This window comes from Sphingomonas sp. GC_Shp_3 (genome assembly GCF_026540945.1).
In the GTDB taxonomy this organism is placed as follows: domain Bacteria; phylum Pseudomonadota; class Alphaproteobacteria; order Sphingomonadales; family Sphingomonadaceae; genus Sphingomonas.
In genome coordinates, this window is record NZ_JALNUT010000006.1 from 55,833 (window position 1) to 110,919 (window position 55,087).

Annotated in this window: 63 protein-coding genes and 1 tRNA gene (2 of these 64 only partly in view); 17 read left to right on the forward strand and 47 right to left on the reverse strand. The window is 65.0% G+C overall.

Features of this window, described 5'->3' with window-relative positions:
- The 35 genes from OXR00_RS13000 to OXR00_RS13170 all read right to left on the reverse strand — a co-directional run.
- On the reverse strand, positions 1-380 hold the 5' end (the start) of the coding sequence (locus OXR00_RS13000) for a DNA adenine methylase (RefSeq protein WP_267388647.1). Its footprint begins 412 nt before the window's first position; only the first 380 of its 792 coding nucleotides appear in the window; its start codon is at positions 378-380; its stop codon lies off the left edge, out of view.
- 379 nt (positions 381-759) lie between these two features.
- Complete coding sequence (locus tag OXR00_RS13005; protein WP_267388649.1) at positions 760-1,038, reverse strand: hypothetical protein; 279 nt, start codon at positions 1,036-1,038, stop codon at positions 760-762.
- Positions 1,039-1,064: 26 nt separating this feature from the next.
- Positions 1,065-4,043, reverse strand: a complete 2,979-nt coding sequence (locus tag OXR00_RS13010; protein WP_267388651.1) for a hypothetical protein — start codon at positions 4,041-4,043, stop codon at positions 1,065-1,067.
- Positions 4,044-4,047: 4 nt separating this feature from the next.
- Entirely contained in the window at positions 4,048-4,443 is a 396-nt protein-coding gene (locus tag OXR00_RS13015; RefSeq protein WP_267388652.1) for a hypothetical protein, read from the reverse strand.
- A gap of 3 nt (positions 4,444-4,446) precedes the next feature.
- Complete coding sequence (locus OXR00_RS13020; RefSeq protein ID WP_267388654.1) at positions 4,447-4,695, reverse strand: hypothetical protein; 249 nt, start codon at positions 4,693-4,695, stop codon at positions 4,447-4,449.
- The gene (locus OXR00_RS13025) at positions 4,680-4,850 is read right to left on the reverse strand and encodes a hypothetical protein (RefSeq protein ID WP_267388656.1); all 171 of its coding nucleotides are present in this window, start codon (positions 4,848-4,850) and stop codon (positions 4,680-4,682) included. Before OXR00_RS13025 ends, OXR00_RS13020 begins: the two co-directional genes overlap by 16 nt.
- A gap of 4 nt (positions 4,851-4,854) precedes the next feature.
- A complete protein-coding gene (locus OXR00_RS13030; RefSeq protein WP_267388658.1) occupies positions 4,855-5,313 on the reverse strand; it encodes a hypothetical protein in 459 nt (152 codons plus the stop codon).
- 13 nt (positions 5,314-5,326) lie between these two features.
- The gene (locus OXR00_RS13035) at positions 5,327-5,839 is read right to left on the reverse strand and encodes a lysozyme (RefSeq protein ID WP_267388660.1); all 513 of its coding nucleotides are present in this window, start codon (positions 5,837-5,839) and stop codon (positions 5,327-5,329) included.
- A gap of 45 nt (positions 5,840-5,884) precedes the next feature.
- The gene (locus tag OXR00_RS13040) at positions 5,885-6,076 is read right to left on the reverse strand and encodes a hypothetical protein (protein ID WP_267388661.1); all 192 of its coding nucleotides are present in this window, start codon (positions 6,074-6,076) and stop codon (positions 5,885-5,887) included.
- Between the two features lie 98 nt (positions 6,077-6,174).
- On the reverse strand, positions 6,175-8,886 hold the full coding sequence (locus OXR00_RS13045; protein ID WP_267388663.1) for a cellulase family glycosylhydrolase: 2,712 nt from the start codon (positions 8,884-8,886) through the stop codon (positions 6,175-6,177).
- 20 nt (positions 8,887-8,906) lie between these two features.
- Entirely contained in the window at positions 8,907-9,491 is a 585-nt protein-coding gene (locus OXR00_RS13050; RefSeq protein ID WP_267388664.1) for a hypothetical protein, read from the reverse strand.
- Positions 9,492-9,500: 9 nt separating this feature from the next.
- Positions 9,501-12,182: a phage tail protein gene (locus OXR00_RS13055; RefSeq protein WP_267388666.1), complete on the reverse strand. Its 2,682-nt coding sequence runs from the start codon at positions 12,180-12,182 to the stop codon at positions 9,501-9,503.
- Between the two features lie 3 nt (positions 12,183-12,185).
- Positions 12,186-12,608: a hypothetical protein gene (locus tag OXR00_RS13060; protein ID WP_267388667.1), complete on the reverse strand. Its 423-nt coding sequence runs from the start codon at positions 12,606-12,608 to the stop codon at positions 12,186-12,188.
- A 9-nt stretch (positions 12,609-12,617) separates the two neighbouring features.
- Positions 12,618-13,205 (reverse strand): hypothetical protein, encoded by a 588-nt coding sequence (locus tag OXR00_RS13065; RefSeq protein ID WP_267388668.1) that lies wholly within the window; start codon positions 13,203-13,205, stop codon positions 12,618-12,620.
- On the reverse strand, positions 13,205-13,795 hold the full coding sequence (locus OXR00_RS13070; RefSeq protein WP_267388670.1) for a hypothetical protein: 591 nt from the start codon (positions 13,793-13,795) through the stop codon (positions 13,205-13,207). The genes OXR00_RS13065 and OXR00_RS13070 overlap by 1 nt, the downstream gene beginning before the upstream one ends.
- Positions 13,795-17,583: a tape measure protein gene (locus OXR00_RS13075; RefSeq protein ID WP_267388672.1), complete on the reverse strand. Its 3,789-nt coding sequence runs from the start codon at positions 17,581-17,583 to the stop codon at positions 13,795-13,797. The genes OXR00_RS13070 and OXR00_RS13075 overlap by 1 nt, the downstream gene beginning before the upstream one ends.
- A 125-nt stretch (positions 17,584-17,708) precedes the next feature.
- Positions 17,709-18,146 carry a hypothetical protein gene (locus OXR00_RS13080; RefSeq protein WP_267388674.1) on the reverse strand — a complete coding sequence of 146 codons (438 nt, stop codon included), beginning with the start codon at positions 18,144-18,146 and terminating at the stop codon, positions 17,709-17,711.
- Between the two features lie 3 nt (positions 18,147-18,149).
- The gene (locus tag OXR00_RS13085; protein WP_267388676.1) at positions 18,150-18,590 is read right to left on the reverse strand and encodes a phage tail tube protein; all 441 of its coding nucleotides are present in this window, start codon (positions 18,588-18,590) and stop codon (positions 18,150-18,152) included.
- A 67-nt stretch (positions 18,591-18,657) separates the two neighbouring features.
- A complete protein-coding gene (locus OXR00_RS13090; protein WP_267388678.1) occupies positions 18,658-19,047 on the reverse strand; it encodes a DUF3168 domain-containing protein in 390 nt (129 codons plus the stop codon).
- Complete coding sequence (locus tag OXR00_RS13095; RefSeq protein WP_267388679.1) at positions 19,040-19,498, reverse strand: hypothetical protein; 459 nt, start codon at positions 19,496-19,498, stop codon at positions 19,040-19,042. The genes OXR00_RS13090 and OXR00_RS13095 overlap by 8 nt, the downstream gene beginning before the upstream one ends.
- Positions 19,495-19,842: a head-tail adaptor protein gene (locus OXR00_RS13100; protein ID WP_267388681.1), complete on the reverse strand. Its 348-nt coding sequence runs from the start codon at positions 19,840-19,842 to the stop codon at positions 19,495-19,497. The genes OXR00_RS13095 and OXR00_RS13100 overlap by 4 nt, the downstream gene beginning before the upstream one ends.
- Positions 19,839-20,423, reverse strand: a complete 585-nt coding sequence (locus tag OXR00_RS13105; RefSeq protein WP_267388683.1) for a phage head-tail connector protein — start codon at positions 20,421-20,423, stop codon at positions 19,839-19,841. The genes OXR00_RS13100 and OXR00_RS13105 overlap by 4 nt, the downstream gene beginning before the upstream one ends.
- Before the next feature lie 3 nt (positions 20,424-20,426).
- Positions 20,427-20,882, reverse strand: coding sequence for a hypothetical protein (locus OXR00_RS13110; protein ID WP_267388685.1), 456 nt, complete (start codon positions 20,880-20,882; stop codon positions 20,427-20,429).
- 114 nt (positions 20,883-20,996) lie between these two features.
- Complete coding sequence (locus OXR00_RS13115) at positions 20,997-22,355, reverse strand: phage major capsid protein (RefSeq protein WP_267388686.1); 1,359 nt, start codon at positions 22,353-22,355, stop codon at positions 20,997-20,999.
- A 16-nt stretch (positions 22,356-22,371) separates the two neighbouring features.
- A complete protein-coding gene (locus OXR00_RS13120) occupies positions 22,372-23,019 on the reverse strand; it encodes an HK97 family phage prohead protease (RefSeq protein WP_267388687.1) in 648 nt (215 codons plus the stop codon).
- Positions 23,020-24,282 carry a phage portal protein gene (locus tag OXR00_RS13125; protein WP_267388689.1) on the reverse strand — a complete coding sequence of 421 codons (1,263 nt, stop codon included), beginning with the start codon at positions 24,280-24,282 and terminating at the stop codon, positions 23,020-23,022.
- Positions 24,282-24,437, reverse strand: coding sequence for a hypothetical protein (locus OXR00_RS13130; protein ID WP_267388690.1), 156 nt, complete (start codon positions 24,435-24,437; stop codon positions 24,282-24,284). Before OXR00_RS13130 ends, OXR00_RS13125 begins: the two co-directional genes overlap by 1 nt.
- Positions 24,434-26,176: a terminase TerL endonuclease subunit gene (locus tag OXR00_RS13135; protein WP_267388691.1), complete on the reverse strand. Its 1,743-nt coding sequence runs from the start codon at positions 26,174-26,176 to the stop codon at positions 24,434-24,436. Before OXR00_RS13135 ends, OXR00_RS13130 begins: the two co-directional genes overlap by 4 nt.
- Positions 26,177-26,244: 68 nt before the next feature.
- Positions 26,245-26,628: a P27 family phage terminase small subunit gene (locus OXR00_RS13140; protein WP_267388692.1), complete on the reverse strand. Its 384-nt coding sequence runs from the start codon at positions 26,626-26,628 to the stop codon at positions 26,245-26,247.
- A 249-nt stretch (positions 26,629-26,877) separates the two neighbouring features.
- Complete coding sequence (locus OXR00_RS13145; RefSeq protein ID WP_267388694.1) at positions 26,878-27,204, reverse strand: HNH endonuclease signature motif containing protein; 327 nt, start codon at positions 27,202-27,204, stop codon at positions 26,878-26,880.
- A gap of 177 nt (positions 27,205-27,381) precedes the next feature.
- Positions 27,382-27,618: a hypothetical protein gene (locus OXR00_RS13150; RefSeq protein WP_267388695.1), complete on the reverse strand. Its 237-nt coding sequence runs from the start codon at positions 27,616-27,618 to the stop codon at positions 27,382-27,384.
- A gap of 111 nt (positions 27,619-27,729) precedes the next feature.
- Positions 27,730-28,407 (reverse strand): hypothetical protein, encoded by a 678-nt coding sequence (locus OXR00_RS13155; RefSeq protein ID WP_267388697.1) that lies wholly within the window; start codon positions 28,405-28,407, stop codon positions 27,730-27,732.
- Complete coding sequence (locus tag OXR00_RS13160; RefSeq protein ID WP_267388699.1) at positions 28,404-29,042, reverse strand: DUF3164 family protein; 639 nt, start codon at positions 29,040-29,042, stop codon at positions 28,404-28,406. The genes OXR00_RS13155 and OXR00_RS13160 overlap by 4 nt, the downstream gene beginning before the upstream one ends.
- Positions 29,042-29,224 (reverse strand): hypothetical protein, encoded by a 183-nt coding sequence (locus tag OXR00_RS13165; RefSeq protein WP_267388701.1) that lies wholly within the window; start codon positions 29,222-29,224, stop codon positions 29,042-29,044. The genes OXR00_RS13160 and OXR00_RS13165 overlap by 1 nt, the downstream gene beginning before the upstream one ends.
- An 817-nt stretch (positions 29,225-30,041) precedes the next feature.
- On the reverse strand, positions 30,042-30,722 hold the full coding sequence (locus OXR00_RS13170) for a hypothetical protein (RefSeq protein ID WP_267388702.1): 681 nt from the start codon (positions 30,720-30,722) through the stop codon (positions 30,042-30,044).
- A 448-nt stretch (positions 30,723-31,170) separates the two neighbouring features.
- Here OXR00_RS13170 and OXR00_RS13175 point away from each other — a divergent pair, with 448 nt between their 5' ends.
- Positions 31,171-32,130: a hypothetical protein gene (locus tag OXR00_RS13175; protein ID WP_267388703.1), complete on the forward strand. Its 960-nt coding sequence runs from the start codon at positions 31,171-31,173 to the stop codon at positions 32,128-32,130.
- A gap of 367 nt (positions 32,131-32,497) precedes the next feature.
- Here the strand turns inward: OXR00_RS13175 and OXR00_RS13180 are convergent, their stop codons facing one another.
- The 4 genes from OXR00_RS13180 to OXR00_RS13195 all read right to left on the reverse strand — a co-directional run bounded on the left by OXR00_RS13180 (position 32,498) and on the right by OXR00_RS13195 (position 34,431).
- A complete protein-coding gene (locus OXR00_RS13180) occupies positions 32,498-32,794 on the reverse strand; it encodes a hypothetical protein (RefSeq protein WP_267388705.1) in 297 nt (98 codons plus the stop codon).
- 250 nt (positions 32,795-33,044) lie between these two features.
- Entirely contained in the window at positions 33,045-33,248 is a 204-nt protein-coding gene (locus tag OXR00_RS13185) for a hypothetical protein (protein WP_242148963.1), read from the reverse strand.
- Between the two features lie 198 nt (positions 33,249-33,446).
- A complete protein-coding gene (locus OXR00_RS13190) occupies positions 33,447-33,881 on the reverse strand; it encodes a DUF4826 family protein (RefSeq protein WP_267388708.1) in 435 nt (144 codons plus the stop codon).
- 211 nt (positions 33,882-34,092) lie between these two features.
- Positions 34,093-34,431 (reverse strand): hypothetical protein, encoded by a 339-nt coding sequence (locus tag OXR00_RS13195; RefSeq protein WP_267388709.1) that lies wholly within the window; start codon positions 34,429-34,431, stop codon positions 34,093-34,095.
- Between the two features lie 488 nt (positions 34,432-34,919).
- On the opposite strand from OXR00_RS13195, the gene OXR00_RS13200 reads away from it, so the two are divergent.
- From OXR00_RS13200 to OXR00_RS13230, 7 genes are all read left to right on the forward strand, one after another.
- Positions 34,920-35,189, forward strand: coding sequence for a DNA-binding protein (locus OXR00_RS13200; RefSeq protein WP_267388711.1), 270 nt, complete (start codon positions 34,920-34,922; stop codon positions 35,187-35,189).
- 304 nt (positions 35,190-35,493) lie between these two features.
- Positions 35,494-35,970 carry a hypothetical protein gene (locus OXR00_RS13205; protein WP_267388712.1) on the forward strand — a complete coding sequence of 159 codons (477 nt, stop codon included), beginning with the start codon at positions 35,494-35,496 and terminating at the stop codon, positions 35,968-35,970.
- Positions 35,971-36,071: 101 nt separating this feature from the next.
- The gene (locus tag OXR00_RS13210; protein ID WP_267388713.1) at positions 36,072-36,449 is read left to right on the forward strand and encodes an XRE family transcriptional regulator; all 378 of its coding nucleotides are present in this window, start codon (positions 36,072-36,074) and stop codon (positions 36,447-36,449) included.
- Positions 36,446-36,643: a hypothetical protein gene (locus tag OXR00_RS13215; protein ID WP_267388714.1), complete on the forward strand. Its 198-nt coding sequence runs from the start codon at positions 36,446-36,448 to the stop codon at positions 36,641-36,643. The genes OXR00_RS13210 and OXR00_RS13215 overlap by 4 nt, the downstream gene beginning before the upstream one ends.
- A complete protein-coding gene (locus OXR00_RS13220; RefSeq protein WP_267388715.1) occupies positions 36,640-36,843 on the forward strand; it encodes a hypothetical protein in 204 nt (67 codons plus the stop codon). Before OXR00_RS13215 ends, OXR00_RS13220 begins: the two co-directional genes overlap by 4 nt.
- On the forward strand, positions 36,840-37,079 hold the full coding sequence (locus tag OXR00_RS13225; protein ID WP_267388716.1) for a DUF2312 domain-containing protein: 240 nt from the start codon (positions 36,840-36,842) through the stop codon (positions 37,077-37,079). Before OXR00_RS13220 ends, OXR00_RS13225 begins: the two co-directional genes overlap by 4 nt.
- The gene (locus tag OXR00_RS13230) at positions 37,076-37,405 is read left to right on the forward strand and encodes a hypothetical protein (protein ID WP_267388717.1); all 330 of its coding nucleotides are present in this window, start codon (positions 37,076-37,078) and stop codon (positions 37,403-37,405) included. The genes OXR00_RS13225 and OXR00_RS13230 overlap by 4 nt, the downstream gene beginning before the upstream one ends.
- A 510-nt stretch (positions 37,406-37,915) precedes the next feature.
- Here OXR00_RS13230 and OXR00_RS13235 read toward each other — a convergent pair.
- Positions 37,916-38,095: a hypothetical protein gene (locus tag OXR00_RS13235; protein ID WP_267388718.1), complete on the reverse strand. Its 180-nt coding sequence runs from the start codon at positions 38,093-38,095 to the stop codon at positions 37,916-37,918.
- On the opposite strand from OXR00_RS13235, the gene OXR00_RS13240 reads away from it, so the two are divergent.
- On the forward strand, positions 38,096-39,088 hold the full coding sequence (locus OXR00_RS13240) for a tyrosine-type recombinase/integrase (RefSeq protein ID WP_267388719.1): 993 nt from the start codon (positions 38,096-38,098) through the stop codon (positions 39,086-39,088).
- An 18-nt stretch (positions 39,089-39,106) separates the two neighbouring features.
- On the opposite strand, the gene OXR00_RS13245 is transcribed toward OXR00_RS13240, so the two are convergent.
- Positions 39,107-39,182 (reverse strand) — tRNA-Ala (locus OXR00_RS13245).
- 231 nt (positions 39,183-39,413) lie between these two features.
- On the opposite strand from OXR00_RS13245, the gene OXR00_RS13250 reads away from it, so the two are divergent.
- Positions 39,414-40,430, forward strand: a complete 1,017-nt coding sequence (locus OXR00_RS13250; RefSeq protein ID WP_267388720.1) for a DUF2171 domain-containing protein — start codon at positions 39,414-39,416, stop codon at positions 40,428-40,430.
- A 378-nt stretch (positions 40,431-40,808) separates the two neighbouring features.
- On the opposite strand, the gene OXR00_RS13255 is transcribed toward OXR00_RS13250, so the two are convergent.
- On the reverse strand, positions 40,809-41,726 hold the full coding sequence (locus tag OXR00_RS13255) for a neutral zinc metallopeptidase (protein WP_267388721.1): 918 nt from the start codon (positions 41,724-41,726) through the stop codon (positions 40,809-40,811).
- Between the two features lie 206 nt (positions 41,727-41,932).
- Here OXR00_RS13255 and OXR00_RS13260 point away from each other — a divergent pair, with 206 nt between their 5' ends.
- The 4 genes from OXR00_RS13260 to OXR00_RS13275 all read left to right on the forward strand — a co-directional run bounded on the left by OXR00_RS13260 (position 41,933) and on the right by OXR00_RS13275 (position 45,115).
- A complete protein-coding gene (locus OXR00_RS13260) occupies positions 41,933-42,295 on the forward strand; it encodes a hypothetical protein (protein WP_267388722.1) in 363 nt (120 codons plus the stop codon).
- Between the two features lie 100 nt (positions 42,296-42,395).
- Entirely contained in the window at positions 42,396-43,574 is a 1,179-nt protein-coding gene (locus OXR00_RS13265) for a patatin-like phospholipase family protein (protein ID WP_267388723.1), read from the forward strand.
- The gene (locus tag OXR00_RS13270; protein ID WP_267388724.1) at positions 43,574-44,359 is read left to right on the forward strand and encodes a 3-hydroxybutyrate dehydrogenase; all 786 of its coding nucleotides are present in this window, start codon (positions 43,574-43,576) and stop codon (positions 44,357-44,359) included. The genes OXR00_RS13265 and OXR00_RS13270 overlap by 1 nt, the downstream gene beginning before the upstream one ends.
- Positions 44,360-44,464: 105 nt before the next feature.
- The gene (locus OXR00_RS13275; RefSeq protein WP_267388725.1) at positions 44,465-45,115 is read left to right on the forward strand and encodes a DUF4893 domain-containing protein; all 651 of its coding nucleotides are present in this window, start codon (positions 44,465-44,467) and stop codon (positions 45,113-45,115) included.
- On the opposite strand, the gene OXR00_RS13280 is transcribed toward OXR00_RS13275, so the two are convergent.
- Positions 45,112-46,074, reverse strand: a complete 963-nt coding sequence (locus OXR00_RS13280; protein ID WP_267388726.1) for a cation diffusion facilitator family transporter — start codon at positions 46,072-46,074, stop codon at positions 45,112-45,114. The two genes, OXR00_RS13275 and OXR00_RS13280, sit on opposite strands and share 4 nt — an antisense overlap.
- Before the next feature lie 111 nt (positions 46,075-46,185).
- On the opposite strand from OXR00_RS13280, the gene OXR00_RS13285 reads away from it, so the two are divergent.
- From OXR00_RS13285 to OXR00_RS13295, 3 genes are read left to right on the forward strand one after another with little or no spacing between them, the layout of a single operon-like run.
- Complete coding sequence (locus OXR00_RS13285) at positions 46,186-47,310, forward strand: 8-amino-7-oxononanoate synthase (protein ID WP_267388728.1); 1,125 nt, start codon at positions 46,186-46,188, stop codon at positions 47,308-47,310.
- Positions 47,307-47,921, forward strand: coding sequence for a dethiobiotin synthase (bioD, locus tag OXR00_RS13290; RefSeq protein WP_267388730.1), 615 nt, complete (start codon positions 47,307-47,309; stop codon positions 47,919-47,921). Before OXR00_RS13285 ends, bioD begins: the two co-directional genes overlap by 4 nt.
- The gene (locus OXR00_RS13295; RefSeq protein WP_267388732.1) at positions 47,918-49,168 is read left to right on the forward strand and encodes an adenosylmethionine--8-amino-7-oxononanoate transaminase; all 1,251 of its coding nucleotides are present in this window, start codon (positions 47,918-47,920) and stop codon (positions 49,166-49,168) included. The genes bioD and OXR00_RS13295 overlap by 4 nt, the downstream gene beginning before the upstream one ends.
- A 23-nt stretch (positions 49,169-49,191) precedes the next feature.
- Here OXR00_RS13295 and OXR00_RS13300 read toward each other — a convergent pair whose 3' ends face one another.
- From OXR00_RS13300 to OXR00_RS13315, 4 genes are all read right to left on the reverse strand, one after another.
- A complete protein-coding gene (locus OXR00_RS13300; protein WP_267388734.1) occupies positions 49,192-51,444 on the reverse strand; it encodes a glycoside hydrolase family 88 protein in 2,253 nt (750 codons plus the stop codon).
- A gap of 142 nt (positions 51,445-51,586) precedes the next feature.
- Positions 51,587-53,035, reverse strand: coding sequence for a mannitol dehydrogenase family protein (locus tag OXR00_RS13305; protein WP_267388736.1), 1,449 nt, complete (start codon positions 53,033-53,035; stop codon positions 51,587-51,589).
- The gene (gene uxaC / locus OXR00_RS13310; protein WP_267388737.1) at positions 53,032-54,444 is read right to left on the reverse strand and encodes a glucuronate isomerase; all 1,413 of its coding nucleotides are present in this window, start codon (positions 54,442-54,444) and stop codon (positions 53,032-53,034) included. The genes OXR00_RS13305 and uxaC overlap by 4 nt, the downstream gene beginning before the upstream one ends.
- A 43-nt stretch (positions 54,445-54,487) precedes the next feature.
- Positions 54,488-55,087, reverse strand: partial view of a LamG-like jellyroll fold domain-containing protein gene (locus OXR00_RS13315; protein ID WP_267388739.1) — the 3' end only. 3,285 nt of this gene lie beyond the right edge of the window; 600 of the gene's 3,885 nt are visible here — the last part of the coding sequence; the start codon falls outside the window, past its right edge; it ends in the stop codon at positions 54,488-54,490.

Sequence of the window (55,087 nt, forward strand, 5' to 3'; positions counted from 1 at the left end):
GTGACCTTGCCGCCGAAGGAAAGCTGCTGAAGGTATAGGAAGCGCGCAGCCCGCTCGAGGTCGGTCAGCGTGTCGGCGTTGGTGGCGAGCAGGCGTTCGAAGTCTGCTCGGCTGGTCAGCTGCCACTTCAGCGTATCCATGAACGCTTCGTAGTGGCGCTGGAGGATTCGGAACAAGGTCGCGACGTCGCGCGAAAGGTCGTTGATGACCTCGACCGGCGCGGCGATCGGGCGCTTGAGGAAGATGCCGCCCATGCCGACGAACGGCTCGACATAGGTGCGGTGCGGCGTTTCGCCGATCAGGCCGACCAGGTGGCGGGAGAGGTTGCGCTTGCCGCCGAGATAAGGCGCAGGGGTTCGTACAGCGATGGAGCCGGTCATAGTGTCCTTCTTTGGGGGGGGAAGGCGCGCCGGCTAGAACGCGCTGGATGGCCGCCGATCGATGCGATCGGCGGAGCTACGACCGATCGGCCGCAGGATCTTGTGGGCGCCGTTGGCGCATAAGCTTAGGGAAGTGGCTTCGGGGGAACATTGGGGTCAGTGACCAGGCAGCTTCGCCGCCTGGTACCGGGCGGCTAGCCGCGCAGAGCATGGCAACTGCGCCCCACGTATTCCCCCGAAGGGTCTTCTATTCCGCAGGCCACCCGGAGAACCGGTGGCCACGCTGACCGCGCGCGCGCGGGTTCAACCTTCCGGCTAGGGACGAGTGAACGGCTGAGCTATGCCAGCGTCCGCCCACGACGTCGAGAGCGCTGATCGCTCAGAGAAGAAGCCGATGATCGGTAAATCGTCCATCAGCACCGAGGCGCTCAAACAGCACAGCTTTGACGTCTGGATAAAACTCGGCGGCAGCGGCAAGCCACTTACGGTGGCTGAGCGTGCCGGCAGTCGACAGGTGGCTCGTCAGGTACACCTCGCGGCCGCCGTCAAGCGGCGATGCAATGATGTTGGCGAAGTAACTTGCCTCGCCGCGCCGATGCATCCGAACGGCTACCGATCCTGGCAGGATCGGTGTCGCGACGATCGACAGATCATCCATGTGAATGGACCGCATCACAGGCGCGCTCATGATGCGCGAACCGGCAGAGTTGCGATCGCCTCGATCGTTTGCCCGGCATCCGTCTCGCAGGTGATCGCAAGCTTCTGATCAAGCGCTGCCTGCGGCGTGCCACCAGCCAAGGTGAAGGTGACAACCGCGCCCTGGCGAGCGACGTTGCTGATCACGACGTCACCGTCAATCGTAGCGACATCGGCTTCGCCGACGAAAAGCTCTCCGTCCGCAAGCTCCGCGCTAAGATCGACCGAGGCGTTGCGCACCTCGTCGACGTATTTCGTTGGAAATCTGAGCATGCCGCTCCCTTTCGATTTCAGATCAAAGGTTCGCCGCGCGAAACTGGCGGCGGAGAAGCGCCGGGACTTCGCCGCCAGCGCGAAGCCTCTCGATACGCGGCGGGTGAAATGCTCAGCTAAGCGGACCACCACGCCGGCGATCGCGCCGGCAGTCGCGCCAATCGAGCGGCCCAGCGCGAAGGCGCGGGACGTGGTCACGCTGCTCGTCGCAGTCGCTAACACGGTGCGGACACCCGAGAGCGAGGAAGCCGCCGCAGCGCTCCCAATGGCCGACGCTTCGACGACGCGGGCGCTACGCGCACCACGAACGATCGACGACACCCCGGCGATCGCAGCGGTGAACGCCAGCTTGAGGCTGTGCCCAGCGCCAAGCGTCACCATCTGCCCGGCAGTTGCCACGATAGCACGCCCGCGCGTAGCCATGATCGCCAGCGACACGCCCCCTGCAACGATCGTACTGACCGTCCGGTAAATGCCGCTGCCGCGCGTGAGCGCGGCGATCGGCACGGCCGCGCCCGCGATCGAGCGCGCCACCAGGTACCGGCGCGCGATCACCGTAGCCGTGATCCCGGCTACGGTGATCGCGCGCTTGGCGCTGTTCACCTTCGCACCGGCAATTCCAGCTACGCTCGCGCCGATGATCGAGAACGCATAGGTCAGACCCGATGTCGTCACCATCGGCGGGGCAGACTGGTAGGGATTGTCGGCCGGCAGCTTCGCCTGAAGCCCGGTTTTCCATGCCGACCAACCCGAGAGCTTCTGCTGTAGGTCCGCGGTTAGGCCGGACGCCACCAACACCATCTGCTGCAGCGGCCCGTTCAGGCCAGTCGTGTCACCAGCGTTGTAGCCGCCGACGACGACGGTCTGATTGTCGACGGCATAGGCGACGTTGCGGGACAGGGTTCCGCTTGCGCCGTTGATGTTGAGGTACTGCCCGTTCGCATCCCAGCTCGCAATCGCGATGACGTCGTTGTTGTTCCAAGACACGTTGCTGATCGTGTTGGAACCAGACTTGTTGCTGATGTAGGTGTTGCCGGTGTTTGCAATGCCCAACGCACGTACGAGCGTGCTGCCTTGGTTGAAGATCGAGCGCCAACCCGTCGTGGTGAATTCACCAACCGCGCAAATCACGACTGGGTTATTACCCGAAGGCATATTGGTGTTGGTCGCAATCAGCGGAGTGTTGCTGTTAAAGACCAGCGCCGGAAGCCCGTTTCGAGCCGTTGCGCTGTAGACCGGACCTTTGCCAGACGACCCCAGCACCAGCGGGAAGCCACTCTGCGCTTTGCTATTCCACTGATTGACCGTGACGCCGTCAGCCGCGAACGTCATCGTGCTGGTGTCGCTTGCGTCAAACCAGCCGATTAGGGCCGCCCCGAGATCGGTTGGCACCCAAAGCCGCGAACGCCCCCTAGCGACATCGGCGAACACGCTTGTTGCCGATAGGATCGCGCGGCCGAAGCTGTTCTGCTCCAGCACGGACGCCACCCCCGAGGCGGCGGCGGATATGGTGCGCGCAGCCATGCCGCGAAGCGCGAGCGCTATAACGCCGGCTGCGCTCGCATTTACCGAGCGTCCAAGCGCCTTGCGCGCGCCTGCTGAAGCGATCCCCACCGTCGCAGCCGACACGGCGCGGCCAAGCGCTGCCGCCGATCCCATACTGCCGGACGCCAGCGCGCTTTTCGAGACCGTGCGCAGCAACGCCTGCGCGAACTGCGTGCGTGCCGCACTGATCGCGGCGGAGCTGATCGCGACCCCGCGCGCCGATGCTTCAGTGATCGCTGCGATGGCCGTGGAGCTGGCGCCGATCCCCATAGAGATATTCGCGCTCGTGAGCGTGTAGACGATCACGATGTAGCCATCACCGCCTTTGCCTGCCGTCGATGTGCTGTCTGCGGCTGCGCCGCCCGCACCGTAACCCGCCTTCTTCGCGGCTGCAGCCGACCCTGCCGTGCGACCTCCTTGACCGGAGGCTGGCCCGACCAACGCGCCCGAAACGCTATCAATCCAGCACACGTCCATGCTGCCGCTGCCGCCAAGCGGGAATGCGCTTGAGCCGCCGCCGCCGCCGCCGCCGTTTGTTCCGTCACCAGCTTGAGCGGAGCTGGTTGCGCCCGATCCAGCGCCGCCTGCGCGTCCGGCACCGCCGTCGCCGCCGCTCGATGACGTAGCGCCGTTGCCCGCCGTTCCGCCGTTCGCGCCCCCGCCACCGCCGCTGTATGCGCCGGATGCGATGCCGCCGTTGGCGCCGTCGCCATTGGGTCCGCCCGCGCCGCCGCCGCCACCCGCACCCGCGCCGTTGCTGCTACCGCCGCCGTTGCCGCCGGCCGACGAATACAGCACCGTAACACCAGCGGACACGTTGCCGTTGGCGGGCGAACCCGTTCCGTTCGTGGAGGCCGAGCCTGGGAAGCCGTAACCGGCATAGGCGTATCGGTTCTCGTCCGCGCTTTCGATGTAAGGCTTCGTGTAGCTGCTACCGCCCGTTATGCTGTAGTCGAGCACTTCTCCAGGCGTGAGCGTCCAGCGCGTCCCGATCGAGCCGCCCGCGCCGCCGCCGCGCCTTTGCGAAGGTGTGGCGGAGCCATACCCGCCGCCGCCAGGACCACCGACGAAAATGTCGGCAGTCGTGACGCCTGCGGGCGCAGTCCAAGTCCCGCTGCCAAACGGCAAAACAACGACGACCTGGGTCATGATCTTACTGAAGCTGAAGCTTGAAGGTGAACGTCACCGCATCGCCCGGGTTGAGCGCGGTTGCGGTGAAGTCGCCCTTCAGGAACAGATTGCCCGAGCCGATCGACGAGTTGTCGAACAGGCCGGCATTCGTGATCGAGCCGGCACCCGCCGCCGTCAGCGTGCCCATCACCTGATAGGTGTCGTTGCTCACCGTTGTAGTGACAGCCGACGAGGTGCCCGCAACGCGAGAACCGGTCGTTGCCGCCAGATCGAGCGCCTTTTCCGAGAACAGGCCGGTGTCAGCGACGGCCGCAGTGCCAGCGCCGGTGCCCCAGCCGATCTGCTTCGGCTCGGTGCCGAGGCCGAGCAGCCGGTTGATCATCAGCGCGCGGCCGAGATTTGCGAGGATGTTCGCCATTGATCAGGCCTCCTGCTGTGCGGGTACTTCCGCGTTGATGGTGACGGTGATGACGGTGCCTTCGGGGAACTCGGCGGCCGCGTCGGCCGGCAGCACCGCCGAGAAGGTCTTGCCGAGCTGGTCGGCCGGCAGCGCCTCAAGCGTGGTGCGCTTGAACTGCGCGATGTAGTCCTCGCCCTCCGGTGTGGTCATCGCAGCGTCGAGCGTGACGATCTGCGAGTTGAGAACGGTGAACTTCAGCGTTTGCGGCATAGCAGGCCTCCAAGGATGGTGAGGATCGAGCGCCTCTCGGGCGCGGTTTCCGCGACGACGCCGAGATCCTCGACGGTGCCGTCTGCGCGCGTGATCGTCATGCTGAGCGAGCCGTGCGCGATACCCTCAAGCGAGGTGGTGATGCGGCCGGTCACGCGATCAGCTCTTCAGCTTGGCGAGCAGCGAACCGAGCTTGTCGACGGCTGCCTGCGCCATCGACACGTTCTTGGCGTTGGTGGTGAGATCGGCTATGAGCTGCGTGGCCGTGTCTTCGGGGCCGTTGCCGACGTGCACCGCGTCGATTCCGACCTTCGGCAGCGTGACGACACCGTCCTGGATTTTGAAGCTGGTGGCCTGAGGCGATGCTGCCCCGATCACGCCGATCGAATGGATGACGTCGTTGACCGACATATCCGAGACGCGGTTGGTCGGCTCGGCCGCGAGCACCTTGGCAGCCTTGCGGATGCCGCCGAGCACGCCCTTGCGGCTGTCGGGGATCAGCCGGCCGACGACCTTGGCGCCGAGGTGGATGAGGCCGAGCGCGAGGAGCAACGTCGGCGAGGCAGCGAGCGTGGCGGCCGAAGCGGCGATCGGCGCGATGCTGGTGATGATGTTCATGGGTGTTCTCCTGTCAAAGGTCGGTGAGGCACATCGCGCGCTCGCGCGTCCGGCGCTTGGCGAGACCGGTGACGACCACCAGGCGGCCGTTCACGCGGGCCTTGTTCCAGGCGAGCATGGCGTCGCAGCCGCCGCGCCAGTCGCGCGCGTTGAAGCGCTTCGCGATCGTGGATCCGCAGAAGGCGGAGACGCCGGTGTTGAAGGCGATGCGGGTTGCGGCTGCGAGCTGGTAGCGGCGATCGGTGAGTGTTGGGGTACAGGCGAGCACGCCGCGCAGGTGCGTCTCGGCGTCGCCGGCGAGCATGGCTCGGCAATAGGCGTCCGACCTGGTGACACCGACGCGGACCTCGGGGCCGGTATGACCGAAGCACTCGGTCGGGATCTTCGCGATATCGAGGTAGCTGATGTTGCGCTTGCCCTCGTCCTGCTCGAGCGCCGGCGTTGCAAGGGCGAGCGCCGCGATCGAGACAGCGCTAAGGGCACCGGCGATCGCGCGCGCGATCACCGGCGTGTTGTTCGACGCCATCGTAGTTTCTCCTATGGGGCCGCCGGCGCTGAGCTCGGCGGGAGGTCAGTCGATCGAGCGCTTGCGGCCGAGCAGGCCGCGAACGGTGTCGGTTTCGTAGATCCGGATCAGCGTCCAGATGATCGTGAGGAGTGCCGCCAGGTGCGGGAGCAGCTGCGCGAGCGTGCCGACGACGATGCCGGCCGACGCGACGTCGAACGACAGCTTCGCGCCATCAGGGATGTGCTCGAGCGACATGGCGTCTTCCTTGAAAATAAGCGCCAGCGGCCTGCCCGCGAAGCTCGGGGCATGGATGTGCGCTCGTAGGCGATGGTCGCGGCCGGCTAGGCCTGCGATCAGGCTGAGATCTTGTTACCGGTTTTCCAGATGGCGGAATTCAGCAGCAGGTTGGGCGTGTGGACCGGGTCCAGGTAGTTGCCATTGCTGGGATCGAGCGAGAACGGGTACGACACACCAAAGCCCGACGCATACCAGGTGTAGCCGAGCCACACGTCGGCATTGTCGAGCAGGAATTGCAGCTCGCCGTCGATGACAGGCCCGCAAGTCTCCTGACCATACACATTGCGAGCGCCCGCGCCCGTCTCTCCCAGAAACAAGCCGTAGCCCTTGTCGCGCGTGAAACCGTTATTGCGCGCCCAATTCGTCGCATCGACGAGCCGGCTCTTGCCCGCATCCACAACGCACGTGCCCGACGTCCCCGAGCCATCCTTGTCGTTATAGCTGTGCAGGTGGAACACCATGTTGCGCAGTGGATCGTAGCTGTTGATGTTGGCTTCACTGTTGCCGTTCTTCGCGAAGTTCGTAGCCGATGAATACTCGGTCATCTCGCGGTGACATATGCCAACGTAATCCGTCCGCGCGCGCACCGCGTTCGTGAGCCACTGCATCGTCGCCGCCCACTGCGTCGGGGCGATATACGAGCCCACTTCCTTCGGCTCGTTCTGGAAATCTAAGTCCCAGCGCCCCATCGGCAGCTCGGCGAGCATCGCCGGCACGAACTTGTTGGCCCAGAAATCCACCAGCGCCTCCGGCCGGTTCTCTGCGTCGGGATTGTCGAAGCGCCAGCGAGCGCTGTCGTAGGTCGCGGGGTTGCCATTCGCGGCCGGCACGATGTTGTAGGTGTGCTCGCCGAAGTCGTGAGCGTCGAACACGACGCGCGTGTCAGGATAGGTCGAGAGCCAGTAGAACGAGGCCTCGATCACGCGGCGCATGTCCTGCCCATCGAACTTGGTGAAAGGCAGCGGGTTGCCGTAGTATAGCGGCCCGAATGCCTGCCGCTGGAGGCGCTGCATCTTGAACGGGAAGCGCATGTAGCGCGCGCCCATCTTGTAGAAATAGTCCATCTGCTGATGCCGCCAGGCGGGATCAGGATCTTCAGGCTTCGACGGGTAGTAATACCTGCCGCCGTTATAGACCATCCACGTGCCCGGCGTACCGTTGGCCCACGTCGAGGCGGGTTTCTGATCGGTGTAGTTCGGTGTCAGCAGCGTGTTGAACTCGCCACCGGCAGCGTTCCAGCCATAAAGGTTCCGCACCGTGTCGATCGCTGGCTTGGTCAGGTAGACGCAGGCGTCGCCGATCGTGATGTACGGGTTCGTGGTGCCCTGCACGTCGGTAAGCCGCATCGTGTGCTTGCCGCTGCCTGCGAACAGCACGGTGAAAGTCACAGCGCCGCCGCCGATAACGGTGTTGGTCGTCGCCAGCCGCCCGTTGGTCAGCGTCATGAAACCGCTGTTGCTCAGTGCCTGCTGAAGCGCGGCGTCGAAGCCGGCGGGCGGGTTGGCGCTCGTGAACGCGACCGTGCTGTCGGAATTGTCCGGCCCCTGAATCGTGTAGGTGATAGTCTGGCCGTCTTCGGTCGCGCGCAGCTCCCAATAGCGGGGCGGCTGGTCGACCAGCTGACGAGAGTTGGACGTGCCAGACAGGTTGACCGGCACGTACTCCCGCCACACGTCATTCTCATAGGTCGCGCCGTCGTCCGTTGGCGGCGACACGTTTTTGCTTGCCTGCTTGGCGAAATACTTACGGCCGGTCGGCACATAGTAGACCCAGTCGAGCTTGTTGTACTGGACCGAGCTGTCCCAGTTGCCAGCGTAGTTGGCCGTGCCGCCGAAGTCGTCGATGTCGCCCTCGTAAACCACGCTCGAAAGAATATCGAGCTGACGCGGGGGATCGACCACGTCGTTCTTCGTGACGATGAAGTCCATCACGATCGGCGTGCCGCTGACGTAGGTCGAGGGGAACTTGAACGTGCCGCCGTTGAACCACTGCAACGCGGTGGCTTGCGTCCAAGGCTTCACCGTCCCGACGCACCCGGCCGCCTGCGCCGCCTTCGGAATGATGTCGCGAAGGCCGGGTGTGATGGCGTTTTGCCCGACGTTGGCGACGTACATCTTGATCGTCGTGTTCGGGGCGACATTGTAGCCGGTGATGGTGACGCGGAAGCCGTGGCCTTCCTGCACGTTGATCGCAAATGGATCGCCGTTCGCGCCGTACTGCTGGACGTAGATCGATGGCAGGCCGGTAGGCGTGCGTGAGCTATCCCGCACATATGCAGCATATCCACCTCGGCCCTGGATCGCGCCGTCTGTTGAAAGGCCGCCTTGGTTCGCCGGGATCTGGCGAAGAAGCATCTGGAACGGTCGCCCCATCGTCTTGTCAGGCAGCGGCGTCTGGTTGTCGGCACGGTTGCGACGCGTGTAGTTCGTGAAGGTGTAGACCGTATTGGGATTGTAGTTGGCGTTCGCCGTCAAAAGCACCGACAGGTAGCCGACGCCCTGCGGCGTGCCCGAGTTCAGGACGAGCTTACGAATGTCGAGACCGCCTTTGGCCGCGATCTCGCGCGCCCACACGTTGTACCAGCCCTCGATCCAGTTGCCGTCGCTGGCGATATTCTCGGTGATCCACAGGATTACGCGGCAGCCTGGGGCGAGATTGATGCCGTACAGGTTCAGTGTGACCGCATCGCCCTCGTCAACATAGGACGGCGAGACGCGCTCGATCACCCACGTCGGAGCAATCGTCTGAGGCTTGGTGGCCGCGTACATCAGGTATCTCTAGATTGAACTCACTTGTTCGGTCCCACGTCACCGCTGACATTCACCAGCCCGCCCGGCTCCACCATGATCGGCATCATCGATCCTTTGCCGGCTGTGGTGTAGAAGCCCTGCCGATTGTCCACGCCGGCATTCGTGCTGGGGCTGGTGTCGTCCGAACGGTACACGCGCAGCGGGCTAAGACCGGCCTGTACAATCAGCACCGCCCACCCCACCGGCAAGCTTGTCGGCACGATTAGCTTGATCGTATTGTTGGCTGCATTGTTGTTGCTGAGCAGGTAAAAGACGCCGCCGTTGTCCGAAGCCTTGAAAGTGTATTGCGAGTTGCCCTCGCTATTGAATCCCGGCGAGAAGCCGATTGAGATGATCTTGCCGGTGGCGATCGTCACCTTCTGGCTGTCGGCTGCGAGCTGCGCGACGCATTTCACGAGGCTGGTTCCACCCAGGCTGTTCGGGAACGGGTAGCGCCCGTCGCTGTTTGGGCCGCCGCCGGCGACGCCATCACACCACGCCGGCACCAGACTGGTGAAGGTGTCGAGCGTCGCCTTCAGTGCCGCGATCGAGGCCGAGAGCTGGTCGTTGGTGACTGTAGTCATAAATCCCCCTCAGTAACCTTCCGCCCACCAGTCGATCCCATCGAGGCTCTGCGCATTTCCGGTCGACGCCTGCGTCTGAAATGAGCCCCCCGAGACCGAAGCCTCGCCGACGTTCTGGACGTACAAATCCTTGGCGGTGTTGAATGCGGCGACGAAGGGATGGCCACCTCGCGCGGTGCAGACTGTCTTGAACTGCTTTGGCCACACGATCGAAAACGCGACTTCCGAATTGATCGTCTGACGTAGCTTTCCCCATTGCCTGATCTTGCCGCTCGGCATGATCTCCCAACCGTAGTCGGCGTTCAGGCTGCTATATTGATCACCGAAAAGCGGGATCAGCGCCTCGTAGCTGAGCTTTCGCACAACCACGTCCAGCATGGTGACGACGCCGTCGATGATCGTGAAGGGATTGTAGGCAATCCCGCTGCCATCCTTCGACGTGATGTAAAAATCGTCGGTCGCGATCGCAAAGCGGCTCTTGCCGCCAGTCAGCGTATTGACGATGCCGGTGACGACGTTGCCATCGGTCATCGAGAACACACCGCGAAGTTCTGTCGAACCGTCTGGTGCCGTCAGGATCTGTTTGAAGCTCGTTATCGACTGTTCATGACCGCCCACCTGTTGGACGATGGTGTCGATCGTCTGCCCGAGCAGCTTGTCCGGCGTGCCGAGCGCCGTGTTCTGATTGATGACGAAGATCGTTCCGCCCTTGCCGTCCGGCTGGGCCGCACCGATCAGGTTCACCGTCTGAATACCGTTCTGCGTCGGGTCGGTGATCTTGGTGGTGAGCGTGTTGACCTGTGCGACGAGCGCGCTGCCGCCTTGAAGCTGCGAGATCGCATCAAGGATCGCGCCCTTGTTCATGGCGAAGGCGCTGGCGAAAAGGGCGTTGGTCCCGTTCAATGACAGATCAGACACGATCTGTGCGGCCGTGCGGTCGCCTACAGGGCTGTTCCCAGGCGCGCCGTAGGTTGCTTTGTCTTCCGGCTTGTTGCCGTCGTCGTTGGCAACCGCGCTCCACAGCGCGGTATTGGCGGCCTCGCCGATCGCGAGAATGAGCGGGTTATTGCCCTTGTCGTAGATGATCGGGTCGGCCGCGAGCACTGGAGGCGCGTCGCTCGCGTCCCAGGAGTAGATGACCGGATGTTCGACCGACAGCGTCATGTCGCACGAGCCGCCTTGCCCCAACTCCTGGGAGGCGACGCGGAACAGCGCGCGCGTGAAGCCGAGCGGCCCGAAGGTGAACGGCACCGGATCGCCGACCGTGTACTTCCAGGCGCGGATATCGAAGGTTGCGGAGAAGCTGCGCTGGTACTGGCGCCGCTCGAGCGCCTGCTTGGCAATCCGCTGCGCCTGGCTGGGGCTTTCCACCACGCCCAGGTCGAGCGACATGATGCGGTCTTGCCCATCGAGGCTGGCAATCCGCACCTCGGGATAGTCGATCAGCTGGTAAAGCGAGGCCGACGTCGCATCGACGTAGCGGCCGCGCACCACGTTCGGGGTCGCCTCAAGCGCGGGATCGGGATCCCAGGTAAAGCCGCCGATCACATCGTCGTCGTTGAGACCGTCGTCGGCTGCGGCTGCCGCCAGATCGTTGTGTGCGATCACCAGCGCGAGCTTACCGCCGGTGTCGCGGAAGCGTCCCGCGCAGGCCGCGCAGAGCATGTCGAGGATCTGCTTGGGATCATCGCCTTCGGAAATCACGCCGGCACCGTGATAGCGCGGCTCGGTGCCGCCAGCCGAGCGATTGGCCTGCTCATCGCAAAGGTTGGCGGCGACCTGGAACGCGACCAGGTCGAGCCGGCGCCCGGGCACGCCCGAGCCGGTCGCCAGGCGCATCTCGCCGGTGCCCGGGTTGCGGATCCGCCAGCCAAGCACGACGCGCAGGATCTGGAGCGCGAGGTTCTCGCCAATTACGGCGCCGTCATCGGTCGTGTAGCGCCAGGTCGATTGATCGTCCCAGCGCATCGGACCGGAGCCACCCGGGACAGTCGAGTCGCGGCGTGGGTCATAGAGCTTGGCGCCACGCCCGATGATGGTGATCCTGGTCGGAATCGAGCTCGAGAACGGGCTCGTCGCCTTCTTGCTGTTGCCGGTCGTCTTGAAGCGCAGGCGCAGGTACGCGCAGCCGGTCAGCCGCGCCGAGCTATTCCACTTGCCGCTGGCAAAGGTGAAGGCGTTCGCCGGCGAGCCCTCGAGCACGATGTTCGGGACCGAAAAATAGCCGTTGTACTTGGCGACGACGCCGGTGGTCTGCGACCAGGCCATTTCCTGGTCGAGCCAGATCTCCTCGACGCCGTCGATCCCGTGGCTGGCGAGCGCGACAATCCAGTCGCAATATTCCTGATCGTTGCCCGACCATTCCTCATAGCGGATATCGGTGGCCATTGCAGTCTGGCCGAGCACCGTCTTGCGGAACGCGCGCGGGTCGATCGTCGCGACCAGGCGATCGGTCTGCGAGGAGGCGACATGCGGGTTGGAAAGCGCCGTGCCGATCGTCGACAGCGCGGCCGCGCCGAGTAGCAACGTGCCGGCGCCGACACCGAAGGTGGCACCCACCAGCGCGCCGCCAACCGAAAGCGCGGTGCTGAGCGAGGTGCCGGCGACCAGCGCCAGGCCGGTACCGGCGGTCGCAACGGCGAGCACGGCCGCGCCGACCACCAGGCCGGCGATCTTTAGAACCTTGGCCACGCCCTAGAAGCCGAACCGGACGTGCCAGGCGCGGGCATTGCTCCAGCGCCGGCGCTCGATCTTGACCAGGCCCTCGCGCTCGCCCTCGAGGCCGACCGCAATCAGCGCCGAGCCCCAGCAGATCCCGAGCGCGCCATCCGACATGACGATATCGCCGCGATGCGCCAGCGCGGCCGGGACACCCTCGAACTTGGCGTCGAGGGTCGCGGCGAGCGTGCCCTTGCCGAAGCGGGTGAGCGCGCGCGCCGAGCCGATCGCGGTAGAATAGCGGCCGCGAAACTCCGGCATCGGATCAACGCCGGTCATCGCCTCGATCGCGCCGGCGGTGAAGATGCAGCAGTCGTGCGTGCCCCAGGCGAAGGGCCGCGCGCGAAGAGGATCGAGATACGCGGCAAGCCGCGCATCCCAGTCGGGCTTCCGGTACATGGGCGATCCTCAGGTGCGGCGGTTGGCGCCGTTTGCGACTGCGATCGCGAGCTCGGCCGAGCGGTCGCCGGCGTCATAGCTCAGCTGGTCGAGGTAGGTGCGGTTCGACGCCTGGCCGAAGAAGGCGAGATACGTCTCAACGCTGAGCTGGATCGTCTGGCTGGTGCGATCGCCGACGATCTTTGGCACCGACATGTAGCCGGTGAAATACGACCAGATCGCGCCAACGCGGGTCAGCTGCTGCGGATCGAGCATGGCGCGCCACAAGCGGCAGTCGCGGCCGGAATAGTTGGCACGGTCGCCGAGCTCGGTCATCAGCTCGTCGTCGACGCCGGCGAGACCGGACAGCGTCAGCACCAAAGTGTCGGTGCCGCCTTCCTGCGCCTTGACCGGGCCGACCGACACGACGCGCGAATCTACCGCCTGGAAGGTAAAGCCGTCGAGATCCTCGTCGCCGGTGCCAGCGAACGAGAAGCTGTAGGGCGCGTTGGTCACGCGGATCGGGCCGTTAGAGAGATCGAGCAGGCAGAAGGTCACCGGGCGGCGCACGTCGGCTGCGAGCGCGGCGTTGGCGTTGGTGTCGGGACGGCTGTCCACTAGAACGCCTCCTCGCACTCGAAGCTGATCGCATAGTTCTGGCCGATGCCCGCTTCCCAGCCGGCTTTCGGATCGGTCATCACCATGACGGCGTAGGGCCGCCGCACCTCAATCGGGTCGCCGTCGTTTGGCTGCACGCGGACGTACGGCTTGATGCTGATGGTCGCCTTGCCGTTGGCGTCGGCAACGACCGCCGCCTGCACGCTGAGCAGCTGCTCGCCGACCGTGATGAAGTTGCCGCGCCGCAGCTTCAGCCCGGGCGAGCTCCAGCCGCGTGTCGCGAGGCTGTGTCCGAACTGCGATGCGCCATCGACCACCACGCCGGCCTCGCCGCACTGGTCGCGCTCGCAGGCGATCAGCGGGAAGCGATTGGCGATGCCGTCGCAATCGAAGATGAAGGCGCGCCAGTCGAGCGCGCGGTCCTCGCCGAGGATCGGAGGCATGGTCACCGTGGCGTGCATGCGGGGCGCTGCGGCAAGCAGCGTCGCCCGCCGCTTGCCGGTGAACTCGCCACGGTTGGCCTGGCCGGGCTGCTCGATGTCCCACTTGATCTTCTGCGGTACCGGCGATGCCGGAAAAGCGATCAGCATCAGCTAAAGCCCCCCGGCAGCGACGGGCGTTTAAGCGAGCGAACCGTTTCGGCTTTTGCGCCCATGATGATTGGGCCGGCAGCGGCGCCAACCGTGCGCGCGGCAACGCTCTGCATGCTGACGTTGAAGTCCTCCGCCGCCTCGATTTTGGCGTGCAGGTCGACCGCAAGCCGCTGGACGCGCGAGTTGGTGCCAGTGATGTTGCCGACCGACGGTGCGACCATGCTCGACAGGCGCGGCGTGCCGACGATGCCGCCGGTCGCGAACTTCGGCAGCCGCCCCTTGTTCATGGCGTCGATCAGCGGCCAGTGATCGCGGGTTGCCTCGGCCGTGACGATCGACTCCCCGTTCGACACCATCAACGGCTTCTTGCCGTCGACCATCGCAAGGATGCTGTCCGACGTGCCGCTGCCCGGGCCCGAGATCCGGCCGCCGGTCGCTCTGCCCTCGACCTTGCCACCGGTAGCGAGCTTGATCCCGAGGAAACTGCCGCCGCCGATCGCGGAGACGATCAGCTTCTCGATCGCGATCCGCGCCAGGTCGGCGATGATCGAGGAAGCCATTTTCTTGAAAGCAGAGCTGACGCTTTCCGTGCCCGACACGATACCTTCCAGACCGCTTTCAAGGTTCTCGAGGCCATCGACGGCAACGCCCTGGAGCGCCTCGTTGGTGTCGTCGGTCGCCTGCTTCAGATGCTGGCGGTACTGCGCGATCGGGCCGGCGTTCTTCTGATCGAGGTTAGCCTGGTCGGCATCGCGTAGCTTGCCGAGCGCCTCGAGACGCTGCGCGGCGATCTTCTTTTCGGTCTCGCTGGTATCGCGCGATGCGATCACACCCTCGAGCTTGGCCTTTTCCTCGTCATACTGGATGTTGAGTATCCGCTGTTCCAGATCGCGGCGCTGGGCGGCGGTGGTGACCAGCGCCTCCTGCTTGGACAGCAGCTCGGCCTCGTTGGAGCGGCCGGCCGAGGCGACCTGCAGGCTTTCGTCGGCCGCGCGCTGCTTCTCGCGCGCATCGACGACTTGCGTCTGGAGCGCCGCGCGTTCGTCGTTAAGCCGCTGTAATTCGTCGGTGCGCTTCTTGGCGACGTCGCCGGATCCGAAGCGGCCTTGCTTCGCCTGGTCAGCGATCTCATCCTTGCGGCTCTGCCGCTCGTCCTCAATCCGCGCTTTCTCAATATTGGCGCGTTCGACCGCCGAATTTGTGAGGTCCGCGCGCGCGGCCGCGATCTCGTTGTTCGACTGGCGCTCGGCGGCAGTGAAGGCCCTGTCGTCGGCGGCAGCATCCTTCGCCGCTGCTTCCTGCTGACGCGCTTGCTTCGCGGCATCCCGGGAAGCTTTATTGGCGGCGGTGCGGCCGGCCTTGGCGTCACGGTCGCCCTGCGCGCCAGCGGCCGCGTCGCGGAATTTAGCAGCATCGGCTGCGGCCGCAGCCTTGGCAGCGGTCGGGGACAGGTCGTTCGGGCCGCCTTTGCCACGGTACTTCTTATACTGCGTCAGCTCGAACGCCTGCGCCTGCAGCTCGTCGACCTGCGACTTGATGCCGCGCTTGCGGGCGACGACCAGGTCGCGGGTGACCTGGGCGAGCTCGCCATTGACGTCGAAGCCGCCGGTTTTGTCGTTCTCGGTGATCCGCCCTTCTAAAGGCTTGGCCTTGGCTTCGAACGCTGCCTGGTAGTTCCGCTGCTGAATGGCGCGATTTTCGGCGACGATTCGCGCATCGTCGGCATTAGCTTTCTGGTCAGCCGCTGAAAGCGGTCCACCACCTCGAATGGCATCCTGGAAGATACTTGGCCGGCGGGCGTTGATCCGAGCCTGCGCCTCGTTCGCGCGCTTCTCGGCGTCAACCGATTCCGTAGCGAACCGCAAGATCTGCTCGTGTTGGCGCGCCTTCGCTAATTCGTACAGCTTCTGTGCCGCTTGACCGACTGCGCCGGCGAAGGACAGCATCTGACCGGTTGCGCCCGAGGCGGAATTACCGGCCTGCGCGATACCAGAAGCAGCCGATTTGCCAGTTGCGGCAAGCACAGCGAGGTTGGTGTTGAGATTGCGGCTTGCCTCAGCCGTTGCCGTCATCGAGGCGGCAGTCGCCTTGTTGCGCTCATCGGCAGCAGTTGCCGCATTTCGATAGAGCAGGAAGGCCCCGACCAGCGCGCCGATCGCGAGCACAGCCGCTCCGCCGGCGACCGAGCCACCGATCAACGTCAAGCCGCCGGCGAGGAGGCGCGTTGCAGCGGCACCGGCGCGTGATGCGATGGTCGCGCGAGCCGTTGCAGCCTCCGCCACGCCGGTTGCCAACGCCGACCGCTCCTGGGCACCGCCAAGCGCACCCTCGGCGACCGCGAGCTCGCCATCGACGATCGCCAAGCGCTCGCGCGCGGCCGTCAGACGCTGCGTCGCAAAAGTCGCGTCGTTATTGGCGCGCACCTGGGCAGCAAGTGCGGGGTTGCGTTGATCGAGGCCACCTTGCGTGAGGGAGACCGCAGCCGCCTGCGCCGCTGCTCTACGTTCCGCTACCAAGGCGCGCTCGGCCGCGATTTGCTCGGCGAGCTCCACCTGTTCGGCCTGGCGTGCGGCGATCGTCGCTTCGATCGAGGCGACCTCCTCGGCTGCTCCGGCCGCTGCCAGCTGCGCCGACTTGGCGGCGAGCTGGGTACGGCTGACGAACGCAGCGTTGCCGCTTAGCACTTGTGCTGCAAGCGCGCGATCGGCATCCGCAACCGTTGCGACAATCGTCGAGACAGCGCCGAATGCGAGCCCTGCAGCTTTCACGGCGCCGAAGCCGACCGCGATCGTCGTCAGCGCGGGGAGCACGATGCCGAGATTGTTGGCGAGCGTAGTAATGCCGAGCGAGACGCGCTCGGTCGCGCTTAAGCTGGCATCGGTCTCGCCGATGTACTTGCCGAGCGCGTTATTCAGCACGACGAACGATGCGCCGATCGTCAGGTTCGCCTTGCTAGCCTGCTGCTCGAGCTGCGCCGAGCCCTTCAGGAAGCCGTCGAAGAAGTCCTTCGAGGTGACGCTGCCTGCGACGACGTCTGCGCGCAAAGCAGCGACCGAGCCCTTGTACTTGTCGATACCGTTGGCGACCGCCTGGAGGATCGGCCGCGCGCCTTCGTTGACGCTGTTGAACTCCTCGGCGTGGACGGTGCCGGAGCCGAGCAGCTGGCCGAGCTGGAGGAGCGCGCCCTGCGCCTCCTCGGCCGAACCGCCCTGGACCTTCAGCGCGGCGCCGACGCCGTTGGTGAACTTGATCAGCTGCGACTGCGTCGCGCCGAGCGTGTTGCCCGCCTGAGACGCGCGGCTGTAGAGCGTGCCGACCGTCTCGAGCTGGACGCCGTAACGCTGGGCGATGTCGAACAGCTGGTTCTGCGTCTTGCCGAGCGCTGAGCCTTCCAGGCCGGCGACCTTCAGCTGATTGGTGAACCGCGTGTAGCCGTCGGCATAGTCCTTGATGTGGTCGACCGAGAAGGCGGCAGCGATGCCGGACGCCGAGGCGAGCAGCGCCGATTTGATGCCCTCCGACGATCGCCGCACGTTGGCCTCGGCCTGGCTGACCGACGTGCCGATCGTGGCGATCTCTTTCCGCGCCGAAGCGATCGACGTGTTGAGGTTGCCGAGCGGCTGGCCAAGCTCGCCAAAACGGCGATCGGTCGCGTCAAGCCGGCGCTGCGTATCGGTCGCGAACTGATCGACACGCGCCTGGCCGGCATTGAGGTTGCGGCGCAGCAGCTCGACCGAGGCGTCGACCTGGAGGAGCAGCTGCTTGACGTCGGGCGAACCGGCCATCGCTTACTCCTCGTCGGGTTGCTTGTTCATCGCCTTCCAGACCTCGAAAGCGGCCCAGAACTCGTGCGGCGTGGACGACCAGAATTGCACCGGCGACCACCCGAGAGCGACCGTGGCGATGCCGGCTAGTCGGCGACGGGGATCCCGGTGGTCATCATCCCCGTCGCCTTCGGTTCCCCCGAGGGCAGGCACCCGCCAGTAAGGGCACGGCCGAGGACGATCGCGATGCGCGGCTGCACCGCCATGCCGCCAACGTCGAACAGCAGTGCACCGATCGAGTCGACGCTGGCGTGCTTGGCGGCGGTCAGCGTCGCCTTTTCACCCGCCGATGCATATTCGTCGACCTGTGCCTCGCGGCCCCACGCACGCACCAGCTCGGTGACGACGATCGCCTGCGCCTCGAGCGTCAGCGCCGCCTGCTCGGCGAGTTGCGCGATGTTGATGAGCGGCAAGCCGGTCTTCTGCTCCATCGCGATGATCGCGGTATAGGAGGGGCGTAGCACGAAGCTCTGCCCCTCCAGCACCAGGATGACCTCGCCGCGCAGCGCGTTGGCGTCGTCCATGTCTTAGCCCAGCACGTCCTTGACGGGCGCGGCAGCGGCCGTGAACTCGACCTTCGCCTTGACCGCGTCGTTCTGGCCGAACTCGGTCGAACTGATGTTGCCGTAGACCAGGCCCTGGAACACCGCGTCGGCGGACGCGCCGGCCGCACCGCCCTTGCGGATTTGGATGTTGAACGGCACCGCCGGCGCTGCGTTGCACTGTGCTTCAAGGGCGGTATAGCCGGTTGCATCCGGCAGGTTCGGAATCGTGTCGAGCGAGATCTTGAGCGACTTCAGACCAGGCGCCGAGGTACCGTAGCCGGCCTCGTCCTTGGTGGTGGTGTCGATCGAGCCGGCGTCGCGGCTGATCGAGACCGACTGCTGGCCTTTGACCAGATTGTAGGTGCCTGCCGTGGTCGAGCTTTCGAGCCACACCAGGTAATCGTTACCGAGCTTCTTCGCCATTGTGCTTCTCCCATGCGAAAAAGCCCCGCTGGCGAAGCGGGGCGGAGGTTGACTGAAAGGGCGACGTTCAGTCCTCGCGGAAGGCGAGGATCGTCAGGATTGTGGTGCCGACGTAGCCGGAGCCATCGTCGGAAAGGGCCGCATCGCTGCTGTCGAGCGAGACGTGCAGGTTCCAGTTTTCGACCAGGAAGGATTGGCTGGCGAGGAGCGTCTCGATCTGGCCCTGCAACGCCGAGCAGGGCGCTCGCTCGTCGCCTTCGGTGAGCACCACCAGTGTCAGCGTGATGCGGCGATCGGGATCGTTGGCGCCGGCGAACGGCACGCTCTCCATGTCACCGATGATGACCATCGGCAGCGACGCGGTGTCCGGCACGTCCTGATACACAGCCGCGTCAGTGATGTTCTCGCTCAGCTGATCATAGGCGAGCAGATCGGTTGCCTCGGTGGCGCTAGTCATCGCTGCCGCCAGTGCCGATCCGCGTCAGGATACGGCTAAAGAGCGGCTTCACCTCGCGCATGGTGGCGTCGCGCAGGTCGGGATATTCGCCCGAGACGAACCGATCGCCGGTCAGCGCACGTACCTTCATCGACGCCCCCCGGCGCGGGCCGCGCGCGATCGTCACGGTCTGCGCCTTGCGGCCCTTGTCGAGCACGAAACCATAGAACAGCTTGGAGCGACCGCGCTTGGTGCCGAGCAGGCCGACCTGGAGGCGCAGCGTCTTGGGCAGCACCTTGTACTTCACGCCCTGGCGTAGCGCGCCGGTCTTGAACTTGGCGCGCGCCTGCATCGCCGCCTGGGCACGCTGGCCGACACGGCTGAAGGCGCTTACCAGGTCAGCCCGAGCCTCGTCGGGCATCGTCTTGACGACACGCGCGAACTGTTTGCGGCCTTTGACCTTCGAGCTCATCGGCCATTTTCTCCGCTCACGCAGGTCATCACCAGCTCGTCGCCGGCGACGCTTACCGCGACCGACTTGATGTTCATGGTGATACCCTTCCACACCAGCCGGTGCGTGGGCGTCACATCGGTGCGCGGCCGCGTGGTCACGCGCCAGAGCTGCACCGCGCGCTCGACCAGGTGCTTGACCGCCTCGTCACCTCGAAGCGCCAGCACCTCGGCCGGCACGCTTGCGGCAATCGGACGCCAGGGATCTTGCCCATCGGCCGGTTTGAAGCCGCCTCGGCCGTTGCTGACCAGGTTCTGCTCCTGGATGGTGATGCGGTGACGAAGGCGGCCGGCGCGCAGGCTCATGGTGTCGCCACCAGGCGAAGCGGCTCGAGCAGCCACCTCACGGCAAGCGGCAGCTCCGCCGGCGTGCCGCGCGTATCAACCACCGCACCTTCGCGGTTCGCGTACCAGTTGCCGACGAGCAGGCGAATCGCATGGCAAACGGTCTGGAGATCGTCATCAGGCAGCGCTGCCAGCGTGTAGCGTACGATAACAGAGCCGGGCGTGCGTGCTGCCGTTGGCCAGGCGCCGAGCGGGCCGATCCGAGCGGGCGAGCGCGTAAGATCGGCGACGTAGATCGAGGGATCGAGCAGCTGCTCGGTGCCGTCGCTCGAGCGGTAGCTGATATCGACGATATCGGTCACCGTTCCTGCCGGCAGGAAGATGGTCAAAACTCTGTCTACGCCATCGTGGCGGTGCGGGCTGGCCGGGAAGCGGTCCAGGGTGAGCGAAGCATCGCCGGCAACGATCGCGCCACCGATGCGCAGCTCGCAGGCCCGCCGCGCCGCCACGATCAGCGCCTGAAGGTAGATGTCCTCGCCCGTTTCGTCCGGATCGAGGCGAAGATGCGCCTTGATGTCGTCGAGCGAAACGGGCTCGGCCATGACTTAGGCGACGCCCTTCAAAGTCGCGCGCATCTTCGCGACCGAGGCCGCGATCGGCGTGCCGGTCGCGTGCGCGCCGCTGAACGTCACGGTGACCTTCAGGTAGCGCTTGCCGCCGATATAGCCGATCCGCTGGATATCAGCGGCAGCCTTCGGCGCGACGATTGAGCGGACAATGCCGTTGGCGATCGCGGCCGGCGCGAGGCCGTCCTTGACGACGTCTAGGTCGGTCACCGGCACCGCGTCGCTACCATCGGCAAGATCGCCGACCGTGAGCGAGACTTCGATCTTGTTGTTGGCGCTGAAGGCGATGCCGCCGACGCCGATATGGAGCAGCACGGTCGCCGACTGGAAATCGATCATGTCGAGCACGGCAGACGACTGCGTCGCGCTGAGAACGGCGGGAGTGAGGGCCTCGACCGGGAAAAGCCCGGTCGCGGCGTCGCGATTGGGGGTCATGGGACGTCCTTTTTGCTGGTGGGTCCGACGCCTACGCCGGCTCTCACGTGCGCTCGGGGGCAGCGCGCGGAAGAGCCGGCGGCTCCCAATGGAGCCGCCGGGGACCGGGATCACTTAGTTCGCGCCGACCTTGAGGAGCTTCAGCGCCTCGAAATTGACGACGCCGCCGCCCACGCGCTTGCGCATGTGGTACTTCACGAAGCCCGGGCGCGTGATGTTGTCGCGGATCACCGACACACCGAGCCGATCGACGATCGTGTACGCCTCGGCGAAGTTGCCGAACGCGAACGGCGTGGCGGCCGCCTGGATCTGCGGCATATCCTCGCCGTCGGTGACGCCGAAGCCGAAAATCGACTCCACCAGCGCACCGTCGCGCAAGCGCAAATCGACCAGATAGTTGCCCTGACCGTCCTTAAGCTTGCGGACGGCACCAAGCGACTTGCGCGCGGTCATGAACCCCGCGCCCTGGCGATACCCCGCCTTCAGCGAGAAGATCAGGTCGATAAAACAGTCGGCCGGGTTGGCATTGGCGAAGCCATTGGCAGCGCCGGTGGCGATGTACTGCAAGAAGCCCCACTTGCGCGCGGCATCGTCATCCGCCGTGGAGCTGTACTGCAGGAAGCCCTTCGGCTTCTTGTTGCCGTCGCCGTTGACGAACGCGGTGTTTTCCTTGCGGCCGAACTTCATCACCGACTTGTCCGAGACCCAAGCCTCGATGTCGATCTTGGCGTCTTCCAGCAGCTTCTGCGTTACCATCGGATACGCATAGAGCTCGTTCACGTCGATCGCCCACATGCCGAGCTGGCTCATATCGGTCTGCGGACGCGCGTCCGTTTCGCCAACCCAGGCGGCATCGCCTTCACCGTTGTCGATCGGGCCTTCGAGGCGATCGGTGCCGATCGACACGACGTTGGCCAGCTGGCGCATCGGCGTGGTCTCGTAAAGCTTCTTGACCATGCGGCCGGTGTTGTCGGGCGAGACCCAGAAGCCGCCGGCGGGATCGGCGCCGACCATCATGGTGGTGGCCTTGACCTCGTTGCGGCGCAGATAATTGCCGAGATCGGCGCGATAGTCCTTCAGCTCGGCCGCCGTATAGCCGCTCTTGCCGACGAGATCGCCGAATGCGGCCGCCGCCTTCTGCTCGGCCGCGCCGTCACCGGTACCTTCGAGCTGCAGGCGGTTGGCCTTCGCTTCCAGACCATCGAGCTGCTTCTTCAGCTCGGCCTTGAGATCGTCGATGCCCTTGTTGAGCTTCTCGACCTCGTCCTTGGTGACGGCGTCTTCGCCCTTCTTCTCGGCCTGTTTCAGCCGCTCGTCATTCTTGGTCTTGAACTCCTCGAACGTCTTGCCGAGCGTCTCGACGGCCTGTTTCACCTCGACGGTGAGCGTCGTATCCTCTTTGCGCTCGGGCGCGAGGGCGAGCGGGAGCGGCGACGCGCCGGCGAGGAGCGCGCCCATATTTCCGATGAACATGATGGTGACTTTCTGATCAGGAGAGCGCGGTCGACGCTTTCCGCAGGGACATGAGCAGGTCTTTCGTCCCGTCGCGGGCGGCCTGTTCGAGCGGGTCACCACCATCACGGAGGTGTTTCTTGACGATCGCCACCGCCTTCACGGCTTCGGCACTCGAAAGATTGCATTCGGAGCGCAGCACGCGCTCGAGCTCGCGCGGATCGAACGCGCCTTTGACGCCGGTAATCTGCGCTTCGGGAAGCATCGGGAAGGTGACGACGCTCACCTCCCAGAGATCGACCTTCTTGAGGCTGCGCGCGCCGGTGGTGCGGTCGATCGCGTAATCCTGCGTTCGATAGCCGATCGAGAGGCCGCGAATGGCCTTGGCCTTGATCAGCGCGCGCACCGCTGCCGCCTGCGGCACCTCGAGCACGAGCTGGCCGCTCAGTTTCAGGCCTTTCTCGTCCTCGGCATAGTCATTCCAAACGCCGATCGGCGCCGAAGCGTCGTGATTCCACAGCATCGGCACGCCGGCCGAGCCCTTTGCGCGCAACGACGCCTTGAACGCGCCTGGTAGAACGATGTCGCCGCCGCGATCGATCAGGTTGAAAACCGAGCCGTAGCCGTCGATTTTGCCGGTCTCATCGTCGAATTTGAACTCGAGATCGCAGGAAAGGCGGTCCATTTACTGCTCCTTGGGCGGGATCGAGGGCTTGGTAGCCGGCACCGGCAGGTCTCGGCCGTCCTGAATCGCCATGTTCGCCTCGACGATGTACTGGTCGCCGCCCGGATCGCTGCGCGGGTTGAGGTTCTCGCCGGCGCGCCAGTCGTTGGCGTTGATGATGCCGTTGCGGCGCTGGATCTGACGACCTTCCTGCCGACTTTTGAAATCGCCGCGCATCGAGACGTCGAGATCGAAGCGAAGCTGGAGGCCTTGGCGCTTATCAGCCGCCGTGAGCAGCGAAACCTCGCCGGATTGCTCCAAGCGGCCGGCCCACGGCGTCAGCGTGTACTGCCGGTGCGCCAGGAACATCTGCTCCGAGCTGGAATAGGTCGCGACCTTGTCGGCGAGGCCTACCATGATCGGCATGACGCGGACGCCGCGACAAACCTCCTGGACCTGGTAGTTGCGGGTGGCCAGATGCTCGGTGTCGACGCCCGACATCTGCTGGTTGAACCACTTGGCGCCGCGATCAAGCACCATCGGCGCACCGGAGAGATCGCCGGCTGCGGCGTAGCGCTTCAGCCAGGTCACCATCTGCTCGTGCTGCTTGCCCGTCAGCTCGCCCTCGATCGCGTAGACGCCGCTCTGCTTGGTGCCGCCACTGTGCAGCTCGGCATGGCTGCCCTCCAGCGCCAGGCTGAGGCCGAGCGCCTCGCGCACCAGGCGGACGGTCTCCATGCCCATCCAACCGTTCCAGCTCGGCCCGCGAATGTGCCAGATCAGGTTGTTGGGAACGGTGCGGAAGCCGCCGTCTTCGCCGGCGACGTCATAGCGCAGCGTGCGATCGGGCAGCCGCGTCACCTGAACCTTGGCCGGCTCGAGCACGAGCAGCTCGTGGATCCGGCCGGAGTCGCCGACCCGGTTGATGAACACGTAGGCGTTACCGCAGAGCATGACGTGGAAGACGATCGTCTCCCACAGCGAGAATGCAGTTAGCCCCTCGCTCGGCTCGAGGTAGAGCAGCTGGTGAAGATCGTGATCGCTGGCAACGTCGAAGCCGCCGCCGGTTCGCGGCCGCATCAAACTGCACCGCGACACCGCGATATCCTCGCCCACCACCCGGCAGCACGCCAGCATCGCCGTCACCTGAAGCGCGGTCGACCAGTTGATGCTGATGCCGGTCTTGCTGGCGGCATCGAGCAGGAAGCCCGGCAGCCAGTCGAGCGTCTGCGCATCGGCGCTTTTGCGCGAAGGGGCGGCAAGCGCGCCGAATAAGCCACGCATCAGCGCTGGCGTACCAGCATCACGACGGCGCCGACGATAACGAGGCCGGTCAGAATGGTCGCGGCCGCGAAGCTCAGCTGGGCGACGCCGCAAACGACGATGCCGACGCCGACGACGCCGGCCGCCTCGAGCGCCAGATTGTAGAGCTTGCTCATGCATCCTCCCAGAAGGATTTCGCGGCCGGCTGCTCGGAGAGCGCCACGCCGATCGCCGCGATCAGCGCGACGGGATTGTCGATCTTGGCCTCGACGCGCGGTTTGCGCGGGTAGACGTTGTCCTTGGCGTCCAGCTGGGCGACGACGTTGCTCATTTCCCATTCCATCACCGGGCAACCGGCGTGACGGATCAGCTCGGCCTTGGTCCAGGCGTCGAGCTCCTTCATGGGATCGGAGAAGTTGACGACGGTCGGCCGCACCTCGATCACCGGCGCGCCTGATTTCATCAGCCGGGTCACCAGCATCGTCGCCTGGGCGGGATCATAGGCGACGTGCTCGACGTCGAGGATCTCGCGAATGAGGCCGATCGCAATCTCGATCTCCTCATAGTCGGTGATGTTACCCTCACTTACGTCGAGCAGGCCTTGCGCATCCCAGCCTTGGTATGCGCTCACGTCCTCGACCGCCTTGGTCGGCAGAAAGTAGCGGCCGAGCCGGATGTACGGGTCGGCCTTGGTCGCCCGGTCGCCCTCGGGCAGGATCAGCACTTCGAGCGCGGCGATATCGACCTTGGAGGCAAGATCGAGGCTGAGGATCGCGCGCCTGCCGCGAAACTGCTCGATCGCGTCGGCGAACCGCACCGGAATGGTGTCCGTCGCGCACCGACGCCAGGCTTCGATGTCGAAATAGGCCGCCTTCGCGGCGACCCAGAGATTGAGGTGCTTGGTCTTGAAGATGCCGCGCTTTCGCGGCGTCGAAATAGCGTCGCGCTGCCGCGCCAGCAAATAGTCGAGACCAACCGAAATGCCGATGCAAGGGTTCGCCTTGCGGAGCGCGGCCTCAGACTTCCAGTCGTCCTCTTCATCAATCGAATATTCCGCGAAGAACGTGTCGTCATCAATCGGCGGGCCGCCGTTGTGGCCGACGCCGGCGAGCCGCTCGCGCTGCTCCAGGATCATCGCGTAGCATGGGCCGGCCAGGTTCTCGCCGGCGGTGGTGATGAGCAGCTGGAGCGGCTGGTCGCGCGCGCCCATGCCGGTGATCATCGTATCGACCTGGGCGTCGTCGCTGTGCTCGTGATATTCGTCGTGGATCGAGCAGCTCGGCGACTGGCCGTCGCCGGGATCGCCGATGATGGTCTCCATGCGGGAGCCATCGTCCGGCAGCAGCAGCTGCTTCGCCAGAACCTCGATGTTGTACTTGTCCCGAAGCCGTTTCAGCTTCTGGACCATCAGTTTCGCAGGGCGAAAGACCTCCCAGGCCTGCTTTTCGTTCGTCGCGCCCGAGTAAACCTCGGCGCCGAACTCGTTGTCGGCGCACAGCATGTACAGCGCGATGCCCGATGCGATCGCCGACTTGCCGTTTTTTCGCGGCACCACCAGCATCCAACGGCGAAACCGGCGCGTATCTCTCTGCGTCCCGTCCTTGTGGACCCAGCCGAACACGACGCAGATGTTCCAGATCTGCCAGGGCTCGAGCACCAGGCGCTTCTTCTGGCGCGCCCACGGCCCCTTGGTATGCGGCAAGCGCTCGATGAATTGGCACGGCCGCGCGGCGCGCACCTCATCGAAGCGGAAGGGGAAGTCGTCACCGGCGCTGCGCACCAGCTCGGTGATGAACCGCTCGCACTGCAAGCGGATCTGTTTGCCTGCCGGGATCTTGCCCGAGACGACGTCGCCGGCATACTGTCGCGCGATCGCCGCATGGTCCCGCGCCGGCGCGCTGGGCGCGCTCGCCACGGCGATTAGGTTATGAGCGGCTCAGCGCCGCAAGGGCTGCCGCCCGCGTTTGAATTCATCGCGCCACCTCAGAAATCAAATTCGTCGGAGCCGCCGGCCGGTTCTTTCTTGCTGCCGGTCAGCCGCAGGAAGGCGGACGGCGTCAGCCCGAGCTCGCCGAGCAGCGACTGTGTCTGCCGCATCGCGTCCGAAAGCATCGCAACTTCCGGTCGCGCGCGCAGCATGGTGGTCACGACCTGCTGACCGTCGACCTTGCGCACGGTCGAGCTCTCACAAGTGTCGCCCGACATTTCGAGCACCGCCTGCCAGCGTTGGATCTGCTCCTGCCGCTGCGCGAGGATCGCTACCAGCTGGATGAATGCGATATCGGCGCGGCCCTGCTGCTCGAGGATACCAGCGGTTTCACGGAACAGCAGCTGCGCGAGATCCGACAGATGCAGCGGCGGGACCATGCAGCTCGCCGGCGTCGCCGGCAGCTTCGCACGCTCGGTTCCGGTCAAAGCTAGGGCTGGATCCTTGCGCTTCCGGCCAGCGCCTGGCCGCGATCCACCGCTCGGCATCGGCCATTCTCCCGGGGATCATTTTGGTTTTGAATTCGGCCGCGCGAAAATTTGACTAACGTGCGGTGTCCGGCCCGAGGGGCGCCAGAGATCTGACCCGCCCCCGGGGTTGAGGGGTGACATCCCACGATGTGAGACGTTTCAGCGGTCGGCGGTGCGACTGCGCTGGTTCGCCGCGCGCTCGGCCGCGCTCTTGGCATCGTGGCACGGGATGCACAGCCCTTGCTTGTTGGATCGCTCGTCGCTTCCGCCTTCGCTCAGCGGCTTGATATGATCGACCCGGGTGCTGGCGGCGGTGCGGCCTTGCTCAAGGCATGCGCGACAGAGCGGCTCCTCGGCAAGCACCAGGGCACGATCGCGCTGGCCAGCACGGCCGCGCTTGCGCTTGTCGCCGTAGATCGAGGCGCGCTGCCATGCCTTGCGATCAGTTGCGCCAGGACGGCGAAGCGAAGGGGGCTGGATCGGCATCGATGCGCTAGCTGCCGCTCGATCGAGGGACCAAGCGGCTGAGCAGGTAGTCGGTCAGGTCTGCGCTTGCCCGGGGCAAGGCGCGGCACTCGGCTTGGCTGACCGTGTCAGCGCAGCGATCAACCGGCGCAGCGCAGGCGGCGAGCGACAAGGCGGCTGCGAGCGGCAGCACGACAATTACCAGGCGCAGCGTCGGCCGTCCTTGCTAGTCTCGAGCGGCGGATTGATCGCCTTGGCTGCCGTGCCGCGAACGATCGCGCGCAGATCGCCGGCGGTGCGCTCGATATCGTCATGCACGTCTCGGCGCGCCGTGAGGTCACGCTCTGAGGTCTCGTAACGCTCGGCGAGCACGAAGAGGTAATCGCCCAGGTCGCGCAGGCGCGCGCCTTGCGAGGGGGCAGTTGGTGCGGCCATCGCCACCTCCGAAGCTGGATATGCTTACGACTTCCTCCGCGACGGTGTCGCGGGGAGTTAGTAGCGGGCGCGCAAGGGTCGAGGCCCCAGATCGTCTTTCCCGAAAGCCGCTTAGGCGGCAGTGCTCCGGAGAGCTGTGTTGTCGTTTAACGGGGCAGGAAGTACGCGCCAACCCTCAATTTTCCATGAACGGTTGCCGAAGCGGACGTGAGCATAAGGGCCGTTCGCCCGCTCGAACACACCACGGATGCCGACCAGCGCGGGCATGTCGCTCACCTCGACCTCGGCGCCGTCCTTCAGCACGATCGGCGCGCGTCGCAGAGATGCTCGGCGATCGCGCTCGTGCTCCTGCTCGGCACGCCGGCGTGCGGCCGAAGACTTGATGGCCGCGATACGGATCTTCTCGGCTGCCGCATGGCTTTCCGCGTCATGCATTGCCTTGATGGTCGCCGCCGCCTCGGCCTCTTCGGCGCGCAAGCCGGTGATCTCGGCCTCATGGATTTGTGGGACGCGGCCGTCGACGATGAAAACCGAGAACGCCGGGTGAGGCGAACGCTCCGATTTCGCGGCGTTAATCAGATCCTCCAGGAACCGCTCCTGGGCGAAGACGAAGGTCGGCAGGATCGGGATCTGGCTTTCGATCGCTCGGTTTCCCGACGGCGTGTTCGCCCGCACGTATTTGCGCAGCGTGCGCTCAGGGGTCCAGGCCTCGAGCCCCGCCTTGTTGAGCGACCGCGACAGCGCCAGCGTGTGACCGCCGCTTGTCCGAAGGATGATCCAGCGGTTCACGCGGATGCCATGTCGAGCGTGACTGCCCGCCACCCGGCGTCGCCGGCATCGCGGCGGTGGAACCGCACGTAGGTTTTCGAACCAATTACCCGCATGCTTTCGCGGATCGCTTCCATTGCCCGCTGCCAGCGCTCGTCATCGATCGCTACGCGCAGCAGCATGAAGACCTCGGCGCGGTTGATTGTGCCCTGCTGGTCGACCTGGAACACGCGGTTGACCAGGGCGCGCAGCTCGACACCGCCGGTCGCTGCCCATTCGCTCAGGCACTCATCAATGAGCGACTTGGCCGCCTGGATCTCGGGACCGAACTCGATCTGGTCAGCGACTTGGACAAGCACGCGCTGCGTTCCGTCAAAGGTCGTCAGCGTAATATTGCCCTTGGTGCCGCCGATCTTCGCGCCGAACTCCTGGGCGATCAGCGCCTGGTGTGCGCTCACCTGCTCGAAGACCTCACGCTTGAACGCGGTGAGCATATCCGAGAGGCCCGCCGCCTCGCCGAGCAGTCTGCGCACGAGCTCATCCATGAGCAAATCGGCTGGCTTAATCGCGGCGATCGGCACGAGCGCGCCCTTACCGTCGCGCAGGTACGGCTGACCGCCAACGTCGATAGCGGCGGGATGCAACGCGCCGCTCATTAGTTGATCCCGGCTGCCAGCGCGCCGGCTGTCAGGACTGAGCGGGCATTGATCAGGGTCATGCGTGCTGCATTGCCGCGCGCTACCTCGCCCATGATCTCGCCGTATTGCGCCTTGGAAAGCACCACCTGCTCGCCCTCGATAGCGTCAAGCGCAGCGAGCGCCCTTGGTACGTTGATCATGTAACCCCCGGCTAATCTATGTCGGGGAGGTACTCGAAAGGAGGAATGGTCGGGAGGTGGCCAAATGTAGAGGGGGCCTGAATTAGTTCGCCCAGCGGCGATGCGTGCTTATAGCCAAGCATACCCAGCGCCTGCTCTATCGCATGGCGGCACCGCACCACGTCGCGAATAGCAATCCCTCTACGCGATGCGAATGGACGCTCTAGATAGCCCTCGTCGACGAGCTGGTTGACGAACTGCGCTGCACGCGACCGACAGACCACCGGCCGCATCGCCCGGCCAATATCGCCGTACGACGGTGCGGTTCCAGATCGCGAGATCCGTTCGACTATGAAGGCCAGCGCTTCCACCCTGCGGAGTGGCGCTGGAGCGTGCCCCTGCATGTTACCAATATAACAAAAGGCTCGACTCGACGCCACCATGCGTCGGTTCGTCGTCCCGCGACAAGCGCTACGACATGTATTCATTTTGGATGTATTTTTTTGTCGAGAACTGATCATATTGGGGCAGCTATCGGGCAAGCCCCTTTTCCACCGGGTCCGGTAGTTAGAACCGGGCGGCTCGCATACCCGCCCGGTTCGCTCCCCGACTGGTGTCCTGTCAAATCATCGACGCGACGGAGAACCCCTCCGTCGCGCGCTTGCTTCATCCTCGTTAATGCGGCCTTCGACAAGCCAGACGAGGAAAACGTACCCCAGCGTTTTCCCCGCCAGCGTGACGCCTTGGTACCCGCGAACGTTTAGAGGTGGTGGGTAACAGCTCGTCTGGGTGGTGGGCGGAAAGACGATCAGGGATATTCGTTGTGGCAGCTTGGCCTTCAAGCTCGCCGGTGCACGTTAGCTTGGAGCGAGGCGGTGCAATCGTAGAAGACCCTGTCGATGTCCTCAAACTCGAACGGGCGCGTCACCGTCGTCACGACGGTGGGTGGCTTGTCATCCGTCCGGCTGACCTGCATCATGTACGCGACAACATGTCCCCCGATAAACACTCGATCTTCAGGAAGCAGCTGATCTTGCTCGATACGCTGGGCACGACACACTTCGACGAAGTCGTCCGGAAACCGCTGCATTAACAGATTGCCGGAATACCCAGGCTTAGTGCGCACGCCATATTCGAGCCGCTCGCTGGCGAAATCGGCGGTCGATCGATAGGCGAATCCCACGAAGCGCTCTTCCTGCTCGTCGAAACCGAGATGATAGATGGTACTAGTCAGGGTCTCACGCTCGCCAGCTGGTCGGCCGGCATGAAGCGTGCGCAGGCTGTCCGGTGCAAACTCGTCGAGATGCGCTACGTCCGCCGCAAGCATTCCACCCAGTAGGTGCCGCGACCAGTCGAGGATAAAGCCGAGGTTGCCGGTGCCGCAAACTAAAGCGTTCAAGTGCGGAACCGTAAGCACCTTCGACGTAAAGAAGCACGGCTCGAACCTATCGTTCGTGACAAGTGTATCAGCTACGACAAACACCCCGTCAGGTTGCAGGGCAAAATTGATTACCGTCATGGCCCTGTATCGCCCTCGAAGCTGTTTCCTGCAAGGTGCGCCGGCAACCGTTGAAAACCAATTTTGGCGGTTCCGATCCTGCTGCATATTGTCGAACGGCTGTTGCCCAGACCGGAGTCAGCGTCACGCGGCGGATGCATCATCTGACGCGCGGCGGACAACTGCGCAGCCGCGCGCGGGGCGAACTCCTCCGCCGCGCCTAATTGCGCAGTTCCGCCCAAAGCAGAAAGTTGCAGGCACGTACCCCCGGCATACTCCTACTCGCCGCAAGCTGCATCGGCTAAGTTCTCATGCAGCATGGCCATGACTCAGTCGCAAAGCCCATTGTCCAGCAGTATAGTCACACTTTTAGAGTTAACGGTCGAAACTGCTTGCGAAAGTTTAGCAAGAAGTGAAATGGCGCGGAGATCGTGCGGGGGCACGTGATGATTCGTAAGGGGGGAGCGATATGAAGTTGTACGATCGTGTTGCGGCTGCGGTGGTGCTTGTAAGCGTCGCGACGCCGGCATTGGCTGGACCAGTTATTCAGCCAGTACAGGTCGGGACAGAAACTGTTCGGTTCTTGCAAGGCGTACCTACGCTTGATCTGCAGCGAGAGCACGGGGCTGTCCAGATCACGCCACTACCAATTGATCATGGCAGCTACGCCTTTACCTTAGCCGTGTTAAATAAAGGGACCACGAGCGCCAACATTGATGTCACGAATGTCGCAGTCGAGTCTGGAGGCATTCACTACACAGTGTTTTCCCGCTCAGACCTTGAGCACAAGGCCAAAAGCCGGGCGATGTGGAGCAGCATCGCGCTAGCGGCTGTTGGAGGATTGGCGGCTGCTGCTGCAGCGAGTACGACCGATACGTACCGCGCGACGACGTATACTCCCCACGGCACTTACCGAACGATACTGCAAACGCCTAGCGCAAGCGGACAGCTAGCTTCCGCTGCCACAATCGCCGGTACAGGAGCTGGACTCTACGCTATCCAGAACCAGCTCGATAAAACTCGCGAAGCACTCGGCGCGACCACAGTTCAAATGACCACCGTAGATCCACAGGATAGCTACGCCGGACGAATTGTGTTGGCGAAGATAAAGCAAAGTGCCTTGCCGCAGCGAATCAACATCGTTGTTCAGTGGAACGGCGAAGCATATCCGTTTGCTTTCCAGCTGGCCAAAGGGGGCTCGCCGCAGCCTGTTTTCAACAACCTTACGCCGGCCGCCGTCCCAGTAGCTGCGGCTGCCACTCCGCTTGCAATTGCAGCGGCTCCAATTTCTGCGGCTACCACTTCGGCTTCGATCACCGCCGCTCCCGCACCTGCGACGGCAGCTGCAGCAACGACTTCGGCTTCAGTTACCGCTGCCGCTCAGCCCGCAGTCGTGTACCGGTCGATCGAGAGCATGCCACTACACTAATTCGTCTTCTGCGTGCGGCGGAGATACCCTCCGCCGCGTGGTCTCACGGGCCTCGGAATCTCGCCGCGCGTCTAGCCAGAGGATAAGATCGTACCCCGGCGCTACCCCCACTTCCCACACGCGAATGTCTGAAGGTGGTGGTTAGGCGACTGACGGCTTTTGGGACCTCGCCGTAGGAAAGCGACACCAGATCCCACATGAGGAGCATCAAATTTCAGCGTCGCCGTAGACAAGCCAGGAACGGCAGAAATGCGCCGTTCTGACGAAATTTCTCGCCCTCAGATCAGGGCGTAACTATCGAGCTACTAACACCGACCGGACGAGCAAATCGGGTTGCAGCGAATTTGCTCCGGTCGGACGCACGACGTCACGGTTCACCTTCATGTTTGGCCGCGTATATGTCGTGCCGCGTGATCCTTACCGTACCTTCCACAAGCGCATCTCGAGCAATTGCATGCTTAACTGCAGCCGCGATTGCCTTGAGATAGCTGAAATCGGGCTTTTGTTTTCGCGTGGCCATAACAAAGTCTGTTAGGGCTTCGAAATCACCATCACTTAGCAACGCAGTTGCTCGGTCTTGACCAACATGCAGTCCTATCCTGCGATCGCCCGCCACGATCTCGATACCTCGGCTGGTATCAATTCTCACTTGCCGTTCTGGCATGATTGAACACCCATCCCTCTCCGCGCACCACCAACGAGATCCTCTTATTCAACGCGTCGGCATTAAACTCGAAGCAGATTTTTAGCTTAAAAGTAGAGCTTACTTTTGCAAGAACGGCGGGATTGGGAGCACGCTTCAGCAGGTTGGATGTCTTACTTTGGGCGCTAGCGGTCATCGGGGCGGAAGGGGTATCGCGATCGATCCCGCTGGCGGCGGTGCCTGACCAGGGCGGAGGGTGCCTCCGCCCTGGTCAGGGGCGATCAGCAATAGGCGGTGTGGGTGCCTGATCGTCGATGCGACGAACAATGACCACCACCTCTACCGCGTCGCCTCCAGCTTCACCGATCGCCTCAACCACCTCGCCATCGTCCATCATTACGTCGAGCGAACCGCCTAGGTTCACTTCGGTCAGCGCCGAGGCGACGACAGCAGTTACGTCTTTAATATCGGCCATACCGCCTATGTAGCACGGGCTAGCATCAGCTAATAGTCACGGAGTACGGAGGGTGCCTTAAGCGCGATCTGTATGTCCGACTCTGGGCGACTGCCGTCCGTCTGCTCTTTTCCCCGATAGCTGCCGGTCGGCTTCCGGGCGATCCGATCGACGCGGGAACATCGGAACGGCTTGAGGTGGTGGCAAGCCGACCGGCGGCTATTGCTCCCAATTGCGGTCGTCGGCTGCAAAGTTGAGAAATAGTTCCGCACGGATTGCAAGCATTGGTGCCAGTTCATGCTCGTTCGCAGCGTTTCGTAGCCCGAAGCCGTCCGCAGACTTTCTATCAGCCCAAAGTGCGGCCGCTTTCCGCCAGCGGTCACCGATCTCGCGAAGAGCTTGGCGCGGGCTTCGATCTCCTGAACAGGTTATGTAATCGGTCGGGAAGTCGCCTGATACGGCCCACCAGCCAACGGCTCCCGGATATTCAACGCTCTCAACAGCCCAAACCGACACGACCGGGGTCACGTGCCACGCGGGCCAGTCCCCCACGGTCGGAGAGTGGAAGCCTTCGTCGGATAGGTAGACGATAACCTGCTCGCGCTGCTTGGCGCACCACTCGTCATCTGCCTCTTTATTTGGATCGTCGATCATGGTCGCACGGTATCTCGCAGGCGGAACATGAGCAACGCGGGGACGACAGGCTTTGGGCGGTTCGCGACTGTCCGCTTTTCGAGCGCTCGCGGTCGGGCTGAAACGCGACGGACAAACCCTCCGTCGCGTCCTATCAAAAGCGACGCATTTGCGCTCATGTTCACGATGATAAATTCCGACCACACCCCGCAGCTACCCCCAATTGGGATAGTCAGCGCGGAGCGACGTAGGCGCAATTTCGTAGAGTTGAGCGATCGAGCGTCGCTCGGAGCACCACGGCTGTTTTGCCGTCAACCTCACGCAGCGTCGCGATTGTCGCCGAACACCCCTGCCCCTCGTTCAGCAAAACGCCACGAAGCCAATTACTGCGTCCGATATAGCCGATCGTCTGGCTGCGGCTACATTTCACCACGACCGCATCCCGATCGTAGGGATTGCCGTACTCGGCAAACAAAGTCACTCGTTCGCCCTCGCGGCACAAGGAAATAGCCCGCTGGTAAGAGGCTTCGCCTACAATCCCCACATGATAAGTGCGAGCATCGGCTGACATATTTTCTTCCTCTCCGGCTCCTATTCGCAATTGTTGCAAACCGTTGCAAGGTCAAGCGTCAGCTGCAGCGCATGCCTGTACTAGGGAGTGGACGTGTTCGAGCAGCGCCCGCTGGAACGGTGCTGGAAGCAACATGAATGCATCCACCAGCTGCTGGGCGTCAGGCGTAAGCGTCGCCCCCAGCCGCTCCCTGCCAGTGACAATCCAGTACCAATCTGCCCCGGCCTCACCGATCCGCAGAAGGTACTCGGTTGAGGGAAGCGCCCCTGCCTCATACCGGTGCTGCGTGTTGAGACTGACGCCTCCAATCTCTGCGACGCGCGTCTGATTCGCGCCAATTTGCTTACGCCAAGCGCGCAATCGGCCCGCCATTTCCTCATCGATGGTGGAATCAGTTTGACGTTTCACCACAAATCAGACAAACATCGCTCGCGTTACAACAGATTGGCACATTGCACATGTCCCCGGCCCGAGTCCCAATTGAAGCGATGAAGGAGCGCGCCCAAGCGGCGCGCATTCGCTTCGAGGCATCGGGTACGAACATCAGCGAGTGGGCCCGGGCTCACGGCTTCTCGATCAGCCTCGTGCAGTCGGTGCTGGCTGGGAACCGGGCGTGTCGACGCGGCGAGTCGCACGCGATTGCCGTCGCGCTCGGTATGAAGCCGCAGGTCTCCCCGCCCGGCCCGCTGCCGGTTGAGCCGGAGTATCGCACGGAAGCCACTCGAACAGATATCGTCGGCATAGAAACGGCCCGATGATCGTCCCATCTTTTCCCCCTGTCGGCCGCTTACAGATCGGTCGAAAACTCCGCAGAGCGGACCTCGTGCTGTCGAGGCTGTTGCAGCGAGTGCCCCTTGACCGTCTGCCGTACCTGACTGCCGACGGCGTCGATCATCCTCCCCGATCGACGCCGCCAATCGGTAGCAAATCAGGTGTGCGTGGTCTTTCCCGGACGACGACAGAATTTCGGATAGAAGGCCCGTTCGCCACGATGGCGGCAAGCGGCGTCGGCGGGTTAAGCCCTTACTCGTTAGCGCCGTTCCATTTGGCCGGTGATCATTGATGACTAAGGTCCGCAAAACAAATTCAATCGAGGAAGTTCTCACCGACGTTATGGGCAAGGCCGGTCTCGGCCGTGCTCGCTGCGTCGAGATCACCGGGCGATCGGTCAGCTACCTGCTCGAGGCAAGCGATCCGGACAAACCGCAGCTGCTCAGTGCGCAAGATCTGATCAAGCTCGACCTGGCACATATCGGGCACGACGGGACTGCGCCGTTCTACACGGCGATCGGCGTCATGTTGGCGCGCGCACGGGCAGAGATCTACGTCGATGCTGCTGCGATTCAGCGGGCCACGCGTGAGGTGTTGAAGGAAGACGGCGAGGCGCACCTCGCGTTGTTCGCTGCATCTCAGCCCGGGGCAACCGACCAAGAACTGCGGGACGCACTTCGCGAAACAACCGAAGCAGCGGTCGCGGCAACGCAGGCAATCGAAACCGTTCGCACCGCGCTTGAGAAGCGGCATCAGCTGCCGCCATGATCGCCCCGCGCTGAACTGACCAGCACCACCATCGTCTCCGCCGAACCCGTCGCAATCACGCGATTTCGGGCACGGTTTTCTGCTGCCTGAGAGGTTCCGCCGTGCCACCGCTTACACCAGGTGCCTACATCAAGATGCGCCGACAAGCGCAGGGGCTGACGATCGCCGATGTCGCGGCGCGTCTTGAGACCGTGCCGCACCTCGGCGATCACGCCCGCGCCGAGATCATTGCCCTGATCGAAGCGGACGCTCAGCCAGCAACGTTCAACACGATCATCGCGCTCGGCAGCGTCGTGCGGTTCAATCTCGACGTGCTCTGCGCCCTCGCGCGCATTAGCATGGGCGCGACCTTTCCTCCGCCCGTTCTCTGCCGCGTGTGCGCGTGGAGCGCGTACGACTGCGAGTGGGATCTCAGCCGGATGTGGGCGCAGCCCGATCTCTGCTCGTCCTGCGCGCCGAGTGTCGGCGCGGCCGCGTGAACGATTTTCCGCCGCCATCCCCCCGCGCCGTGCGTGTCGCCTGGATCGCGCTCGATGTCGCGACCGTGGTCGCAGGCATCGCCGCCGCATCCGCCTTTAGCCGTCACTTCGCTTCCGCACTGGTGACCATCACGATCCTCGTCGCGATCGCCGTCACCGCTTTCATCATCCCCTTAAGGGAGTTCGCCCGGTGAAACCGTACCTGATGCCGCTTGAGCGCCACGAGGCGCATATCATCCACCGCCAGAATCGCCGCTGCCCCAGGCGCCGGCGTCCGATGAGCCAGGTGACGCGCAGCTCGGCGCTGTTCGCTGGCGGCATGGCGCTGGGCTTCGCGATCGTCGCAGTGCAAGGCAATCTGGAGGCAGCCCTACGCGCGCTGTTCGGACTGTGAGCGAGAACATCGCCGCCCACCAGCTTCGTCTCCTGATCGAGCGCATCGAGCGTCTCGAAGAAGACAAGAAGGGCATCGCTGATGATATCAACGACGTCTACGGCGAGGCTAAGTCCACCGGCTTCGACGTTAAGACGATCCGCACAATCGTCCGTCTGCGCAAGATGGAGAAGCACCATCGCGACGAAGCGGACATGCTGCTCGAGACGTACCGCCAAGCGCTGGGGCTGGCATGATGATCCACGGTACGATCACCGCCGATGGTCTGGCGTGGCCCGCGCAAACCTATCTCGATGCGCTCCGCTTTCGCAAAATTGATCCGTTTAATCCTCCGTGTCTTGATGAGCGCGTTCGGCTTGTCACGGTCGATCGAGATCTACGCGTACGGTCGCCTGCGTTCGCCGACGATATCGATTGGCCGCGCACTGTCGCCTATCGTCCGCTCGAACATACCAGCGCGGCGACGCCGTGCCGGATCTACGGGCAACCAAGCCTCAACATCGAAACCGACATCTGCGAGCAATGCGATGACGAGCCCGGTGGTCTGTGGCCGGAATATTGATGGTCAGGAGCGCTCGGGTCCGTCGTGATAAGGCACGCACACCTGTCGAGCCTTGCAGCTGCCTTGAGTGCGGCGCCCTTGATCGCGCGCATCCACTCGAGGGCGTCCAGCTTTCACTGCTTTCTGGCGAGCGACCCGATGCGACCTGCCAGTCCGCTCCACGCAAGGAAACCACTCGATGACCGCACCGATCGTGAGGCTCGATCAGAAGCTCAGCCGCGCAGTCGACATAGGGAAAGGCGTCCGCCTGGAGCCTCCCGACCTCGATCTGCTCGCAAGCCTCGGTGTGTTCAAGGTTCTACACGAGGCGAAGGCTGAATATCTAAAGGAACAGGGACGATGCCGGCACGCGCGGCGCCAATCTACAGGCGCGGGAAATATTGGCTCGATTGGGACCGGAGCGCCGGCGGGGCTCTCCGCTCCCCTAACCTCACAATCTTCTGGTACGATCCCGATGCAGGACGTGTCCGCAGCGCTTCTGCGCGCACGGCGGAAGAGGGTGCCGCAATCCTAGCGCTCGATCGCCGTTATCTTGCCGACACTGAGGAGGCGCCGGCGTTTTGCCACGCGTGCGGGCAGCCGATCGCGCGCGCCGAATCGTATCTGCTGACCGACGCCATAGCGGACTATCGGCTCGAGCATGGCGATCAACTTGCCTCGGCGACCTCGATCGAAGCCCGGCTCAAACATGTGCTCGACTTTCTAGACGCCGAAGCGGCGCTCGAAAGCGAAGGGCGTTTTGGCGTCGCCACGACATGCGCAGCCGCGTGCACGGCGACCTTCGCAAAGGCGTTCCGCGCCTGGTCAGCGAAGCAGCCGGCTGTCTGGCGCAATGGCAAGGGCGAGGTCACGGTTTCGCGGCCGCGTTCCGCATCGTCGACGGAGATGTCGATCGCGCAAGTCGCGGCGGTGCTCAATCACGCCGCGAACGCGGACCCGCCACGCTCGGACAAGCGGCCCGTCTTCAAGCCGAAGGCGAGCGAGAAGGTCCAGCGGACACGACGATCCCGCATAGGCCTGCCCGAGCTGGCGACCATGCTGCGTTACGCGGCCGAGTCCGGCAAATCGCGAGAATCGCTGCACGCATTTCTAATCGGCTCGATCTGCACGATCGCGCGGCCCAGCTCGGTCACCGACATCTGCGTAGCACCCGAACGTTCGCAATGGGCGCCGCGCCTGCCGTTAATTGATCTCAACCCCGCAGGTCGGGTCCAGACGAAGAAGTTCCGGCCCACCCTGCCGGTACTGCCGCTACTCGATCGGTGGCTCGAAGAAGAATACGCGACGTACATGGCGCTCGCGCCAGAGAAGCGCGTCGGACGTGGCTGGCTGGTCAACTACCACGGCCGGGCGATCAAATCGGTCGATCGCGCCTGGGATACAATGCTCGCGGAGCTCGATCTACCGACCGGACGCGAGTGGCGCTCGTACATTCTGCGGCACAGCCTGGCCACGATCGTCCGCAACCGTAGCGCTTCCGCTTGGGATCTGCAGGGTTTCATGGGGCACCGCAGCCCAAGTCAGACCGAGGTCTACGCAATCGGCGAGTTTGGCACCGTCGTGACGGCGCTGAACGAAGTTATCAGCGAGCTTGAGCGCCTTGCGCCCGGCACTTTGCACCGGAAACACACCGGAACTGCTCCGCATGCGCCGACAGTGAAGGAGGCTAAGATGTCACCTTAAAAACAACCGCTTAAGGGTTGGTGGAGCTGAGGGGAATCGAACCCCTGACCTCTGCAGTGCGATTGCAGCGCTCTCCCATCTGAGCTACAGCCCCATTCCACCCGGTGGATGCGGTAGATCGCGTTTACCTGTGGTTTCCGGACGATGCAACCAGTCTCACGCGCAAAATGCCTTGCGGCAGGCTGCATCGCTCATGCGGCGGCGTGCGCGACGTTTGCCTCTTGATCTGGAACAATCGGCGCGCTCATCCCTTCTTTTCGTAGCACCTGGCAAACAGGCGATGATGCCGGGCCAGACGCCAGGACCGTCTCAGGAGGACGCCATCATGGGTTACGAACGCTACCCCAACAACAGCAACGCCGACGATTATTACACGCGCCCCGATCCCGATATCCAGGGTCGCGACTACGGCTCAGGCCGCGACTATTCCTATTCCAGCGCCCGCGACTATCAGGCTGCCGGCGCATATGATCGCGACCGCGGTGCGGGCTATGGCCAGCGCGGCGGGCAGGATCGCAACCGCGATTACGGACGCGACGCATATCCGCAGCAGGGCTATGGCCGTGACGGTGGTTACGCGCGCGGCCAGCGTCAGGGCGGCGGCGAGTATCGCGGCAGCTACGGCAGCGGCGGCCACCGCTACGTCGAGGAACGCGATCGCCCGGCGAGTGGTCGCGACTATGGTCGTCAGCCGCAAGGCTATGATTATGAGGATCGCGGTTTCTTTGATCGCGCCGGCGACGAGGTTCGCTCGTGGTTCGGCGACGAGGAAGCCGAGCGTCGCCGCAACATGGACGCGCGCTACGACGGTCGTGACGACCGCAGCAGCAACGACCATAGCCGTTATGGCGCGTCGGCACATGGACGCGACGACGACTACCACCAGTGGCGCCGCAGCCAGATCGATGCGCTCGATCGCGATTATCACGAGTACCGCACCGAGAACCGCTCCAAGTTCGAGAACGAATTTGGCAGCTGGCGTACGGAGCGCCAGACGCAGCGTAGCGCGCTGACCAAGGTCGAGGAGCATATGGATGTCATCGGGTCCGATGGCGAGCATATCGGCACCGTTGACAAGGTGCGCGGCGATCGCATCCTGCTGACCAAGAATGATCCGGCAGCGGGTGGCCATCACCATTCGATCCCGTCGCGCTGGATCGACTCGGTTGACGGCAAGCAGATCACCGTCCGCAAGACAGCGGCCGAAGCCAAGGCGCACTGGCGCGACGAGGAACGCAACACCGCGTTCTTCGGAGAGGGCAACGCGCAAGAGCGCAATCAGAACGGTGATACGGCGCAAGGTCCGCGTGGGCTGAACCAGAGCTTCTCGGGCACCTACTGAGAAGCGCCCGGCGTCTGGTACGCCGGGGATTGCCTAGTTACCGGAAGCGGGTGCCGTTCGCGGCGCCCGCTTTTTTGTTGCAGATTGCCAACGGGGCAGTGCCAATTCGGCGACGTTACGTAATGTAAATCGTACGGCTACGGCAGGCTATCGTGTCACATCACGACGATTAGCGTTCGCAAAGTGCCGTTTGGGCGAGGCTACGCCAAGCTATATACGGCTACGCGATAGCAATTTTCAGCTAAGGTTCGCGAACGGAACGATAAAACGGCTGTCAGTGAGCAGTATTCGTCCCGCAACCGGCACGAACACCGCTCACTCTTTGCGGCGATAGAAGTTCGGCAGCGTGTAGGCCATCGCCCGGACACGCTTGTCTGCTCAAATATCTCCAGAGAAGGTATCGCACTGCGCGGGGTCGCCGCTGTCGAGACCGGTCTTGAGCCAATGCTGACGCTGCGCCGAGGTGCCGTGGGTGAAGCTGTCCGGCACGACCCGGCCTTGCGACTGCTTTTGCAACGTATCGTCGCCGATCGCCTGCGCGGCGGTCATGCCCTCCTGCACGTCATCCGGATCGAGCCGGTCGCGGTTGTGCGCGGCCCATACGCCGGCGAAGCAATCCGCCTGCAATTCGAGCCGTACCGACATCCGGTTGCCCTCGGTCTTGCTACCCTGCCGCTCGGCCTGCGCAACCTTGTCGGAAGTGCCGAGCAGGTTCTGGATGTGATGGCCGAATTCGTGTGCGATCACGTAATCCTGCGCGAAATCACCCTTCGCACCGAAGCGATTGGCGAGTTCGTCGAAGAAGCTGGTGTCGAGGTATATGCCGCGATCCTCCGGGCAGTAGAATGGACCCATCGCGCTTTGCGCGGCGCCGCAACCGGACTGGCCGTTGCCGGAATAGAACACCAGCTTGGGTTGCGAAAACTGCTGGCCGGACTGCTGGAAGATCGCCGCCCAGGTCTTGTCGGCGGAACTGAAGGCGTTGCATGCCACCTTGCTGCCCGCATCGAGGGTGCAGCTCGATTTGGTATCGGTGCCGTGGCTCGCGCTCTGCTCGCTCGGCGCGTTGGTGTGCCCGCCACCGCCGCCGAGGCCGCCGAGACCACCCAGGCCGCCGAACACCGCCATCACGATCAGCAGCACCACTACGCCGCCACATCCGAATCGGCTCATCACCAGGGGCAACAGGCCGAACAGCATGCCGCCGCCACCGCCCCCGAAACCACCAAGGCCACCACCGCCCTGCCCACGCTGATCCTCGACGTTGATGTTGGGATCGAAATCGTCGAGACGCATCGCGCTGGCCCTCCTCACGCATGACATTCGTAGCGGGCTGAATGCGCGGATGCCAAAGACGTTGCAAGGGCGTGATGAATTCGCATCCACACCAGCCGTTCGCGCGCCGCCCTTCCATCACATGAGCGAAGGAAGATGACATACTTTACATCGGAACGGTGCCATAATTGGATCGTTTCGGGCCTATCCATTTTGGAGTGCTCACAATGAAGGCCTTTCTGACGCTCGCCGTCCTGCTGCCGCTGGTCGCAACTGCCGCGCAGGCACAGTCCAGCCCGCAGACCACGCAGTCCGCCAATGCCGAGGCAGCGGCGCACGCGGCGATGCCGACCGCCGCCGACGCGATCAACGCAGCGAACCAGGCGCAATATCAACGCGACGTCGCCGCGTACGAACACTCGGTGCGCGCGAACTACCGAGAGGCGATGCGCGATCAGGCGCATTACCAGCATCAGCGCCGCGCTTACGCCGATGCGATGGCGGCGTGGCGGGAACAGGTCTACGCCTGCAAGCATGGCCGGACCCGCGCCTGCAATGCGCCGACGCCGAACCCTGCCGATTATTACTGATCGGGCGGCAACCAGGGCAGTGCTGCCTGCGCCGTGAGAATGACACGGTTGTCATCAAACTGTCGTTGATCGCCGCGTCGCTCCGGCGCATGCCCCCGCCATGGCCGATCGCGAACCCCACCAGCGCCCGAAACGCCACGCCAAGGCGCTGCCGCTCCCCGAGACGGTGGCGCTGGTGTTGCAGGGCGGTGGCGCGCTCGGCAGTTATCAGGCCGGCGTGATCGAGGGGTTGGCCGACAGCGGGATCGAGATCGACTGGGTGGCGGGCATCTCGATCGGCGCGGCCAATGCCGCGATCGTCGCGGGTAACCCGCCGGGCAAGCGCGTCGAGCAGCTTCGCGCATTCTGGGCACTGCTGACCAGCGGCCTGCCGAGTTTCCCGATCTTCCCCAACGACCATATCCGCGAGGCACTGCACGAATGGTCGGCCGGGTTCGTGCTGGCGACAGGCGTGCCGGGCTTCTTCGCGCCGCGCGCGGTATCGCCGGTGTTCGCCGCGGCCGGAACGGCGGAGGCGCTGAGCTTCTACGACTCAGGCGCTTTGCGTGATACGCTCGATGCGTTCGTCGACTGGGATCTGCTCAACCACGGGCCGGTGCGGCTGTCGGTCGGCGCGGTCGATGTCGAGAGCGGGAACTTCCGCTTCTTCGACACCGCCACCGATACGATCGACGCGCGGCACATCATGGCATCGGGCGCGTTGCCGCCGGGCTTGCCGCCGGTCGAGATCGACGGTCGACTGTGGTGGGATGGCGGCATCGTCTCCAACACGCCGCTGTCCTACGTGCTCGACAACCAGACGTCTGACCTGCTGGCGTTTCAGGTCGATCTGTTCTCCTCGATCGCGGAGCGGCCGCGCACCATCATGGACGTGATGGCGCGGCAGAAGGAGATCCAGTTCTCCAGCCGCACCCGGCAGGTGTCCGACGTGCTGCTGCGCATCCGCAAGGATCGCGAACTGGCGCGCAAGGTGCTGGCCAAGCTGCCGACGGACCTCGCCTCCGATCCCGATGTGCTCGCGCTGGCGGCACGGTCGCAGGAGGATGCGGTCAACCTCGTGCAACTGATCTACCGTGCCAATGCGTGGGAGGGTGGCTCGCGCGATTTCGAGTTTTCCGCGCGCACGATGGAGGAGCATTGGCGCGCCGGGCTGGCGGCGGTGCAGGAGACGATGGCGAACGCCCGCCTCGTCGCGGAGAATATCGAGACCGGCAAGAGCGCCGCTTTCGACCTGACCGCCCACCCGCAACACCCCCTGAAGACAACGGAGAAAAGCTGATGTTCCTCAAGGGCAAATCCGCGATCGTCACCGGTTCCACCTCGGGCATCGGCCTTGCCTATGCCAAGGCTTTCGCGGCCGAGGGGGCGAGCGTGGTCATCAACGGCTTCGGCGATGCCGGCGACATCGAGAAGGAGCGCGCCGCGCTCGAAGCAACTAGCGGCGCCAAGGCGCTGTACGACGCCGCCGACATGACCAAGCCGGACGAGATCGCGGCGATGGTCAAGCGCTGCCACGACGAGATCGGCGGGCCGGACATCATCGTCAATAATGCGGGCATCCAGTACGTCTCGCCGATCGAGGATTTCCCGATCGACAAGTGGGACGCGATCATCGCGATCAACTTGACGAGCGCGTTCCACATGATGCGCGCCGCCGTGCCGCTGATGAAGGCGGCGAAATGGGGGCGGATCATTTCCACCGCATCGGCGCACTCGCTGGTGGCGAGCCCGGGCAAATCGGCTTACGTCACCGCCAAGCATGGCCTCGCCGGCCTGACCAAGACGATCGCGCTGGAAACGGCGACGTTCGGCGTGACGGTAAACTGCATCTCGCCGGGGTACGTCTGGACGCCGCTGGTCGAGAAGCAGATCCCCGATACGATGAAGACGCGGGGCATGACGCGCGAGCAGGTGATGAACGACGTGCTGCTCGACGCGCAGCCGACCAAGCAGTTCGTGACGGTGGAGCAGGTCGCCGCGTTCGCGCTGTACCTGTGCCGCGACGAGGCGGCGTCGATCACCGGTGCCAACCTGTCGATGGATGGCGGGTGGACGGCCGCCTGATCGTTTCCTCGCCCCCTGCAGCACCAGTCGGAACCCCGCACGCGGCCTTGGCAAGCTGCCGCGTGCGTGGTTAGGTGCTGGGGTGATGACAGGAAAGACGGTCGCTTGAAGACAGCCACGCTCGCCACCCTTCTCTGCGGCTGCGCGGCGCTGCTCGGCTGCGGGGCGAAGACGCGCGTCGAAACCGCATCGTCGGCCGCGCCCAGCGCGCCGACGGTCGCGCCGGATGAGAACTGGCAACTCGTCGCCACCGACGAGGATCGTGACCGCGTACGCGGCTGGCGCGACACCTGGCTCGCCGCCGTGGCGAAAGCGCGCAAGGGTGGACGCGGCGCCGATATCGACCGGCTCGGCGAACTCGTCGATCCGGACCGTGCCTTGACCGATCCGCTGCCGCCCGCCGGTGCCTATCGCTGCACCGTGTACAAGATCGGCGCGGCGGGAACCGCGATGGCGGATTTCACCGCCTTCGAGCCGTCCGACTGCGAAATCGCGCCTGCCGGCGCGCTCACCGCATTCCGCAAGACCGGTGGCGTTCAGCGCCCCGCTGGCCTGCTCTATGCCGACGGCCCGCGTGCGATCTTCCTCGGCACGATGGTGTATGGCGACGAGATCAAGCCGTTCCGCTACGGACAGGATCGGTTGCGCGACATGGCCGGTTATATCGAGCGGATCGGTGACAGGCGCTGGCGGCTGGTGCTGCCCGCCCCGCGCTTTGAATCCATGCTGGATATCATCGAGATCGTGCCGGCCTAGGCAGTCCCGCTTGCTGGCGCATCGACCGGCAACATCGCGGCATTCTCGCGTTTCTCCGGTCGGATGTAGATCGACGACAGCATCGGCAGGCGCGTCTTTAGATCGGTTTCAATCGTCTCGATGATCGTCTCGGCGTCACCCATCGTGACATGGTCCTCGAAATCCGCGCTGATCGCGACGAACACGCTGTCGGGCGCGGTGTGGATGGTGCGGACATGGTTGACGGATGTGATGGCGGGATAGCCGTCGACGATCTTGCGCACCTCCGCCACGATCGCCGGGTCCGCGCCCTCTCCGATCAGCAGCCCCTTCGCCTCGCGCGCGAGCAGCATCGCGATCAGCCCTAGCAGCACGCCGATCAGCACCGAGGCGACGCCGTCGATGCGCGGATCGTCGAAGTGGTGGCTCGCCCACACACCGGCGGCGGCGATGACGAGACCGGCGAGCGCGGCCGAATCCTCGAACAGCACGATGAACCCGGCCGGGTCCTTCGATCGGCGGATCGCCGACCACCAGCCACGCCCGCGATTGTCCGCGCTGAACTCGCGCATCGCCAGGACCCACGATGTCCCCTCCAGGGCAAACGCCACGCCCAGCACGATATAGTTGACCAGCGGGTCCAGCAGCGGCTCCGGCTCCTGGATGTGGACGAAGCCCTCGTACACCGACACGCCCGCGCCGACCGCGAAGATCAGGATCGCGACGACGAAGCTCCAGAAATACAGCTCCCGGCCATAGCCGAACGGATGATCGACATCGGGCGGGCGCTTGCCGCGATGCTGGCCGTAGAGCAGCAGCACCTGATTGAGGCTGTCCACGACCGAGTGGAACCCCTCCGTCAGCATCGACGACGACCCGCTGATCGCCGCCGCGATGAACTTCGCAACCGCGATGCCGAGGTTGGCGGCCAGCGCCGCGAAGATGACGAGGTTCGATTCCCCCTGTTTGGACGACGACATGCAGTTCTCCCGGTTGCACGCCCGGGGTAGCGGGTCGGCAGAGCTTGTCCAGCGCCGCGGCGCTGCCGGCCGGGTTGAGGATTTCCCCAACTGCTTTAACGAACAGCGGCCATGTCGATCCTTGCCGCCCATGTTGACGATCTTGCAAACCTCGCCGCGCGCGACCTGCTGCGCGCGCTGATGCCCCGGCGCGGTGCCGACTTCTCCTCGAACGATTATCTCGGCCTTGCCGACTCACCCCGGCTACGCACCGCGGTTGCGGAGGCGCTGGCGCGGGGAGTGTCGGTCGGATCGGGCGGGTCGCGCCTGCTGCGCGGCAACGATCCCGAGCATGATGCGCTGGAGGCGGAGGCGGCAGCGTTCTTCGGCTGCGAGGCGACGCTGTGGTTCTCGAGCGGCTATGCCGCCAACGCCGCGCTGCTCGGCACCTTGCCGCAGCGTGGCGATCTGGTGGTGCACGACGCGCTGATCCATGCCAGCGCACATGAGGGGATGCGGCTCGGCCGGGGCGAGGCGGTGGCGGCGGCGCATAACAATGCGGGCAGCTTCGATGACGCGATCACCGCGTGGCGCACGCGCGGCGGCACCGGCCGGGCGTGGATCGCGGTAGAGAGCCTGTACAGCATGGATGGCGACCGCGCGCCGCTCGCCGAACTCGCCAGCGTGGCGGCCCGGCACGACGCATTTCTGCTGATCGATGAGGCGCACGCGACCGGCGTGTTCGGGCCGGGCGGGCGTGGGCTGGCGGCAGCGTACGAGGGGCGCGAGAACGTCGTCACCTTGCGCACCTGTGGCAAGGCGCTCGGTTGCGAGGGTGCCTTGGTCTGCGGGCCGGCGACGGTACGCGACTTCCTTGTCAATCGCGGGCGCGGTTTCATCTTCTCGACCGCGCCGTCGCCGCTGATGGCGAGCGCGGTACGCGGCGCGCTGCGTATCCTCGCTGACGAACCCGAACGGCGCGACCGGTTGCACGCGCTGGTCGCTTACGCCGAGCATAGGCTGACGGCATGCGGGGTTGCGGCAACCGGATCGCAGATCCTTCCGCTGGTGTTGGGCGACGACGCGACGACCATGCGCGTGGCGGGCGCGGTGCAGGCCGCCGCCTACGACGTGCGCGGCATCCGCCCGCCGACGGTGCCGGTGGGCGCGGCGCGGCTGCGGATTTCGGTGACGCTCAACACGGATGAAGCGGCGATCGATGGGCTGGCGCGCGCAATCATGGAGGCACTAGCATGAGCACGATCGTCGTTACCGGCACCGACACCGATGCGGGCAAGACCGTGTTCTCCGCGGGCCTCGCCGCCGCGCTCGGCGCGACCTACTGGAAGCCGGTGCAGGCGGGGCTGGACGACGGCACCGACGCCGCGCGCGTCGCCGCGTTCGGCGTGACGAAGATCCTGCCCGAGGCGTACCGGCTCGACACCCCATGCTCCCCGCACCGCGCCGCCGAGATCGATCGGGTGACGATCGATCCCGACCGGCTCACCCCACCTGTGGTTGACGGTCCCCTTGTGGTGGAAGGCGCCGGCGGCGCGCTGGTGCCGGTCACGCGCACGGTGCTGTTCGCCGATCTGTTCGCGCGCTGGGGCCATCCAGTCGTGCTGGTCGCCCGCACCACGCTCGGCACGATCAACCACAGCCTGCTGTCGATCGAGGCGCTTCGCGCGCGGCGCGTGCCGATCCTCGGCGTAGCGTTCACCGGCGATGCCAACGAGGATAGCGAGGCGACGATCACGGCGATCGGCGGGGTGAAAAGGCTCGGCCGGTTGCCGCGTCTCGATCCGCTCGACCCCGCTACGCTGCGCGCAGCATTTGCGCAGCATTTCCAGCTGGAGGATTTCGCGTGACCGACTCTCCCGTCTGGCACCCCTTCACGCAGCATGGCCTCGGCGAGCCAATCCCGCTCGTCACCCATGCCGAGGGGGCGGCGCTCTACACGGCGGACGGACGGCGGATCGTCGATGCGATCTCGTCGTGGTGGGTGACGACACATGGCCATGCCCACCCGCGCATCATGGCGGCGATCGCCGAACAGACGACGAAGCTCGACCAGATCATCTTCGCTGGCTGGACGCACGAACCCGCCGAGGCGCTCGCGCGCGGGCTGCGTGCGATCCTGCCGGACGCGCTGACGCGGGTGTTCTATTCCGATTCCGGGTCGACCAGCGTCGAGGTCGCGCTGAAGATGGCGCTCGGCTATTTCGCCAATCGCGGCGAAGCGCGCAGCCGCATTCTCGTGCTCGAACACAGCTACCACGGCGATACGATCGGCGCGATGTCGGTCGGCGCGCGCGGCGTGTTCAACCGTGCCTATGCGCCATTGCTGTTCGACGTAGGCACGATCCCCTTCCCCGCCGCCGGGGCCGAGCAGGCGACGCTTGACGCGCTGGAGGCTGCCTGCCGCACGCAACCGGCCGCCTTCATTGTCGAGCCGCTGCTACTCGGCGCGGGCGGGATGCTGAACTATTCGCCGCAGGTGCTGGCGGCGATGCGCGACATCTGCACAGCCCACGGCGTGCTGTTCATCGCCGATGAGGTGATGACCGGCTGGGGCCGCACCGGCACGCTGCTGGCGTGCGAACAGGCGGGCGTGGTGCCCGAAATCCTGTGCCTGTCGAAGGGGCTGACCGGCGGCGCGGTCCCGCTCGCGGTGACAATGGCAAGCGAGGGCGTGTACCAGGCGCATCTCTCGCAGGACCGCGCGGCGATGTTCTTCCATTCGTCAAGCTACACCGCCAACCCGATCGCCTGCGCCGCCGCGCTCGCCAATCTGGACGTGTGGCGGGAGGAGCCGGTGGCCACCCGCATCGCCAGCCTGACCGCGCGGCAGGCGGCGCGGCTGGCGGCGCTCGACCACCCGCGAGTATCGGCGAAGCGGCAGATCGGCACCGTCACCGCGCTGGAGATCGCCGATGCCGACGGCGGGTACCTGTCCGCGCTGGGCCCGCGCCTGCTGGCGTTTTTCGGCAGCCGCGACCTGCTGCTACGACCGCTCGGCAACACCGTTTACGTGATGCCACCCTATTGCATCGACGATGCCGACCTCGACGCGATCTACGCGGCGATCGGCGAGGCTTGTGAGACGCTGGACTGAGGCGTGCTGAGCGTGCGGGTGCCTCACTTCCCCGCCGCCGGCACCGCAAAGCTCGGGTTCTGCCCCTTCACATAGGCTTCCCACGACGCCGCATCATGGAAGTCGCGGCCCTTGCTCCACGTCGCACCCATGTAATAGACGAACGGCTTGCCCGGCGTGACCTTCACCACGACGAGGTAGTTGTCGGCATCCTCGGTCACTTCGGCGATCTGCCCAGGGTCGACCATCAGCGCGACACCCATCGCGCCCTTGTCGGGATCGGTCGGCCCCCAGAAGGTGAAGCGGCCGGTCGCCCTGTCGGCCACGTAACGCGCCGGTGCGTTGGCGGTGGGACGCTTCTGGATGCCGATGCCGACCAGCAGCGGTGCGGGGCTGTCGGATTGGAAGGTCGACACCATTCGCGTGAAGTTGGTGCCGGTCGGCAGCGTGAAGCGACGCGACTCCCACACCTTGCGGCCTACATCGACCGGCCACGGCGCATAATCGACGCTGAAGTCCGCCACATCCGGCCCATCCTTCAGGATCGTGTGGTGCGCCCAGTTGCGCGAGGTCCACAGTTTGTGATCGTACCACACGCCAAGGCCGCCGGCGCCGCGGAAGGTGTTGACGTTGTAGAAGTCGATCCCCTCGCCGTGGAAGTCATGCTGCTTGCCGGTGGCGAGCTGGCGTTCCATGAACGGCCACGCCACCAGCTTGCCCCACGCATCGATGCCCGAGCTTGACGGCGGCTCCTCGGCCTCCAGCGCGGGGCCGTAGATGCGATGCGCGGTGCGGTCGTTTTCCCACAGGATATCGTCGAAGCGGTACGGCGCGAACCGCACGGTGGCGCGCGCGGCCTGCTGATCGGCCGGCGGCGTCTTCAGCGGCAGTGAGATGCGCGGATTGACGATGCCATCTGCGCGCGGTGGCTGCGCGCCCGGCATGTCGCGCGACGGCTCGAACGCAAGGTCGGCGACCGCCTGATGCTCGGCGATGCGGCGTTGATAGGCGGCGCGCTGTTCTGGCGTGGCATCGGCGGGGACCGGCGGCGGCGCCCATGCCGGCGGCGCGGGCTGGCGGCCCGGCTCGGCGAGCGGCAGCGCCGTGACCGGCTGACCAAGCTTCATCACCTCGAGCCCGGCGAGGATCAACCCGGCGGTGCCGTACATCGCGTGATCGTCCGCCTTGGTCGGCCACGGCTGATCGCCCGGCAATTGCACATAGCCGAGCAGACCGTCGGGCTGCACCGCCCCCGCCAGCGCGGACCAGCCGCGCAACACCACCGGCAGGTAGGTCTTGCGATCAAGCAGGCCGTGGTTGATCCCCCAGGCCATCGCATAGACGAAAAATGCAGAGCCCGAGGTTTCCGCACCGGGCGGGTCCTGCGCATCGAGCAGATTGGCGCTCCACAGACCGTCGGGGCGTTGCAGCTTCGCGAGGCTGGCCGACATGGTGCGCAGCGTGTCGACATACTTGTGGCGGCTCGGGTAATCGACTGGCATGGATTCCAGCACGCGCGCGATGCCGCCGACCACCCAGCCGTTGCCGCGCGACCAGAACACGCGCTTGCCGTTCTTGCTACGGCGATCGATGAAGCGCGCGTCGCGGAAATACAGGCCATCGGTGGGCGACCACAGCCGTTCGGTCTGTCGCCACCACTGCGTGTCGGCGGCCTTGAGATAGGTCGGATCGCCGGTCAGCACCGACATGCGCGCGAACACCGGCGGCGCCATGAACAGCGCGTCGCACCACCACCAAACCAGCCGGTTCGGCGCGGTATCGAGTTGGAGATACGGCGTGACGTAGTCGAGCCGCTGCTTGAGCGGCGCGAGTTCGCCCTCCCAGCCGCTGCGTGCGTACAGTTCCTGATAGGTTTCGCCGAGCGCGATGTTGTCCGCATCGAGCATCGAATGTGCGGACTGACTGCCCTGCAAGGCGAAGTTGAAGTGCTGCGCGGTGTCGCGCAGCATCGCGTTGCCGCCCGACACATCCGACACGCGCGTGAGCCGCGTCAGCGAGGTGAGGAACGCGGCGGAGATCCAGTTCGCGGTGAGCGTCTGCACCACATCGCCGGTTAGCGCGAGTTTGCGATCACGCAGGACGGCGATCTGCTTGGCGGCTGTAGCGTCGAGCAGCGCGAGCACCCGCGCAGGCTCGGGAATGTGCTTGGCGTCGAACGTGGTTGCCGTCGCCGGCGGCTGCACCGGGGCGGCATGGCTCAACGCGGGTGAAAGGAAAACCAGCGGCGCGACCGCCGCCAGCAGAACTGCGTGCCTGAACCCGTGCCCCGTTGCCACATGCCTCTCCCACTGGCCGGGCATCGCTGCACCCGGTGTCATTGGGGATGATGTTGCATATTATGGCAATGCGCAACACACTTCGGGATGAACTTCTATTTAGCGAGCGAGGTAGATCAGCCTGTCAAGCGCGCGCGCGGCATCATCCGTACCGGCTGACTGCGGCACGTGCGCCGTCCTGCTCCAGCACGTCGAGGTGTGCGACGAACGTCTGACGCAGGTCCGCGTCGGCGGCGAAGCCGAAGAAGCCGAGCAATGCATCGACGCGCTCAGCCGCATCGGCCGCGCCAGCCGACAAGGCACCAAGGTGCGCGGCGGCCGGATCGTCGACTGTGAAGCGCTCGCCAACATCCGTTTGCCCGGACTGCCAGCGCATCCACGCCGCCACCGCCAGCGCAAGCGCATCGGCGGACTGGCCTGCCGCACGCCGCCCGGCGATGGTTGCGAGCAGGCGTTGCGGTAGCTTCTGCGACCCGTCCATTGCGATCTGGCGGGTGCGGTGCTGGAGCGCGGAGTTCGCGAAACGGCCCATCAGGTCAACGCGATAGGCAGCGATGTCGAGTCCGTCGGGCGGGTTCAGCGTCGTCTGCGCCTCATCCCACAACGCCTCGACGAAGCCGCGCCCGGCGGGGGTGGCGACGAACTGGTGGACGAAATCGTCACCCGCCAGCGCGCCGAGATAGGCGATGCCGGAGTGCGCGCCGTTGAGCAGGCGCAGCTTGGCGTCCTCCCAAGGCGCGACCGATTTGGTGAGTTGCACGCCAAGCGCGCTAAAGTCGGGCCGTTCGGTAATGAAAGTGTCTTCGATCACCCACTGCGTGAACGGTTCGGTCTTGACCATTGCGCGATCCTCGACACCGAGATCGGCAGCAAGCGCGGCGATATCCTCCGGCGTGGTGGCCGGCACGATGCGGTCGATCATCGAGGCGGGGAACGCCACTTCGTTTGCGATCCAGTCGGCCAGCGCGGGATCATTGGCCCGCGCCACCGCCAGCACCGCATCGCGCAGCAGCTTGCCGTTGTGCGGCAGGTTGTCGCACGAAATCACCGTCAGCGGCCCCAGGCCCGCCGCCCGACGCGCGGCGAGGCCGGCGGCAAGGAAGCCAGGCGCGGTGCGCGGGGCTGCGAGCGAGGCGCAGTCCGCCGCCACATCCGGATCGTCCGACAGCAACGTGCCGGTGGCGCGATCGAGCTTATAGCCTTTTTCGGTGATGGTCAGCGTGACGATCTGTGCGTCCGGGTGGGCAAGCGCGTCGATCACCGCCTGCGGGTCTTCGGGCGCGACCAGCACCGCCTGCTCCGCGCCGACGATCGCCGTGGTGCGCGCATCGCCATCGCGCACCACCAGCGCATACAGGCAATCCTGCGGCGCCAATTGATCCCGCACGCCCGCCGAGCGCAGCGATACCGAGGTGATCCCCCAGCGCAGATCGCCCGCCGCCAACGCCGCCTCGAAATATGCCGCTTGGTGCGCGCGGTGGAACGCGCCGATGCCGAGGTGCACCACGCCGCGCTTTACGCCCGCGCGGTCATAGGCTGGGCGTGCGACGGTGGCGGACACGCGCCCAAGCGTTTCGTTCGACAGCCTCACAGTTTGTACGCCGCCTTGGCGAGATCATAGGCGAGCGCGTGGACGACCTCGTGCGCCTCGTCCTCGGGCAGGCGGTGTTCGGCGACGAGCTGCGCGAGCCACACGCAGTCCATCCGCCGCGCCACGTCGTGCCGCGCGGGGATCGACAGGAAGGCGCGGGTATCGTCGTTGAAGCCGACCGTGTTGTAGAAACCGGCGGTCTCAGTGGTGCGCTCGCGGAAGCGACGCATCCCCTCCGGGCTGTCGTGGAACCACCATGGCGGGCCGAGCCGCAGGCACGGGTAATGGCCGGCGAGCGGTGCCAGTTCGCGGCTGTAGGTATCCTCATCCAGCGTGAACAGGATGAGCGTGAAGCGCGGATCGGTGCCGTAACGGTCGAGCAGCGGTTTGAGCGCATCGACGAACTCACCCGCGGTGGGGATGTCCGCACCCTTGTCGCGACCGAAGCGCGCCAGCACGGCGGCGTTGTGGTTGCGGTGCACACCGGGGTGGAGCTGCATCACCATACCGTCCTCGGTGCTCATCCCCGCCATTTCGGTGAGCATCTGCGCGCGGAACAGCTCGGCGTCCTCGGGGCTCGCGCCGGCCAGCACGCGCAGGTACAGCGCGGCGGCGTCCTCGGGCGACAGGTCGGCGGTGCGGGCCGAGGGGTGGCCATGGTCGGTCGAGGTCGCCCCCGCCTCGCGGAAACGCGCGCGGTGGAACCGATGCGCGGCGAGATAGCCGGCGTAGGTCGACACATCCTCGCCAGCGGTTTCACCGAAGCGGCGGACGTTATCGGCGAAGTTCGCCGCCTCGGGATCGACCACCGGATCGGGGCGATAGGCGGTGACGACGCGCCCGCTCCAGCCGCTCGCGCGGATCGCGGCGTGGTGGACGAGCGGATCGAGCGGGCTTTCGGTGGTGGCGATCGCCTCGATATTGAAGCGTTCGAACAGCGCGCGCGGGCGGAACTCGGGCGTCTTCAGCGCGGCGTCGATCGTGTCGTAATAGAGGTCGGCGGTTTCCGGCTCCAGCAGCACGTCGAGCTTGAACACCTCCGCGAACACCCAGTCGAGCCACATCCGCGACGGCGTACCCCGGAACAGATGGTAATTGGCGGCGAGCAGATGCCAGATTTTCCGCGAATCCGTGCTCGTCGGGCTGCCGTCCACAGTGGGCACGCCGAGCTGCTCCAGCGCGGTGCCCTGGCTGAACAGCATGCGGAACACGTAATGGTCGGGCACGATCAGCAGCGACGAGGGGTCGCTGAACGGCGCGTTATCGGCGAACCACGACGGATCGGTATGGCCGTGAGGGCTTATGATCGGCAGATCCTTGACGCCGGCATACAGCCGCCGGGCGATGTCGCGGACGGTCGGCTCGGCCGGGAACAGCCGGTCGGGGTGGAGCGTGAGCGGTTTGGTCATGCAGGCGGGCCGTTTCGCGAAGAGGAGCGGGAATGCGCCATCCTTAGTGGGACGGACGCGGTGCGGAAAGGGTGGTGCCGTTCAGCGCCTGACGCGGCGGCAGGCCGGGTGCGTCGGCGATGTGGCTGCCGACGACGGCGGTGTTGTTGGCGGCGCTGGTCTCCGGCGGAGTACCGTCGAGCGTGAGCGTCACGCGCAGGCCGTTTGCCGCGACGCCGCGTGGCAGCGGCAGCGCGACGGTCGCGGTCTTGGGGAGGAGGTCGAGCGGCGCGGCGAGGCCGGCGAAGCGCGCGCTGCCGATCGTGCGGCCGGTTGCGTCGACAAGCGTGGCGGTGCCGGGCGGCGTCGGCTTCGCGCCGAGGCTGTGCACCGTGACCGAAAGCTTGCCGCGCGCGAGTGCGAGATCGTCCACCGACAGGCCGATGTCGGGGCGGGTCGCGGGTTCGTCGCCGGCGCGGATCCGTTCGAACGCATAGGTCGCGGTCTGGCGCGACGGCAGCGTGAGCGCCACACCGTGACCGTGTTCGAGCGTCACCTCCCGCACCACCGGTGCGGCATCGCCGTCGCGCTCGGTCAGCCGCCAGGTGCCGGCGGCGAGCTGGTCGCCGGTCATCGTCGCACTCGCCGGGGTCGCCGCCATGTT

Bases quoted from the DNA above. Each gene is read 5' to 3' on its own strand.
- OXR00_RS13035 (WP_267388660.1), bottom strand. From the start codon at position 5,839: ATGGCGTCGAACAACACGCCGGTGATCGCGCGCGCGATCGCCGGTGCC.
- OXR00_RS13270 (WP_267388724.1), top strand. From the start codon at position 43,574: ATGTTCCTCAAGGGCAAATCCGCGATCGTCACCGGTTCCACCTCGGGC.
- OXR00_RS13185 (WP_242148963.1), bottom strand. From the start codon at position 33,248: ATGGCCGATATTAAAGACGTAACTGCTGTCGTCGCCTCGGCGCTGACC.
- OXR00_RS13040 (WP_267388661.1), bottom strand. From the start codon at position 6,076: ATGTCGCTCGAGCACATCCCTGATGGCGCGAAGCTGTCGTTCGACGTC.
- OXR00_RS13005 (WP_267388649.1), bottom strand. From the start codon at position 1,038: ATGGATGATCTGTCGATCGTCGCGACACCGATCCTGCCAGGATCGGTA.
- OXR00_RS13140 (WP_267388692.1), bottom strand. From the start codon at position 26,628: ATGGTCCCGCCGCTGCATCTGTCGGATCTCGCGCAGCTGCTGTTCCGT.
- OXR00_RS13150 (WP_267388695.1), bottom strand. From the start codon at position 27,618: ATGGCCGCACCAACTGCCCCCTCGCAAGGCGCGCGCCTGCGCGACCTG.
- OXR00_RS13285 (WP_267388728.1), top strand. From the start codon at position 46,186: ATGTCGATCCTTGCCGCCCATGTTGACGATCTTGCAAACCTCGCCGCG.
- uxaC (WP_267388737.1), bottom strand. From the start codon at position 54,444: ATGACCAAACCGCTCACGCTCCACCCCGACCGGCTGTTCCCGGCCGAG.
- OXR00_RS13190 (WP_267388708.1), bottom strand. From the start codon at position 33,881: ATGATCGACGATCCAAATAAAGAGGCAGATGACGAGTGGTGCGCCAAG.
- OXR00_RS13015 (WP_267388652.1), bottom strand. From the start codon at position 4,443: ATGGCGAACATCCTCGCAAATCTCGGCCGCGCGCTGATGATCAACCGG.
- OXR00_RS13165 (WP_267388701.1), bottom strand. From the start codon at position 29,224: ATGATCAACGTACCAAGGGCGCTCGCTGCGCTTGACGCTATCGAGGGC.
- OXR00_RS13085 (WP_267388676.1), bottom strand. From the start codon at position 18,590: ATGGCGAAGAAGCTCGGTAACGATTACCTGGTGTGGCTCGAAAGCTCG.
- OXR00_RS13125 (WP_267388689.1), bottom strand. From the start codon at position 24,282: ATGCGTGGCTTATTCGGCGCGCTTGCCGCCCCTTCGCGCAAAAGCGCC.
- OXR00_RS13175 (WP_267388703.1), top strand. From the start codon at position 31,171: ATGAAGTTGTACGATCGTGTTGCGGCTGCGGTGGTGCTTGTAAGCGTC.
- OXR00_RS13130 (WP_267388690.1), bottom strand. From the start codon at position 24,437: ATGAGCAAGCTCTACAATCTGGCGCTCGAGGCGGCCGGCGTCGTCGGC.
- OXR00_RS13080 (WP_267388674.1), bottom strand. From the start codon at position 18,146: ATGGACGACGCCAACGCGCTGCGCGGCGAGGTCATCCTGGTGCTGGAG.
- OXR00_RS13095 (WP_267388679.1), bottom strand. From the start codon at position 19,498: ATGAGCTCGAAGGTCAAAGGCCGCAAACAGTTCGCGCGTGTCGTCAAG.
- OXR00_RS13010 (WP_267388651.1), bottom strand. From the start codon at position 4,043: ATGACCCAGGTCGTCGTTGTTTTGCCGTTTGGCAGCGGGACTTGGACT.
- OXR00_RS13265 (WP_267388723.1), top strand. From the start codon at position 42,396: ATGGCCGATCGCGAACCCCACCAGCGCCCGAAACGCCACGCCAAGGCG.
- OXR00_RS13045 (WP_267388663.1), bottom strand. From the start codon at position 8,886: ATGTACGCGGCCACCAAGCCTCAGACGATTGCTCCGACGTGGGTGATC.
- OXR00_RS13250 (WP_267388720.1), top strand. From the start codon at position 39,414: ATGGGTTACGAACGCTACCCCAACAACAGCAACGCCGACGATTATTAC.
- OXR00_RS13170 (WP_267388702.1), bottom strand. From the start codon at position 30,722: ATGACGGTAATCAATTTTGCCCTGCAACCTGACGGGGTGTTTGTCGTA.
- OXR00_RS13120 (WP_267388687.1), bottom strand. From the start codon at position 23,019: ATGGACCGCCTTTCCTGCGATCTCGAGTTCAAATTCGACGATGAGACC.
- OXR00_RS13105 (WP_267388683.1), bottom strand. From the start codon at position 20,423: ATGGCCGAGCCCGTTTCGCTCGACGACATCAAGGCGCATCTTCGCCTC.
- OXR00_RS13090 (WP_267388678.1), bottom strand. From the start codon at position 19,047: ATGACTAGCGCCACCGAGGCAACCGATCTGCTCGCCTATGATCAGCTG.
- OXR00_RS13020 (WP_267388654.1), bottom strand. From the start codon at position 4,695: ATGCCGCAAACGCTGAAGTTCACCGTTCTCAACTCGCAGATCGTCACG.
- OXR00_RS13145 (WP_267388694.1), bottom strand. From the start codon at position 27,204: ATGCCGATCCAGCCCCCTTCGCTTCGCCGTCCTGGCGCAACTGATCGC.
- OXR00_RS13280 (WP_267388726.1), bottom strand. From the start codon at position 46,074: ATGTCGTCGTCCAAACAGGGGGAATCGAACCTCGTCATCTTCGCGGCG.
- OXR00_RS13050 (WP_267388664.1), bottom strand. From the start codon at position 9,491: ATGACTACAGTCACCAACGACCAGCTCTCGGCCTCGATCGCGGCACTG.
- OXR00_RS13235 (WP_267388718.1), bottom strand. From the start codon at position 38,095: ATGTTTGAGCCGGGCTTCGATCGAGGTCGCCGAGGCAAGTTGATCGCC.
- OXR00_RS13075 (WP_267388672.1), bottom strand. From the start codon at position 17,583: ATGGCCGGTTCGCCCGACGTCAAGCAGCTGCTCCTCCAGGTCGACGCC.
- OXR00_RS13110 (WP_267388685.1), bottom strand. From the start codon at position 20,882: ATGACCCCCAATCGCGACGCCGCGACCGGGCTTTTCCCGGTCGAGGCC.
- OXR00_RS13160 (WP_267388699.1), bottom strand. From the start codon at position 29,042: ATGAGCGGCGCGTTGCATCCCGCCGCTATCGACGTTGGCGGTCAGCCG.
- bioD (WP_267388730.1), top strand. From the start codon at position 47,307: ATGAGCACGATCGTCGTTACCGGCACCGACACCGATGCGGGCAAGACC.
- OXR00_RS13060 (WP_267388667.1), bottom strand. From the start codon at position 12,608: ATGTACCGGAAGCCCGACTGGGATGCGCGGCTTGCCGCGTATCTCGAT.
- OXR00_RS13070 (WP_267388670.1), bottom strand. From the start codon at position 13,795: ATGCTGATCGCTTTTCCGGCATCGCCGGTACCGCAGAAGATCAAGTGG.
- OXR00_RS13195 (WP_267388709.1), bottom strand. From the start codon at position 34,431: ATGTCAGCCGATGCTCGCACTTATCATGTGGGGATTGTAGGCGAAGCC.
- OXR00_RS13260 (WP_267388722.1), top strand. From the start codon at position 41,933: ATGAAGGCCTTTCTGACGCTCGCCGTCCTGCTGCCGCTGGTCGCAACT.
- OXR00_RS13030 (WP_267388658.1), bottom strand. From the start codon at position 5,313: ATGAACATCATCACCAGCATCGCGCCGATCGCCGCTTCGGCCGCCACG.
- OXR00_RS13205 (WP_267388712.1), top strand. From the start codon at position 35,494: ATGACTAAGGTCCGCAAAACAAATTCAATCGAGGAAGTTCTCACCGAC.
- OXR00_RS13255 (WP_267388721.1), bottom strand. From the start codon at position 41,726: ATGCGTCTCGACGATTTCGATCCCAACATCAACGTCGAGGATCAGCGT.
- OXR00_RS13180 (WP_267388705.1), bottom strand. From the start codon at position 32,794: ATGCCAGAACGGCAAGTGAGAATTGATACCAGCCGAGGTATCGAGATC.
- OXR00_RS13100 (WP_267388681.1), bottom strand. From the start codon at position 19,842: ATGAGCCTGCGCGCCGGCCGCCTTCGTCACCGCATCACCATCCAGGAG.
- OXR00_RS13230 (WP_267388717.1), top strand. From the start codon at position 37,076: ATGATGATCCACGGTACGATCACCGCCGATGGTCTGGCGTGGCCCGCG.
- OXR00_RS13200 (WP_267388711.1), top strand. From the start codon at position 34,920: ATGAAGGAGCGCGCCCAAGCGGCGCGCATTCGCTTCGAGGCATCGGGT.
- OXR00_RS13115 (WP_267388686.1), bottom strand. From the start codon at position 22,355: ATGTTCATCGGAAATATGGGCGCGCTCCTCGCCGGCGCGTCGCCGCTC.